The 57,671-nt window shown below is 69.1% G+C and carries 44 protein-coding genes (2 of these 44 running past the window's edge); 24 read left to right on the forward strand and 20 right to left on the reverse strand.

Annotation, left to right across the window (positions count from 1 at the left end; all coding sequences use genetic code 11):
- Nucleotides 1-1,359: the 3' portion of a hypothetical protein gene (locus D7Y04_RS35330; protein ID WP_147477265.1), read on the forward strand. It extends 114 nt beyond the left edge of the window; the window shows 1,359 of its 1,473 coding nt (coding positions 115-1,473); the start codon falls outside the window, past its left edge; the stop codon is at nucleotides 1,357-1,359.
- 15 nt (nucleotides 1,360-1,374) lie between these two features.
- Nucleotides 1,375-2,748: a metallophosphoesterase gene (locus tag D7Y04_RS35335; protein ID WP_121762176.1), complete on the forward strand. Its 1,374-nt coding sequence runs from the start codon at nucleotides 1,375-1,377 to the stop codon at nucleotides 2,746-2,748.
- Between the two features lie 9 nt (nucleotides 2,749-2,757).
- On the opposite strand, the gene D7Y04_RS35340 is transcribed toward D7Y04_RS35335, so the two are convergent.
- The gene (locus D7Y04_RS35340; protein WP_233601724.1) at nucleotides 2,758-3,957 is read right to left on the reverse strand and encodes a sugar MFS transporter; all 1,200 of its coding nucleotides are present in this window, start codon (nucleotides 3,955-3,957) and stop codon (nucleotides 2,758-2,760) included.
- 268 nt (nucleotides 3,958-4,225) lie between these two features.
- Between D7Y04_RS35340 and D7Y04_RS35345 the strand changes: the two genes are divergently transcribed.
- The 3 genes from D7Y04_RS35345 to D7Y04_RS46855 are packed head-to-tail and all read left to right on the forward strand — an operon-like array spanning nucleotide 4,226 to nucleotide 6,685.
- Nucleotides 4,226-4,591: a MerR family transcriptional regulator gene (locus tag D7Y04_RS35345; protein WP_120580798.1), complete on the forward strand. Its 366-nt coding sequence runs from the start codon at nucleotides 4,226-4,228 to the stop codon at nucleotides 4,589-4,591.
- Nucleotides 4,578-5,501, forward strand: a complete 924-nt coding sequence (locus tag D7Y04_RS35350; protein ID WP_121762178.1) for an alpha/beta fold hydrolase — start codon at nucleotides 4,578-4,580, stop codon at nucleotides 5,499-5,501. The genes D7Y04_RS35345 and D7Y04_RS35350 overlap by 14 nt, the downstream gene beginning before the upstream one ends.
- A gap of 23 nt (nucleotides 5,502-5,524) precedes the next feature.
- Nucleotides 5,525-6,685 (forward strand): SMI1/KNR4 family protein, encoded by a 1,161-nt coding sequence (locus D7Y04_RS46855; protein WP_368666430.1) that lies wholly within the window; start codon nucleotides 5,525-5,527, stop codon nucleotides 6,683-6,685.
- A 3-nt stretch (nucleotides 6,686-6,688) separates the two neighbouring features.
- On the opposite strand, the gene D7Y04_RS35365 is transcribed toward D7Y04_RS46855, so the two are convergent.
- Nucleotides 6,689-7,600: a glutaminase gene (locus tag D7Y04_RS35365; RefSeq protein ID WP_120580796.1), complete on the reverse strand. Its 912-nt coding sequence runs from the start codon at nucleotides 7,598-7,600 to the stop codon at nucleotides 6,689-6,691.
- A gap of 70 nt (nucleotides 7,601-7,670) precedes the next feature.
- On the opposite strand from D7Y04_RS35365, the gene D7Y04_RS35370 reads away from it, so the two are divergent.
- From D7Y04_RS35370 to D7Y04_RS35385, 3 genes are all read left to right on the forward strand, one after another.
- A complete protein-coding gene (locus tag D7Y04_RS35370; RefSeq protein ID WP_121762180.1) occupies nucleotides 7,671-9,065 on the forward strand; it encodes a S9 family peptidase in 1,395 nt (464 codons plus the stop codon).
- Between the two features lie 536 nt (nucleotides 9,066-9,601).
- The gene (locus D7Y04_RS35380; RefSeq protein WP_121762182.1) at nucleotides 9,602-9,970 is read left to right on the forward strand and encodes a DUSAM domain-containing protein; all 369 of its coding nucleotides are present in this window, start codon (nucleotides 9,602-9,604) and stop codon (nucleotides 9,968-9,970) included.
- 140 nt (nucleotides 9,971-10,110) lie between these two features.
- Entirely contained in the window at nucleotides 10,111-10,728 is a 618-nt protein-coding gene (locus tag D7Y04_RS35385; RefSeq protein ID WP_121762183.1) for a dihydrofolate reductase family protein, read from the forward strand.
- 4 nt (nucleotides 10,729-10,732) lie between these two features.
- On the opposite strand, the gene D7Y04_RS35390 is transcribed toward D7Y04_RS35385, so the two are convergent.
- Nucleotides 10,733-11,494: a ParA family protein gene (locus tag D7Y04_RS35390; protein WP_120597404.1), complete on the reverse strand. Its 762-nt coding sequence runs from the start codon at nucleotides 11,492-11,494 to the stop codon at nucleotides 10,733-10,735.
- 211 nt (nucleotides 11,495-11,705) lie between these two features.
- On the opposite strand from D7Y04_RS35390, the gene D7Y04_RS35395 reads away from it, so the two are divergent.
- The 4 genes from D7Y04_RS35395 to D7Y04_RS35410 all read left to right on the forward strand — a co-directional run bounded on the left by D7Y04_RS35395 (nucleotide 11,706) and on the right by D7Y04_RS35410 (nucleotide 17,668).
- Nucleotides 11,706-12,542, forward strand: a complete 837-nt coding sequence (locus tag D7Y04_RS35395) for an MBL fold metallo-hydrolase (protein WP_121762184.1) — start codon at nucleotides 11,706-11,708, stop codon at nucleotides 12,540-12,542.
- Nucleotides 12,539-14,137, forward strand: a complete 1,599-nt coding sequence (locus tag D7Y04_RS35400) for a sigma 54-interacting transcriptional regulator (protein ID WP_120597402.1) — start codon at nucleotides 12,539-12,541, stop codon at nucleotides 14,135-14,137. Before D7Y04_RS35395 ends, D7Y04_RS35400 begins: the two co-directional genes overlap by 4 nt.
- A gap of 169 nt (nucleotides 14,138-14,306) precedes the next feature.
- A complete protein-coding gene (locus tag D7Y04_RS35405; RefSeq protein ID WP_120597401.1) occupies nucleotides 14,307-15,728 on the forward strand; it encodes a sugar porter family MFS transporter in 1,422 nt (473 codons plus the stop codon).
- Between the two features lie 131 nt (nucleotides 15,729-15,859).
- On the forward strand, nucleotides 15,860-17,668 hold the full coding sequence (locus D7Y04_RS35410; RefSeq protein WP_121762185.1) for a DUF4215 domain-containing protein: 1,809 nt from the start codon (nucleotides 15,860-15,862) through the stop codon (nucleotides 17,666-17,668).
- Between the two features lie 57 nt (nucleotides 17,669-17,725).
- Here D7Y04_RS35410 and D7Y04_RS35415 read toward each other — a convergent pair whose 3' ends face one another.
- The 4 genes from D7Y04_RS35415 to D7Y04_RS35430 form a co-directional block, all read right to left on the reverse strand.
- Nucleotides 17,726-18,706 carry a hypothetical protein gene (locus D7Y04_RS35415; protein ID WP_233601725.1) on the reverse strand — a complete coding sequence of 327 codons (981 nt, stop codon included), beginning with the start codon at nucleotides 18,704-18,706 and terminating at the stop codon, nucleotides 17,726-17,728.
- Between the two features lie 32 nt (nucleotides 18,707-18,738).
- Nucleotides 18,739-21,087: a serine/threonine-protein kinase gene (locus tag D7Y04_RS35420; RefSeq protein ID WP_121762213.1), complete on the reverse strand. Its 2,349-nt coding sequence runs from the start codon at nucleotides 21,085-21,087 to the stop codon at nucleotides 18,739-18,741.
- A gap of 17 nt (nucleotides 21,088-21,104) precedes the next feature.
- Nucleotides 21,105-22,778 carry an adenylate/guanylate cyclase domain-containing protein gene (locus D7Y04_RS35425; RefSeq protein ID WP_121762186.1) on the reverse strand — a complete coding sequence of 558 codons (1,674 nt, stop codon included), beginning with the start codon at nucleotides 22,776-22,778 and terminating at the stop codon, nucleotides 21,105-21,107.
- A gap of 127 nt (nucleotides 22,779-22,905) precedes the next feature.
- Nucleotides 22,906-23,841, reverse strand: coding sequence for a hypothetical protein (locus D7Y04_RS35430; RefSeq protein WP_121762187.1), 936 nt, complete (start codon nucleotides 23,839-23,841; stop codon nucleotides 22,906-22,908).
- 70 nt (nucleotides 23,842-23,911) lie between these two features.
- Here D7Y04_RS35430 and truD point away from each other — a divergent pair, with 70 nt between their 5' ends.
- From truD to D7Y04_RS35465, 7 genes are all read left to right on the forward strand, one after another.
- Entirely contained in the window at nucleotides 23,912-25,570 is a 1,659-nt protein-coding gene (truD, locus tag D7Y04_RS35435) for a tRNA pseudouridine(13) synthase TruD (RefSeq protein ID WP_120600180.1), read from the forward strand.
- A gap of 90 nt (nucleotides 25,571-25,660) precedes the next feature.
- Complete coding sequence (locus D7Y04_RS35440; RefSeq protein ID WP_370457290.1) at nucleotides 25,661-26,239, forward strand: RNA polymerase sigma factor; 579 nt, start codon at nucleotides 25,661-25,663, stop codon at nucleotides 26,237-26,239.
- Nucleotides 26,236-26,742: a hypothetical protein gene (locus tag D7Y04_RS35445; protein WP_120581561.1), complete on the forward strand. Its 507-nt coding sequence runs from the start codon at nucleotides 26,236-26,238 to the stop codon at nucleotides 26,740-26,742. Before D7Y04_RS35440 ends, D7Y04_RS35445 begins: the two co-directional genes overlap by 4 nt.
- A gap of 8 nt (nucleotides 26,743-26,750) precedes the next feature.
- Nucleotides 26,751-28,283, forward strand: a complete 1,533-nt coding sequence (locus D7Y04_RS35450) for a polymer-forming cytoskeletal protein (RefSeq protein ID WP_121762214.1) — start codon at nucleotides 26,751-26,753, stop codon at nucleotides 28,281-28,283.
- A 209-nt stretch (nucleotides 28,284-28,492) separates the two neighbouring features.
- The gene (locus tag D7Y04_RS35455) at nucleotides 28,493-29,839 is read left to right on the forward strand and encodes a 2Fe-2S iron-sulfur cluster-binding protein (RefSeq protein WP_120598989.1); all 1,347 of its coding nucleotides are present in this window, start codon (nucleotides 28,493-28,495) and stop codon (nucleotides 29,837-29,839) included.
- The gene (locus D7Y04_RS35460; RefSeq protein WP_121762188.1) at nucleotides 29,836-31,326 is read left to right on the forward strand and encodes an FAD-dependent oxidoreductase; all 1,491 of its coding nucleotides are present in this window, start codon (nucleotides 29,836-29,838) and stop codon (nucleotides 31,324-31,326) included. Before D7Y04_RS35455 ends, D7Y04_RS35460 begins: the two co-directional genes overlap by 4 nt.
- Before the next feature lie 277 nt (nucleotides 31,327-31,603).
- Nucleotides 31,604-32,389 (forward strand): serine protease, encoded by a 786-nt coding sequence (locus tag D7Y04_RS35465; RefSeq protein WP_120598987.1) that lies wholly within the window; start codon nucleotides 31,604-31,606, stop codon nucleotides 32,387-32,389.
- Between the two features lie 23 nt (nucleotides 32,390-32,412).
- Here D7Y04_RS35465 and D7Y04_RS35470 read toward each other — a convergent pair whose 3' ends face one another.
- Nucleotides 32,413-33,288 (reverse strand): SDR family oxidoreductase, encoded by an 876-nt coding sequence (locus D7Y04_RS35470; protein ID WP_121762189.1) that lies wholly within the window; start codon nucleotides 33,286-33,288, stop codon nucleotides 32,413-32,415.
- Nucleotides 33,289-33,434: 146 nt separating this feature from the next.
- Between D7Y04_RS35470 and D7Y04_RS35475 the strand changes: the two genes are divergently transcribed.
- On the forward strand, nucleotides 33,435-33,896 hold the full coding sequence (locus tag D7Y04_RS35475; protein WP_120598985.1) for a universal stress protein: 462 nt from the start codon (nucleotides 33,435-33,437) through the stop codon (nucleotides 33,894-33,896).
- Between the two features lie 3 nt (nucleotides 33,897-33,899).
- On the opposite strand, the gene D7Y04_RS35480 is transcribed toward D7Y04_RS35475, so the two are convergent.
- The 4 genes from D7Y04_RS35480 to D7Y04_RS46640 form a co-directional block, all read right to left on the reverse strand.
- Nucleotides 33,900-34,580: a Fe2+-dependent dioxygenase gene (locus D7Y04_RS35480; protein ID WP_120598984.1), complete on the reverse strand. Its 681-nt coding sequence runs from the start codon at nucleotides 34,578-34,580 to the stop codon at nucleotides 33,900-33,902.
- A gap of 39 nt (nucleotides 34,581-34,619) precedes the next feature.
- A complete protein-coding gene (locus D7Y04_RS35485) occupies nucleotides 34,620-36,899 on the reverse strand; it encodes a TonB-dependent siderophore receptor (RefSeq protein ID WP_233601726.1) in 2,280 nt (759 codons plus the stop codon).
- Between the two features lie 301 nt (nucleotides 36,900-37,200).
- A complete protein-coding gene (locus D7Y04_RS35490) occupies nucleotides 37,201-38,679 on the reverse strand; it encodes a PepSY domain-containing protein (protein ID WP_121762190.1) in 1,479 nt (492 codons plus the stop codon).
- A 27-nt stretch (nucleotides 38,680-38,706) separates the two neighbouring features.
- On the reverse strand, nucleotides 38,707-39,573 hold the full coding sequence (locus D7Y04_RS46640; protein ID WP_302052878.1) for a TonB family protein: 867 nt from the start codon (nucleotides 39,571-39,573) through the stop codon (nucleotides 38,707-38,709).
- 220 nt (nucleotides 39,574-39,793) lie between these two features.
- Between D7Y04_RS46640 and D7Y04_RS35500 the strand changes: the two genes are divergently transcribed.
- From D7Y04_RS35500 to D7Y04_RS35510, 3 genes are all read left to right on the forward strand, one after another.
- The gene (locus tag D7Y04_RS35500; protein ID WP_147477266.1) at nucleotides 39,794-40,270 is read left to right on the forward strand and encodes a hypothetical protein; all 477 of its coding nucleotides are present in this window, start codon (nucleotides 39,794-39,796) and stop codon (nucleotides 40,268-40,270) included.
- Between the two features lie 401 nt (nucleotides 40,271-40,671).
- On the forward strand, nucleotides 40,672-42,729 hold the full coding sequence (locus tag D7Y04_RS35505; protein WP_120596137.1) for a cation:proton antiporter: 2,058 nt from the start codon (nucleotides 40,672-40,674) through the stop codon (nucleotides 42,727-42,729).
- 84 nt (nucleotides 42,730-42,813) lie between these two features.
- The gene (locus tag D7Y04_RS35510; RefSeq protein ID WP_120596139.1) at nucleotides 42,814-43,359 is read left to right on the forward strand and encodes a hypothetical protein; all 546 of its coding nucleotides are present in this window, start codon (nucleotides 42,814-42,816) and stop codon (nucleotides 43,357-43,359) included.
- Nucleotides 43,360-43,389: 30 nt separating this feature from the next.
- Here the strand turns inward: D7Y04_RS35510 and D7Y04_RS35515 are convergent, their stop codons facing one another.
- From D7Y04_RS35515 to D7Y04_RS46645, 6 genes are all read right to left on the reverse strand, one after another.
- A complete protein-coding gene (locus D7Y04_RS35515; protein ID WP_169825802.1) occupies nucleotides 43,390-44,037 on the reverse strand; it encodes a cysteine hydrolase family protein in 648 nt (215 codons plus the stop codon).
- A gap of 67 nt (nucleotides 44,038-44,104) precedes the next feature.
- Nucleotides 44,105-46,078 (reverse strand): sorbosone dehydrogenase family protein, encoded by a 1,974-nt coding sequence (locus D7Y04_RS35520; RefSeq protein WP_158627643.1) that lies wholly within the window; start codon nucleotides 46,076-46,078, stop codon nucleotides 44,105-44,107.
- Nucleotides 46,079-46,121: 43 nt separating this feature from the next.
- A complete protein-coding gene (locus D7Y04_RS35525) occupies nucleotides 46,122-48,647 on the reverse strand; it encodes a sorbosone dehydrogenase family protein (RefSeq protein ID WP_121762193.1) in 2,526 nt (841 codons plus the stop codon).
- A 24-nt stretch (nucleotides 48,648-48,671) separates the two neighbouring features.
- Complete coding sequence (locus tag D7Y04_RS35530) at nucleotides 48,672-49,628, reverse strand: WD40 repeat domain-containing protein (protein ID WP_120596133.1); 957 nt, start codon at nucleotides 49,626-49,628, stop codon at nucleotides 48,672-48,674.
- Nucleotides 49,628-50,323, reverse strand: coding sequence for an immunity 52 family protein (locus D7Y04_RS35535; RefSeq protein WP_121762194.1), 696 nt, complete (start codon nucleotides 50,321-50,323; stop codon nucleotides 49,628-49,630). The genes D7Y04_RS35530 and D7Y04_RS35535 overlap by 1 nt, the downstream gene beginning before the upstream one ends.
- 15 nt (nucleotides 50,324-50,338) lie before the next feature.
- A complete protein-coding gene (locus D7Y04_RS46645; RefSeq protein WP_121762195.1) occupies nucleotides 50,339-51,730 on the reverse strand; it encodes a Tox-REase-5 domain-containing protein in 1,392 nt (463 codons plus the stop codon).
- A gap of 156 nt (nucleotides 51,731-51,886) precedes the next feature.
- Here D7Y04_RS46645 and D7Y04_RS35545 point away from each other — a divergent pair, with 156 nt between their 5' ends.
- Complete coding sequence (locus D7Y04_RS35545) at nucleotides 51,887-52,564, forward strand: SRPBCC family protein (protein ID WP_121762196.1); 678 nt, start codon at nucleotides 51,887-51,889, stop codon at nucleotides 52,562-52,564.
- A 78-nt stretch (nucleotides 52,565-52,642) separates the two neighbouring features.
- On the opposite strand, the gene D7Y04_RS35550 is transcribed toward D7Y04_RS35545, so the two are convergent.
- Together D7Y04_RS35550 and D7Y04_RS35555 are read right to left on the reverse strand one after the other, a co-directional pair.
- A complete protein-coding gene (locus D7Y04_RS35550) occupies nucleotides 52,643-54,313 on the reverse strand; it encodes a M1 family aminopeptidase (RefSeq protein WP_121762197.1) in 1,671 nt (556 codons plus the stop codon).
- Nucleotides 54,314-54,412: 99 nt separating this feature from the next.
- Nucleotides 54,413-57,671, reverse strand: partial view of a discoidin domain-containing protein gene (locus D7Y04_RS35555; protein ID WP_233601727.1) — the 3' portion only. It continues 1,142 nt past the right edge of the window; 3,259 of the gene's 4,401 nt are visible here — the last part of the coding sequence; its start codon lies beyond the right edge, outside the window; it ends in the stop codon at nucleotides 54,413-54,415.

Genomic DNA, 57,671 nt, shown 5'->3' on the forward strand with positions numbered 1-57,671 from the left:
GAGCCTCGGGGCGAGGCCGCGTACTTCGAGGCGTGGAGGAAGTGGCTTGAGTTCCTCCCCATGCGTCTCAGCTTCGGCCTGCCACCCGACGCGCCTCCGGAGGACTACACGAAGGCCGGCTGGGGCGTGGTGTTCCCGGCGTCCGCCTCCGAGGAGCTTCGCAAGAGCCTGGAGCCGCTCATCGCCCATCGGCGCGAGCGCATGGAAGAAGCGGACCGGTGCCACGTCCTCACCTACCAGCCCGGTGAGACGGCGCATCAGTTCCTGGAGCGGCACGGAGCGCCCATCGGCGACGTGGAGCCGAGCATCGTTCCCTATTACCTCCTGCTCGTAGGCGGGCCTGACGTCATCCCGTTCGACGTGCAGCACTCGCTCTCCTTGTCGTACGCCGTGGGCCGGCTCTCCTTCGACACGCCAGCGGAGTACGGGCGCTATGCGGACAGCGTGGTGGCGTATGAGACGGGCGCTTCCGTGCCCAATCACCGGCAGGTGAACTGGTGGGGACCCAAGCACCCTGGGGACCGCTCGACGGAACTCAGCGCGGACAACCTCGTCGCTCCGCTCGCCCGTGGTGCGCCGTTGGATCAGCCTCCCCAGCTGTCGAAGACGGTCGCCGCGAAGGCCCGCTTCGCCAGCCGTGAGGCTATCGAGGATGACGCAACCCGTGAATGGTTGCTGGCCGCGCTCCATGGCCGCGACGTGCGCCCGGCGGTGCTCTTCACCGCGTCCCATGGCGTGGGCTTCAAGGCGAACGATCCGCTCCAGCTCACGAAACAGGGCGCCCTGCTGAGCCAGGATTGGGCCGGATTTGGCGCGATGGCCCCCGCGCACTACGTGGCGGCGTCGGACATCCAGGACGACGCGCGGCTCCATGGCCTGGTGGCGTTCTTCTTCGCCTGCTTCGGCATGGGCACGCCCGCGAACGACGAGTTCCCGCTCCATGCCTCGCGCAGTGGTGACGCGCTCGCGAGTGCTCCCTTCGTCGCGGCCCTGCCACGGCGGCTCCTGGCCCATCCCAACGGCGGCGCGCTGGCGGTGATCGGCCACGTGGAGCGGGCGTGGGGCTTCTCCATCAAGCCGCTGCAGATGACCCAGACGACCATCCACCCGTTCCGCAACACGCTCTGGAAGATCATGGCGGGCATGCCGGTGGGCCACGCGCTGCGCGACTTCCGCGACCGGTTCTCCGCCGCCAACAACATCCTGCTGACGCACCTGGATGCCAACACGTCCAACGGCAAGCTCCAGCCTCGCGAGCTGCTGCACCGGTGGATCGAACGCAACGACGCTCGCAACTACGTGGTGCTCGGCGATCCCGCCGTGAGCATCCGGCACAACGACCTGCAGGCGCTTCCCTGAAAGGAGCATCGACTCATGCGAACGCTCATTCTCAGCGACCTCCACCTCGGCAACGGTGGCCCCTACGACATCTTCGCGGGCGCAGCCGAGCTGCCCGCCCTCTTCGACTCATTCACTCGCGAGCCCACCCACGTCGTCCTCAACGGGGACAGCTTCGACTTCCTGCTCAACGATGATCCGTTGGCGGTGGACCCGAAACGGACGCTGGAGCAGGCCCGCGCGCTGGTGACATCCGCGGCGACCGCGCCCGCGTTGAAGGCGCTCGGGAGGGTGCTGGCCGCGGGGGGCCGGGCGACGATGGTGGTGGGCAACCACGACCTGGAGCTGGCGCTGCCGGACGTCCAGGAGGTGATCCGCTCCGCGCTGGGCCAGCCCAAGGACATCGCTTCGCGGCTGGAGTTCCGGGACGGCACCGCGCCCCTTCAGCTGGAGGTCGGCGGCTCGCGCGTGCTGGTGACGCACGGCGAGCACACCGACGTGGCGAACCGCATCGACTACGACGCGCTCCTATCGTCAGAGCGGGCGAACCGCTTCCGCTATCCGCCGGGTTCCGTGCTGGTGAAGACGCTGCTCAACCCGCTCAAGCACCAGCACCGCATGCGGTACATGGACCTGCTCAAGCCGGACTTCGAGGGCGCGGTGATGGTGGCGCTCGGCGTGAAGCCCGACGCGCTCCGGGTCCTGTTCAACGCGGGGACGCTCACGCTCATCCGGCGCCTGCTGGACAACCGGGGGCTCGCGCCGGCCTTCGCGCTCGAACCGATGGACGCGGTGGGCGGGTCGGACGCGGACGTGCACCTGGCGCGCAGCCTGGCGCGAGTGGACCTGAAGGACGACGAGGTGGACGCCCTGCTGTCGGTGCTCGACCCGGAGAAGCTCAACGCCTTCGACAACCCGGAGGCCCTGGGCCGCGCCCGGCTGAAGCTGGCCAAGGCGGGGTTCGCGTTCTACGCACGCCTGCACCGCGCGGTCGCTGGCAGGACCGGCACGGACTACTTCGCTCTGGAGCCCGGCAAGGACGAGCTCGCGGAGACCGCGCGGCTGGGCAAGAAGTACAACCCGCAGGCGGTGGTGATGGGCCACACGCACGCGGCCCGCTGGCACGAGGGCAACGGCCCCCTCTACGCCAACACCGGCACGTGGATCTCCCTCCTGCGGCTCCCCGCCCCGGAGGCATCCGACGAGGAATGGGGCGAATACCTCGCGGAGCTCCAGGTCAATCCGTCGTTGGACCCGGCGAAGCAGAAGCACGCGAAGCTGGAGCAGCGCTTCACCTTCGTGGAGGTGGAGCCGCACGCCTCGACGCGAGGAGCGACGCTGCGCCTGTCGCAGTGGACGGATCAGGGCCCGAAGACACTGCGCAGCGCGGAGCTTCCGGCCGGGAGCTGAGGTCCGCGCTCAGCGGGAGAGTTGGGGGCGGTCCGCCACGGCTGACAGCACGCCGTGCAGCAGGGCCAGCACCACGGCCACCCCGAACATGTACGGAGCGATGACCTGAAGGCCCCATCGCTCCGCCAGGACACCCGCGAGGCTGGGAATCGCCGCCACGCCCGCCGTCGCCGCGCTGACCTGGAAGCCCACCGCGTGCGCGGAGACATCCAGGCCCACGCGGCGCGGCGTCACCGACATCAGGGCCGGGAAGATGGGCGCCAGCGCCAAACCCAGCAACGCGAGCCCCAATGCGGGCGGCACGGCGGGAATCGCGAACAGGGCCGCGCCCACCACCGCCAGCACTGTGCTCGCGCGCAGCATCCGCACCGGGCCCATGTGTTCGACGACGAAGCCTGAAAGCACGCGTCCCACCAGCAGGCAGCCCCAGTAGATGCTCACGCAGGTGCCCGCCGCGGCGGTGTGCAGGCCCCGGCCTTCGGTGAGCACGGTGAAGCTCCACTGGCCCGCCGTCACCTCCACGCCCGTGTAGAAGAAGAACGTGAAGATCTGCAGCCACACGCGGGGCCGGCGCACGGCCTCCATGGCGGACGCGGTGGGCACCTCCACGCGAGGCTCCTCGCCGGGCGCCGCCACCTGTGCGTCCCACAACCGGCGCATCAACAGGAACGTCAGCGCCAGCGTCCCCAGCACCACGGCGAGGACCGCATAGCCGGTCCTCCAACCCGCCCCCCGAGCGAGCAGCGCGGTCATCAACACCGGCCCGACCGCGGCCCCCACGCTGTAGGCCGCGTGCAGCCAGCTCATGTGCTTGGGACCGAAGTTCTGGGCCGCGTAGTTGTTGAGCGCGGAGTCGATGGCGCCCGAACCGAAGCCGATGAAGCAGGCGGCGGCCAGGAACAGCACGAACAGGGGCACGGTCGCGTAGCCCGTGAGCCCCAACGCCACCGAGCCGGTGCTCAGCGCCAGCAGCAGCCCCAGGTTCATCGCGCGCATCAGCCGGCCCGCGAGCAACCCGGAGATGAAGTACGCGACCGCGGCCGTCCCCAGGATGGCGCCCATCGTCGCCTGCGACAGGCCGAACGTGCTTCGCAGTGACGGCCACGCAACCCCCAGCACCGCGTCCGGCAACCCCAGACTGACGAAGGCCAGGTAGGCAAGCGTGAGAAGCGCGGGACGCGGACGGGGCACAGGCGAAGACGGGCTCACGCGGCGCACCGTAGATCGCGGTCGGACATCCCGTGGGGACATCACGGTCACATTCCCCCGCCGGGGTCTTGACCTTGACACCAGTGTCAGGCCCGAAGCTCTCGGCCATGGAGTCTTCAGGAATGAGAAGGAAAGAACCCGACCAGGTCTGCCCGCCGGGAGCGGACCGCGGAAACCTGTCCGACAGTAGGACAGGTTTTGAGCCGGCTCGGCCGGGAGGGGCCCCATGGATGTTGGGGGTCCTGGCATCCGGATTCAGGAGCGCAGGATGAACATCGGAGAACTCGCCCGGCGCACGGGCAGCAGTGCGCGGTCCATCCGCCACTACGACAAGGCGGGGCTCGTCGCTTCCCACCGCCGCGACAACGGCTACCGCGACTTCGACGAGGTCGCCGTCCCCCAGGTCATGCAGGTGGCGAGGATGATCCGCCTGGGCTTCTCCCTGGAGGAGATCGCCACCTTTCCGCCGTGCATGCTCCGGCAGGTCACGGACGCCATCTGCCCGGACGCGCTCGCCGCCCACCGGGAGCGGCTGGCGGAGGTGGAGCGGCAGCTCTTCGACCTCGCCCGCCTGCGCGAGCGGCTCATGGCCCTGCTTCCCCCCAACGAAGGAGTCCCCCATGAACCGTCGTGACGTGATGAAGACAGCCCTCGTGGGCACGGGGCTGTTGCCAGGCCTCGGGCTCGCGGCCATGCCCGCGAAGGCGCCACGCAGGCCCCGGACGTTCCTCCTGGTCCACGGCGCATGGCACAACGCCCTGCACTGGACGCGTGTCGCGGAGGCGCTCACCTCGAAGGGGCATCAGGTCGTGGCCATCGACCTGCCCGGCCACGGCCTCAACGCGCGCTTCCCCACGTCCTACCTCACGGGCGACGCGGCGCGCTTCAAGGAGGAGCGCTCGCCCCTGGCCGACGTCACGTTGGACGACTGCGCGGACGCGGTGGTCGCCGCGCTGGAGAAGCTCCAGGGCGGACCCAAGCCCGTGCTCGTGGGGCACAGCGCGGGTGGCACCGTCATCACGCGCGCGGCGGAGAAGGCCCCGCACCTCATTGGCCGGCTGGTGTACCTGAGCGCCTACGTCCCGCTGCGCCTCCAGAGCGCCAGCGGCTACGGCGCCCTGCCCGAGGCCCACACACCCTACAGCGCGTCACTCTTCATCGGCGACGCCGCGAAGTTGGGCGCGGTGCGGATCAATCCGCGCGGTGATGCGGCGTACCGGGAAGCCCTGCGCGCGGGCTTCTACCATGACGTGGACGAAGCAGCCTTCCTGCCCTTCGCGCTCACACTCACGCCCGACATCCCGGTGTCCCTGTGGATTGGCAAGGTCGGCGCAACCAAGGAGCGCTGGGGCCGCATCCCACGCAGCTATCTGCGCTGCGCCCAGGACCGCGCCCTGGCCCCCGCGCTCCAGGACCTGATGATCCGCGAGGCAGACGCCTTCACACCCGGCAACGCCTTCACCGTGGACACGCTGGACACGTCACACTCCCCCTTCGCGTCCCAGCCCCAGAAGCTGGCCACGCTGATGGACGGACTGCGCTGAAGCCGCGGCCTCGGAGGGCAGGCGTGTCGGTGCCGACCGATACCGTGCTCAGCATGACAAACACGATCAATGCCTCACGGCGCCGCGTTGCTGCGCTGCTGACTGGAGCGCTGTCCTTGTCCGCATGCACTGAAGGCGCCATGGGTTCGGCGGGTGGTGTGCGCAGATGGGTGGGGCCGCAGGTCATGGTCCCAGGCGGCGGGCAGTTCAGGACGAACATCTTCTACGGCCCGTGGCAGTGCAGTCCGCAGCTCATGAACTACTGCCGCGACAAATGCACCGGGGAGGGATTTGCGCTCCAAGGCTGCGTCTGGATCGCGGACGTGAAGATGGACTTCGACGGCAACATGTTCAGAGCGGGGAGCCGGTTCGGTATCGCCAACTGTTGCTGTAACTACCCAGCACTGAGCGTCAGCCAGAACGCGACAGCACGGGGACGGTGGGAGTCCATCCGAGATGGATTCCGCGATCGATGGGCGGAGAAGTTCGGCCAGTGGCCGACTGACGCCAGTGGGAACAACTACCCGGCCCACCACATCCGCGACCTCAAGCACGGTGGCAACCCGACGGACTGGGACAACATCATCCCCTATCCAGCCGACCTCCATTCCGGCCTGAATCAGGTCTACAACCAGTGCTACGCAGGCCCCCCCCCTGGACGAGCGTCGGGGTCAGCCATCCCTACGGAGAGTAGGCACATGCCAGCGATGACCGAACTCCTCGACGCCGTGGCAGCCCGGCACTTTCCACACCCGCCCGCGACGGCGGCGGCAGTCGATGCGTTCGAACATCGAATGGGCTGGCGCCTGGATCCAGACCTGCGCGCTTTCTACACGCGCTTCGATGGAGCCAGGCTGTTCCGCGTCTCCAACGCGCCCTACTCCATTCTGCCGCTCGCGGAGTTGCAGCGCGCACGGGTCGTCATGTCCCAAGCCGATACGGACGCGGCGGGTCCCTCGGACTGGTATGCGGTGTGCCAACTCCAGGACAGCAACTTTGCACTCCTGGACGTGGGGCAACAGACACATGGGCGCTATCCGCTCCGCGACGGATATCGCGAGGGATTCCCGGACCCCTACTACTGCCCAGTCATCGCCCACTCGTTCGCGGAGTTCCTGGCGGGTGCCCTGACGTCCGGTGGGCGGTCATATTGGCTGAAGGCCCTCGAAGAACAGGACCCGTAGTCTTTAGAAGATGGACAGGCCGGTCAGCGTCGTGAACCGGTCCAGCGCCTCCACGCCCGCCACTGAGTTGCCCCGTGCATCCAACCCGGGGCTCCACACGCACAGGCCACAGCGGTTCGGGATGACGGCGATGATGCCCCCGCCCACGCCGCTCTTGCCCGGCAGCCCCACGCGGTACGCGAATTCCCCCGCCGCGTCGTACGTGCCGCAGGTGAGCATCACCGCGTTGACCTGCTTGGCCTGGCTCCGCGTGAGGAGCCTCGACCCGTCCGCGCGCTGCCCATGGCGGGCGAGGAAACCACAGGCCCGGGCCAGGTCCGCGCAGCTCATCGCCAGCGAGCACTGCCAGAAGTAGTGCTCCAGCACCTCCGGGACGGCGCTCTCCATGTTGCCGTAGCTCGCCATGAAGTGGGCCAGCGCTCGGTTGCGGTGGCCGTGATCCGCCTCCGACGCCGCGATGATCGGATCGAAGTCCACGGACGGGTTGCCACTCTCCGCGCGGAGAAAGTCCCGCAGCGTGCCGCGCGCATCCCCGGTCAGCCGCTGCAACCGGTCCGTGATGACCAACGCCCCCGCGTTGATGAACGGGTTGCGCGGGATGCCCTGCTCGTACTCCAGCTGCACCAGCGAGTTGAACGGATTGCCCGACGGCTCCTTGCCCACGCGCTTCCACAGCGCGTCCCCGTCCCGCGACAGCGCGAGCGCCAGCGTGAACACCTTGGAGATGCTCTGGATGGAGAACGGCTCGCGCCAATCCCCCACGCCGTACACGTCCCCCTCCACCGTCGCGAGCGCCATGCCGAAGCGGCCCGGGTCCACCGCCGCCAACGCCGGGATGTACGTCGCCACGCGGCCCTGACCCACCACCGGCCGCACCGCGTCCCAGACCTCCGACAACACCGCCTGGTAGTCCATGTGCCGCCATCCTCGTCCGGAAAGGACGGGGACGCTTTCAGAATTTCCGCGCCGCGGTGTCTGCTGGGACATGCGCTTCCTCCCGACCACGCTCCTGGCCCTCTCCCTCCTGGGCACCCTCCCCACCGCGTGCTGCAGCAACCCCAGCCCGTCCACCAACGCCTGCCAGATCCCCGAAGAAACGCCGACGGATCCGGGCACGGTCCAGGTGACGCAGCTTGGCGCCGGGGAGCTCAACGCCGCGGGTCAGACGTGGCCCTACCAGTTGCTCAAGCTGGAAGTGCCCGGCCGCGCCGCCACCTATGCGCAGTGGTTTCCGCCCCGGAAGCCGGGCGTGTCCCCTACGGTGGTGCTCACCAAGCCCTACGACGGCATCGCCTGGACCGGTGAGGCCGTGGACGCGAAGTGGGCCGCGCGCGGCGCCGGCATCCACCCGGACGACAGCGAGCCGCACTACGGACCGGGCTCGTCCCCCATCGCGTTCACGCCCACCACGCCGGAGCTCATCGCGGGCGAGGCCTTCATCCACCTGTTCCATGACTTCGGCGTGCTCGCCGTCTTCGGCCGCTTCTACGCGGGCGGAGACCTGCAGAACGACCGCGACGACATGAACGCGGGCATGCGCTTCCTGGCCCAGGCCCCCAACGTGGACACCCGCCGCATCGGCATCTTCGGCGGCTCCTGGGGCGGCTACGAGGCGCTCTACGCCGCGGCGGACGCCCCCTCCACCGTGGTGCCCGCCGTGGGCGTCGCCCTGTCCCCGCTGTCCGACTTCGCCGCGGAGGTGGACTACGTGAGTCGATGGGTGCCGGCGCGCGTGAGCGACCCGGCCATGCGCTCGCGCTACCAGCAGTTCTTCGAGCCCTACTTCCGCCGCATCTACGCCACCACCGGAGGCGACCCCGTCACCCCCGGCACCGACTACACGCGCTGGACCGCCGCCCACCTGGCCAGCACCGTCCAGACGCCGTTCCTCATCCTCCATGACGATTGGGACACGCTCATCCCCGTGGAGCACACGCGTGCGCTCGTCGCCCAGGCCCCGCAGCGCTTCACGCCCATGTACCTCCAGAACCTCCCGGCCGTGGACTGGAACACCCTGCCGCCGGACCACGGCCCGCTGCTCACCGCGCACGGCGGCGTCGTCATCACGCTGAGCCTGGGGCACCTCTTCGTGATGCTGGGCGCGGCGGAGCAACCCCTCTACGTCCCCCACGCACAGGGCACCGTGCGCACGTGGCTGCAGGGCGTGCGCGCCGCCCAGGAGCAGGGCCGCGACGTGAGCGACGTGGTGCCCCGCCTGCTGGAGCTCACCGATCCGCGCGTGCTGATGTTCGAGCCCTGGCTGGGAACGCTCCAGCCGGGCGCCGCCTTCATCGCCCAGGAGATCAACGCGGTCTGGGGCACGACCTTCACCGACGCCAACGTGCGCTCGGCGCTGGCCCCGGGCCTGCCCGCGCCCTGAGCCAGTACAGGCCCGTCTCCCTGGGCAATGGAAAACGTCGGCGTCTCGATTCAAGCGCACCCATTTGGCGCGAAGTCGGCTCAAGTAAAGATTAGCATGCAATACATGCTAAATCGGAACACTCGATTCATGGGGACGCTCGTGGCGGCCCTCGCGTTCTTGGGTGTGGGCTGTGGTGGCGGCGCCCATGCGCGGGTAAGCGCCCCCCAGCCCAGCGCCACCGCGGTGTATTTGGCCCAGGCGCAGTGCGGTCCCCAGGACTCCACCGTCAGCTGCTGCGTGAAGACTCACCCAGGCAATCCTGCTCGCTGTGGGGCCACGGAGTTGGAGGCCGAGGACATCCTCCTGTTCACCCGCGCCGCCGAGGAGCTCTCTCGAGACCTTCCGGAGTGGAAACGCGCCTGCTTGGAGACCTACGTGCAATGCCAGGAGGACCACTGGTCAGGCTCCTGCTACGACTGCTTCCGGTACTGCGAGGGACAACAGGGCGACTGGCCCCGGGACAGGTGCCGGAAGAGGAAGGGTGGTCACTGAGCATGACCGAGGACATCGACTGGGACCCGGTGCGGGAACTGGCCTCGCGCGTGGAGGCGGGAGAAGCGCTGGTGCTCACTCCCCAGGTTCGCGACCTGCTGCTGCGCACGGCTCAGCAGGTGGCCATCCCCGAGTCCGACGCTCAGGCAGCCATCCAGGACGTGGCCACCGCGACCGCGCTGCTGCGCGAGGCGCGCGGGCGAATTCGCGAGGGCTCCATCAGGCTGAACATCACCGAGATGAAGGCGCGAGACCTCGTGCGAGCGGGTGACAAGGCCGGAGCACGACAGCTGCTGGGGGAACTCCTCGCTGTGGAGTCAGTGCCGCTCTACCGCGAGCAGATAGAACTGGCCTTGGAGGATCTGGACTGAGAAGCGCTCACGCGCCCTGAGCCAGCGCATGCCTGCCCCACCGGTGACACCCGCCCGAACAGGCATGTCGATCCGCACGGGGCCCATTCGTCGCCAATTTGGACGGGCAATGGGACTGCCCGGAAGGGACGGACGCGACGATGGAACTGACGGTGACGGAGTTCGTGACGCTGGACGGAGTGGTGCAGGCCCCAGGAGGTCCGGAGGAGGACACGAGCGGCGGCTTCACCCACGGCGGCTGGGTGCAACCCCATTTCAGCGAGGAGATGGGCGCGCACATCGTCGACATCTTCTCCCGCGCGGACGCGTTCCTGCTCGGGCGAGGGACGTACGAAATCTTCGCCGGCTACTGGCCGCGCGTGACGACGCCGGACGACCCCATCGCCCGGCCGCTCAACACGCTGCCCAAGTACGTGGCGTCCACCACCCTGCGCCGCGTGGAGTGGGCGAACTCAAAGCTGCTGGAGGGAGACACGGTGGAGGCGGTGCGCCGCCTCAAGGCCTCGCCCGGCCGCGAGCTCCAGGTGCATGGCAGTGGCGGCCTGCTGCAGACCCTTCTGGCGCATGACCTGGTGGACGTGCTGCATCTGCACGTCATGCCCGTGACAATTGGCAGCGGCCGGCGCCTCTTCGGAGCGGGAACGCAGCCTCGCATGCTGCAACTGGCCGCTTCGCGAATCACGCCCAACGGAGTGGCGCTGCTCACCTACCGGCGCGCCGGCCCCCTGCGGACGGGCACCGTCGGACAACTGGATTGATGCGTCAGCGCAGCCCCGCGAGCTTCGCCAGCTCGCGGGCCATGGCGCGCAGCTCCTCCGCGCCCGCCGCGTTCGGGCTCACGTCGAACACGACCTCGTAGCCCAGGCCCGCCTGGTTGATGGACTCCGAGCGCGGGATGCGTGCCTTCAGCACCGGCACCGTCACGTCCTTCAGCGCCTCCTCCATCGCCTCGTTGGTCGCGGGCGTGCGCCGATCCCACAGATTCACCGCGGCCACCAGCTGGCCGCCCTGCTCGCGCACGTCGCGCCACGCGGTCTCAATCTCGCCCAGGCCCTGCAGCGCGAACGCGCCCGTGGGCACCGGCGCCACCACCACGTCCGCGAAGCACAGCACCGCTTCCGTGAACGCGCCGATGCTCGGCGGCGTGTCCACGATGATGACGTCCGGCGTCCACGACAGCGTCTTCAGCGCGCGCGGAATCGCCTGGAGCCGGTGACCCCAGCCGAACAACTCGCGCTCCAGCGCCGCCATGCGCGGTGCCCCCGGCGCGATGAACAACCCCTGCCGCTTCGGCGACGCCACCACGATCTCGTCCAACTTGTGCTTCGGCCGAGGCCCGAACGCATCCGCCACGCACGGGCCTTCACGCGTCTCCAGGCCCAGCACCAGCGACGCATGCGCCTGCGGATCCAGGTCCAACAGCAGCACCCGGCGCCCCGCGTCCGCCAGCGCCGCCGCCACGTGCGAACACAAGGTCGTCTTCCCGACGCCACCCTTGATGGTGCAGAACGCAATCGTTGGCATGGCCCCGGATGTACCAGGAATCCCCCACGGCGCGGGGCCGCTCCGGATTGGACCGCCCGCCCCATCCGGAGCGCTCCAGAATGGAGCAGCCCGCCCTGCCCCACCCCCGTGACTCCAATGATTCCAGCCCCTTGGCGCTGGCACCGGACGTGCTTTGTCCCCTCCACGTCAGGGCGCCCCCAGCGGGTGTCGGAGCATCAGGAGAGTCACCATGGAAATCCGCTTCTTTGGCGTTCGGGGCAGCATCGCGGTGTCGGGCTCGCGCATCGGTGGCAACACCGCGTGCGTGGAGGTGACGAGCCAGGGCGAGCGGCTGATCCTCGACGCGGGCACGGGCATCCGGACGCTGGGCGAAGTCATGATGCGAGAGGGCGCTCCGCAGAAGGCGACGATGTTCTTCTCGCACCTGCACTGGGATCACGTGCAGGGCTTCCCCTTCTTCACGCCCGCGTACCTGCCCACCACGTCGCTGACGATGTACGGCCCCGGCGCGAATGGCGCGCAGGCGCTGGAGTCCACGCTGTCGCAGCAGATGCGCCCGCCGCAGTTCCCGGTGCCGCTGTCCACCATGCGCTCGAAGATGACCTTCGGCGCCGCGATGCACGGCCGCACCGTGGAGGTGGGCCCCTTCAAGGTGACGCCCATCGACGTGCCCCACCCGGACGGCTGCATGGCGTACCGGGTCGAGGCGGACGGCCACTCCTTCGTGTACGCCACGGACGTGGAGCTGCCGGAGCGCCTCACTGCGGACGTGGCCCGGCACTTCGAGAGCGCGGACGCGCTGTGCCTGGACGCGCAGTACACGCCCGACGAGTACGAGGGCAAGAAGGGCATGTCCAAGAAGGGCTGGGGCCACTCGACGATGATGGACGCAGCCAAGGTGGCCAAGGACCTGCACGCCGGGCGCCTCTTCCTCTTCCACCACGACCCGTCCCACGCGGACGAGCTCTTGGAGGACATGGCGCAGGAGGCGCGCGGCCTGTTCCCCTTCACCGAGCCTGCGCGTGAGGGCCAGCGCATGCTCCTGGGCCGCGCGGCGGGCGCATGAGCGCCGCGAGCCCGGAGCCGTGCGATAGACTGTCTCCAGCGCCCTTCTCTCTTCCGCCGCTGCCCGCCGCCATGCCCTCGTCCCCGCCGGATGTGTCCCAGGTCCTGCTCCCCCTTGGCGGCCTCGTCGGGCGCGAGGTGGACCTGGACGCCTTCCTCCAGACGCTCGTGGACCGCATCGCCATCACGCTCCAGGCGGACCGGGGCACGCTGTGGCTGTTGGACCCCGTGCGCCGAGAGCTGTTCAGCCGCGCGGCGCACCTGCCGGAGGTCGCGCAGATCCGCGTGAAGCTGGGCCAGGGCGTGGCGGGCTACGTGGCGGAGGCCGGCGAGCCCGTGCACGTGCCGGATCCTCGCGGCGAGCGCCGCTTCTTCGCGGACATCGACCGGATGACGGGCTACCGCACCATCAGCCTGGCCGCGGTGCCGCTGCGCGACGCGGCGGGCGCCGTGTACGGCGTGCTCCAGGTGCTCAACCGCCTGGGCGGTGGCCCCTTCACGGAGGACGACACCCGGAAGCTCACCGACATCGCGGCGCAGGTGAGCACCGCCCTCCAGAGCACCAGCCTCTACCAGGAGCTCCAGCGCGCGAAGGATCAGCCGCAGGCCCCGGTGGGCTACTTCTTCAACCGCATCATCGGAGAAGCCCCGCCGCTCAAGGCCCTCTACCGCCTGGTGCAGAAGGCCGCGCCCACGGACGCAACGGTGCTGCTGCGCGGGGAGAGCGGTTGCGGCAAGGAACTCTTCGCGCGCGCCATCCACGTCAACGGCCCCCGGCGCGACAAGCCCTTCGTGAAGGTGGACTGCGCGGCCCTGCCCGCCGCCCTCATCGAGAACGAGCTCTTCGGCCATGAGAAGGGCGCCTTCACCGGCGCCGACCACCGCATGCCCGGCAAGTTCGAGGCGGCCGACGGCGGCACCGTCTTCATCGACGAACTGGGCGAATTACCCCAGGCCGTGCAGGGCAAGCTCCTGCGTGTGCTGCAGGACCGCGAGTTCGAACGCGTGGGCGGCACGCAGGCCGTCAAGGTGGACGTGCGCATCGTCGCGGCCACCCACCGCGACCTGCCGCGCATGGTGGCGGAGGGCCGGTTCCGCGAGGACCTCTACTACCGCATCAAGGTCGTGGAGCTGCTCCTGCCTCCGCTGCGCGAGCGCGGCGCGGAGGACATCGAGCGGCTCGCCCGTCACTTCGTCGCCACCGCCGCGAAGCGCCACCGCCTGCCCGTGCCCCGCCTCGGCGCCACCGCGCTCGCGAGGCTCAAGCGCTACCGCTGGCCCGGCAACGTGCGCGAGTTGGAGAACTGCATCGAGAGCGCCGTGGTGCTGTCCGAGGGTGAAATCCTGGAGGAGCACCTGCCCCTGCCCTCCCTGGACCGTGCGCCCTCGCCCACCGAGCCAGACGCGCCGCAAGTGCCCGCCACCACACCGGACGCACCGCTCCTCCTTCCGCTGGCGGAGGTGGAGCGCCGCCACATCCTGCGCGTGCTGGAGGCCGTGAAGGGCAACCGCACCGCGGCCGCGCGCACGCTGGAGATCGGCCGCAACACGCTCGCCCGCAAGCTCAAGGAGTACGGCCTGGCGGACGAGGGCTGAACTTCGAATCACCCTCGAAGCCCGAGCCCCGCCCCTCAGCGGGCGGCCATCGGGGCGGCAGCCCGTCCGGGAGTGCCTTTCGGCGGACACCGGGGGCACCTCTCCTCAGGGCCGTTGTGCGCACCCGCGAGGGCCGGACACGTGCCCGTCCAAGGGGAAGGAGCACGTCATGGCGGATGTCCTCGATGCCCATTCAAGCGGGCCCCCGGCGCATCGGGAGGTGCGGACCGGCAGGATCATCGGCATCTCCGTGGTGGCCGCCCTGGGCGGATTCCTCTTCGGCTTCGACACCGCCGTCATCAACGGCACGGTCGTCGCACTGAAGGCCGAGTTCGCCGCGAGCAGCCTGGGCCTGGGGCTGGCGGTGTCCTCCGCGCTCATCGGCTCGGCGGCGGGCGCCTTCGCGGCGGGGCCCTTCGCGGACCGCTACGGCCGCCGGCGCGCGATGATGCTCGCGGCGGCGCTGTTCATCATCAGCGCCATCGGTTCGGGGCTCGCGTTCTCCCTCTGGGACCTGAGCTTCTGGCGGCTGGTGGGCGGCCTGGGGGTGGGCTTCGCCAGCGTCGTGGCGCCCACGTACATCGCGGAGATCGCCCCGGCGTACCTGCGCGGCCGCCTGGCGTCCCTGCAACAGCTGGCCATCGTGTCCGGCATCTTCGTGGCCCTGCTGGGGGACTTCGCCATCGCGCTCTACGCGGGCTCCGCCTCCAACCCCACCTGGCTGGGCTTCACCGCGTGGCGGTGGATGTTCTTCAGCGGCCTGCCACCCGCGCTCTTCTACGGCATCGGCGCCATCTTCATCTCGGAGTCCCCGCGCTTCCTCGTGGCCAAGGGCCGTGAGCAGGAGGCGCTGAGCGTGCTGAGCGACATCGAGGGGGACGCCGCGCCCGCCAAGGTCGTGGAGATCCGCCGCTCGCTGCGCACGAACTACACACCGCACCTGGCGGACCTGAAGGGCGGCCGCTTCGGGTTCCTGCCCATCGTGTGGATCGGCATCGTGCTCGCGATGCTCCAGCAGTTCGTGGGCATCAACGTCATCTTCTACTACTCCAGCGTCCTCTGGCAGGCGGTGGGCTTCTCCGAGCACAACGCGCTGGCCATCACCGTCATCACCAGCGTCACCAACATCCTCACCACGCTCGTGGCCATCGCGTTCGTGGACAAGGTTGGAAGAAAGCCCCTGCTGCTCATCGGCTCCGTGGGCATGGCGCTCACGCTGGGCCTGCTGGCGTACCTCTTCGGCACCGCGCCGTTGGATGCCGCGGGCAAGCCCGTGCTGCAGGGCGCGGCAGGCACCACCGCGCTCATCGCCGCCAACCTCTACGTCGTCTTCTTCGGCTTCTCGTGGGGGCCCATCGTCTGGGTGCTGTTGGGCGAGATGTTCCCCAACCGCATCCGAGCGCTCGCGCTGTCCATCGCGGCCATGGCGCAGTGGCTGGCCAACTTCCTGGTGTCCGCCACGTTCCCGTCGCTGCAGGCCGTGGGACTCGGCTGGGCGTACGGCCTCTATGCCGCGGCCGCCGTCTTCTCGATCTTCTTCGCCGCGAAGTACATCCGCGAGACGAAGGGTCAGGAGCTGGAACAGATGTAGCCCCGCGAGACAGGGCGATACACGGGAGTCCGTACACCCGTACGGGCTTTCTTCATTTTTACGCACCGGCTGGGTGAGAAAACACCTGATCCATTTGACACCTGGGGTCACAGGCTTTCAGCATCTGCTTCATGCTGAAACATTCCCCCCCGCTCCCCCGACTTGCGAGCGTCCTGCTCGCTTCCCTCCTCCTCACACTGACAGCGTGTCCCGGCGACGAAGGCTCGGACGATGACGGCGGCACGAACATCACGGACGGTGGTCAGACCGACGCGGGTCCCGATGGCGGTGACCCCAACAAGCAGCCCGACGGTGGCTCCTATGATCCGGGCGCCCAGGTCTGTGGCGACGGCAAGGTCCAGAAGGGCGAGGCCTGTGACGATGCCAACACGGTGAGCGGCGACGGCTGCGTCTTCGATTGCAAGGAGATCGAGGTCGGCTTCGAGTGCCCCGAGTGGGGCCGGCCCTGTGTCATCGCGACGGCGTGCGGCAACGGCATCGTCGAGGAAGGCGAGGTGTGCGACGACCGCAACAAGGAGTCCAACGACGGCTGCAAGGCGGACTGCTCCGCCGTGGAGACCGGCTGGTCCTGCCCCTTCCAGGGGCAGCGCTGCCGCGCGTCCGAGTGCGGTGACAAGATCATTGCCGGCGAAGAGGAGTGCGAGGACGGCAACACCGCCAATGGCGACGGCTGCAGCAACACCTGCCGTCTGGAGCAGGGCTACAAGTGCGACACCATTGGCCAGCCGTGCGCGAAGACGACCTGCGGCGACGGCAAGAAGGAAGGCACCGAGCAGTGCGACGACGGCAACCACGACATGGGCGACGGCTGCTCGCCGCTGTGCGTGCTGGAGCCCAGCTGCAAGGGCGGCGTCTGCCAGGCGCGCTGCGGCGACGGCGTCATCCTCCCCGGTGACACCAATGAGCAGTGCGACGACGGCAACACGCGCAGCAACGACGGCTGCTCGTCCGAGTGCAAGCTGGAGGATGGCTTCGCCTGCGTCCGCGTCACCGACGAGCTGCCGAGCGTGGTGGAGATCCCGGTCGTCTACCGCGACTTCTGCGGCAAGGGCACCACCAGCACCAACTGCAAGGCCCCGGCCATCCTCCACCCGGACTTCGATGACAAGAACGGCTCGGAGAAGGGCATCGTTGGCGCGGAGTTCGTGGGCAAGCTGAACGCCAAGGGGAAGCCGACCTACGCCAAGGATGGCGTGTCCTCCGGTACCACCAGCGGCTCGACGAACTTCAACCAGTGGTACACCGACGTGAAGGACATCAACCTCACGGAGGTCAGCACGCTGAAGCTGAACCGCCTGGGCACGACCGGCGCCGCCTACCAGTTCAACAACCCGAACTTCTTCCCGCTCGACAACAGCGGCTGGGTGGGCGCGGGCCTGGAGAACCGTGGCGCCAACAACCACAACTTCAGCTTCACGAGCGAGACGCGCTACTGGTTCCAGTTCAAGGGCAACGAGCTGCTGGAGTTCAACGGTGACGACGACGTCTGGGTGTACATCGACGGCACCCTCGCCCTGGACCTGGGCGGCGTCCACGGCGCGCTCGACGGCTCCGTGAACCTGGCCAACGCCACGACCGTGTCCAAGCTGGGGCTCCAGAAGGACAAGATCTACGAGGTGGTCGTGTTCCAGGCGGAGCGCCACCAGAGCGCGTCGTCGTACAAGCTGACCCTGACCAACTTCCAGACCGAGCGCACCTCGTGCGAGTCCACGTGCGGCAACGGCAAGGTGGACAAGGGCGAGACGTGCGACAACGGCAACCTCAACGGCCCGGGCTACGGCAAGTGCAGCCTCACCTGCATCTGGAACGCCCGCTGCGGCGACGGCATCACCCAGTACAACTACGGTGAGACGTGCGACGACGGCAACACCAACGACCGCGACAACTGCCCGAACAACTGCCAGATCGATCCGGGGTAGTCGTTCCGCCGTCCCCGGCTCCGGCGCCCTTCAGCGCCGGAGCCCCCCGCCCGGGCCTCACAAGGTCCGGGCGAGCATGAACACGGCGGCCAGGGACAGCGCCCCGGCCGCCGCGAAGTGCCTCCAGGCCCGGCGGGACAACACCCCGCCGGTGCCCGTGGCGCCCTCCCCCAGCACCATCAGCGCCGGACGCCCGCCGCGCCCGCGCAGTTGATAGGTGCCGTCGCGGGACCCACGCTGAAGCTCCCCCACCACCAGGCACGCCTCTCCGGGGACGCCCACGCGCTCCCAGGTCAGCGCCTGCGCGGGCGCTCCCAGCAACTCCGCCCGGGTGAGCGCGGGCGGCGCCAGGCAGCGGCGCACCTCCACCGGCGCCAGCAGCGCGGACGGCGCGAAGCCCACTGCGGCCCGCGTGCGCTCGCCCTTCAGGATCAGCACCGGCGAGTACGCGCGCTCACGAGACAGGAGCGGCCCCTTCCGGCCGTGCGTCCCCACCGCGTGCACCGCCGCGTCGTAGAAGGCGCAGGGCACGCCGCCCGGTGACGTCAGCGTCTCCACCGAATCCAGCTGGCCCCGGTACACGCCGAAGCCCGGGGGCCGCCCCGCGCGCAGGGCCTCCACCGCCTCATCGAGTGACATGGGCGCGGCGCCGCGCAGCGCATCCGCCCGCAGGCGCACCCGGGCCCCCCGGGCGGACACCCCTGCGGCCAGCACCAGCAGCACGGCACCCAGCGCCTTCACCAGCACGTCCGGCGACACGGGCACCAGCGGCGTCCCGCGCATCCACGGGACGAAGAGCACCAGCCCCAGGGCCAGCGCCCCGAAGCCCGCGAGCATCCAGCGCGACCGCGAGCCCGTGGGCGTCCGCCCCAGGGTGAAGGTCGCCCAGAGCAGCAGGGCCAGGCCCACGCCACAGAGCGGCAGCAGGAGCACGCGCCCCAGGTCCACGGCCATGCCCACCCCCGCCCGCGTGCCGGACGGCCCCGAGACGACGGAGCCCGGCGGGAGCAAGGTGGGAACGGGCGGACGGGGCGGCAAGCCCCATCCCCTTGCCGGAAGGCCGCGGCGGACTACTCGCCGGGGACGCGGCGCACGGGGCGCTCCTGCAGCGGCCCCACGACCTTCAGGTCATCGAAGATGCACTCGAGGTTGCGGCAGCCCAGCGCCAGCTTGCCCACGCGGCCCTCGAAGCCCGGCAACACCTTGGAGGCGAAGAGCTTCTTGTTGAGGAAGGCGTCCACCCGCACGCCGCTCTTCAGCCGCTTGAGCTGGAGCTTCACCAGGAAGGGGCCCTGCTTCGGCACCGGCATCTCGTCCTGGACCAGGTTCTTGGTGTCCTCGGCGCTGTTGCCCACCACTTCATGCCCGTCTTCCGGGGAGAAGTAGCGCCACGACAGGCGCATGCCCGCGTCGGGGATGGCGAAGACGGACACCTGCACGTCGCGGATGCGGAACGCCAGCTCGCCGAAGTGCTGCCCGTCCTCCTCCACCGACCACTGCTTCCCCAGCGGGTTCACGTCCATCAGCACTTCGGCCGTGAAGTCATCGCTCGTGAAGTAGCGGTGCGCCAGATACGCGCGCGGCACCAGCTTGCCGTCCGCTTCCCGGCCGGCCTGCACGACGCGCAGCTCCCCCTGGTCCATCGTCCACGTGCCGCTATGGACGTTGATCTCCTCCTCGCCCTGCCCGAAGCCCAGCTCCAGGGTGGAGCTGGCCGAGCCGGCCTCGGGCGGCGTGAGCCTCAGGCCGGAGAACACCTCTCCTTCCGTGTTGGCCGGGAAGTGCAGCTCCGTGAGCGGGGGCGGCTTCGGGCGGCCAAGGCCGTACTCCTCGTCGCCCAGGCGCAGGCTCACCGGCCCCACGAAGGCGCGCACCGCCAGGCCCAGCACGGCCAGGCCGCCCACCACGGACAGGCCGGTGCGCACCCGGCCCCAGCCCGCGTGGATCGTGTCCAGCACGGCGGACTCGGCGGCCGTCGGAGACTTCATCGGAGGCACGTGCGAGGGCCTCGCGCGCGCCAGCGCCGACGCGGGCGCCACCACGTGCGGCGACGACGAGGCCGTCACCAGCCCTTCCAGCGCCTCGCACACCTCCGTGGCGGTGGCGTAGCGGGCCTCGCGGTCCGTCTCCAGCAGGCGCTCCACCACCGGATCCAGGCGCGGATCCAGGCCTCCCACGCGCTCGGACGGCAGCTTGAAGCGGCCCACGGGCAGCTCGCCCGTGAGCGCCTCGTACATCATCACGCCCAGGGAGAAGAGGTCCGCTCTCCCATCCACGTTCTTCGCGTCCCGGCGCTGCTCCGGGGCCATGTAGTTGAGCGTGCCCATGGCCACCGCGGTCGCGGTGAGCTGCTTCTCCGAATCCGGCTCGCGGATGCCCGCCAGGCCGAAGTCCGCCACCTTCGCGTGCAGCCGCCCATCCAGCAGGATGTTCTCCGGCTTCAGGTCGCGGTGGATGATGTTCTTCGCGTGCGCGCACTCCACGGCGCGCGCCACCTGGAGCAGCACCTTCAGCGACTGCGCGGGCGAAATCGGATCCCTGCCGCTCAGCGCGTGGCGCAGCGACTGGCCCTCCACGTACTCCATGACGAAGTAGTAGTGCTCGCCCTGCACGCCCCGGTCGATGATCTGCACGATGTTCGGGTGGCTCAGGGCCGCGAGCGCGGTCGCCTCCTTGTCGAAGCGCGACACGAACTCTTCGTCCTTCGCCAGCCGGGGCGGCAGCATCTTCACCGCCACCGTGCGGCCCAGGGACCGCTGGCGCGCGAGCCACACCTCGCCCATGCCGCCGCGCCCCAGCACCTCCAGGAGCTCCAGGCCGGGCAGCTCGGGCTTCGCGCCCGTCAGCATCGTCTCCGCGTTCTCGATGTCGCGGATGCCCGTGTTCACCGGCGCGCGCGGGGCCTTCACCCCCAGCGACTCCGGGCGCACCAGCGTGGCCCCGACCGCCTCCGCGGCCACCGGGCCCGACGCGGGCAATGCCACTCCAGACGTAGGGGCGTCGCGGCCCGCCACGGTGGCTGGAACCACCCCCGCGGAAACCTCGCCCTCGTCCGCCTTCCCCACGCCATCTGGTCGCGGGATGTTCATCTCGTTGCCCCCTGGGACGGAGCCGGCCCTGATCTCCTGTCCCACCGAGTCCTCCCGGCCCGCTCCAACACCCGGAGCGGCGGAAGGTGAAATCGATTCTGGCGGTTCATCCGCCGTGCGCGGCGTGAACGTCACCGCGTTGCCTGCTTCGTCATGGGCCTTGTCGGCCGGCCGGATGCCCGACGGCTCGGCCGGGCGGTGGATGCCGGACACGTCCGCGCGCCGCACCTCGAACCGGATGCCGCAGCGGCACGTCACCTTCTGGCCGCTCACGTACACCCGGGTGTCGTGCACCGTGCCGCAGTTGGGGCACGACTGGGTCGTCGTCATGGACGAGGAGCGCACCGTCAGCGCACCTTGCGGGAGGTGGAAGTGGTCAGCTCCGCGCCGTGGACGCGGAAGGTCTGCACGCCCTTCTCCTTGCCCTTCACCTGCTGCAGCACCGGCAGCTCCTCCACGTCGAAGCCCGGCCCGGACTTGCGCACCGTGGCCTCCGACGCCAGCACCTCGCCGCTCTTCGCGATGCCGCACAGCCGCGACGCGGTGTTCACGGTGTCGCCGATGGCGGTGAACTCGTGCCGCTCCGCGCTGCCCATGTAGCCCACGACGGCCTGGCCGGTGTTCACGCCAATGCCCACTTCGATGGGCTTCTTGCCGTCCAGCACGCGCTGCCGGTTGAGCTCCGTGACGGCGTCCTGCATCTCCAGCGCGGCGCGCAAGGCGCGGGCCGGATCATCCGGGTGCGACGACGGCGGACCCCACACCGCCATCACGCAGTCCCCGATGAACTTGTCCAGGTTGCCTTCGTAGCGGAACACCACGTCCGCCATGGCGGTGAAGAAGCTGTTGAGCATCGACACCACCTCCTGCGGCGAGTCGCTCTCCGCCAGGGTGGTGAAGCCACGGATGTCCGCGAACAGGCAGCTCACCTCCGCGAGCCGGCTCTGGCGCAGGTCCTCCGTGCCGCCGTTGATCACCGCGTCCGCCACCGCCTTGGACAGGAAGCGCGACAGCTCCGCGCGCGTCACCGCCTCGTTGCGGATCTGCTCCGCCAGGGCCGCGTTCTCCAGCGCGATACCGGCCTGCGCGGCGATGCCGGAGAGGATGGTCAGGTCCTTCTCCGAGAAGGCGTTGATCTGCTGGCGGCTGTCCAGGAACAGCACCGCCATGATGTCGCCGTTGACGAGCAGCGGCACCGCCATGGCGGACCGGATGCCCTGCGCCACGATGCTCTCCGCGGCGGAGAAGCGCTCGTCGATGATGGCGTCCGCGGTGAGCACCGCCTTGCCCGTCTCCACCACGCGCTTGAGCACGGTGTCCGACAGCATGACGTTCACCTGCTTGCCCTGCCGGTGGTGCACCGCGGCCGGGATGAACTCCCCCTGCGGGCCCACCTTCAGGATGACGCCGTGGTCGGCCGCGAGCAGCTCGAAGGCCACCTTCAGAATCTGTTCGAACAGGTCGTCCTGGGTGCCCTTGAGGCTCACCTGCCGGTGGAACTCGTGGACGATGCGCAGCTTCTCGTAGTCCCGGCGCAGCGCGGCGTTGTCCGTCACCTGGTCGGCCGGACGGAAGTTCTGCGGCACCTGGTCCATCTGCGCCAGGAAGGCCGGCATGGAGACGGCGTTGGCCACCACCGTCACGCCCGGCAGCGTGGGCGGGTTGCTTCCGCCGGGCAGGGCCTCGCCGCTGTGGAAGACGAGCCGGGAGGAGCCCAGGGCGATCTCATCCCCGTCCTTCAGGCGCATCTCCCCCGTCACCCGGCGCCCGTTGACGAAGGTGCCGTTGGACGAGTTCAGGTCGCGCAGCACGAAGTCGCGCCCCACCTTCTCGATGGTGGCGTGCTCCTTGGAGACCTCCCGGTCCACCAGCCGCAGCGTGTTGGAAGGATGGCGGCCGAGCGACGTGGTGGGGCCCAGGGGAAACTCCCCCAGCGACCCGTCCGCGAACCGCCCCGTCAGGTGCGGCCCGCGCGGGTGCGACCCGGACCTGGGCGGGAATGGGGCGGGTGCCTGGTTCACGCGCGAATCCTCACCGGCCCGGACACTACCAGAGCCTTCCGCCCCAAAGGAACGCTCGCGAAGCCCCCCCGGTTCCAGGCCACCAACGCCCTGCACGGCCGGTCAGTCCCCTCCTCCGTCGGGTGGCTCATATGGACGGCGGGGCCACCGTCCCCGGGGCGGCGGGGTTCACGGACGCGGCTGGGCGGCGCTCGGGGGCCCTGAAGCCCAGGCCCACGGACGGCAGGAAGGTCATCCCGCCCAGGTCCCGCTTCTGCCCGAAGACGTGGGGGTTGCAGAAGACGTAGCCCCCGGTGAGCTCCGCGTAGAAGTGCACGTACTTGTAGCCGACCGCGAAGCCCACCGTGGAGCCCACGAAGTGGCTGTTCACCACGGACGGCAGGCTCGCGTCGAAGCCCGTCACCGGCTTGCCCTGCTGGGAGAAGTCCACCAGTTGGGCGTCCAACCGGGTGTGGCTGAAGACGTACTTGGGGGCGCCGTAGAGCTTGAACACGTCGCCGTACTCGGCGCTCAGGTACAGCGGCACCTCCACGTCGGTCCGGCTGAAGTCCCCCAACTGGACGACCTCCAGGACGTCCATCACCGCCCCGGAGAACAGGTACTTGGACACCCCCAGCCCCAGCGCCATGTCATAGGAACGGCGCGGCCCCGGGCCGCCGTGGGCCAGGCGCACCTTGCCGTCGAAGCGCAGCGCGTTGCCGTTGTAACGCCCGCCCACGTCGAAGCCGTCCAGCAGCCCCACCCGCACCATCAGCTCCGGGTTCACCCCCGGCGGGGCCACCGCCAGGGCCAGGCCCGCCGTCAGCAGGCGCTGCTGGTCCTCCTCCGTGAGGTTGTAGGGCCGGTCCTCCTCGATGGCCCGCTTCGCCTCGAGCCCCTGGTCGATGCCCACGTCCACCACCGACGCCAGCGTCCCCACCGGGACGAACACGCCCATGCTGCCCGTCACCTGGACCTGGCCCGGAGAGAGCGTCTTGGCCGTCTGCATGGTGGACAACGGGGTCGCGCACCCGGCGGAGAGCCCAGCGAGCCCCAGCAGGAGCAGAACGGGAAGGTTTCTCATGGGGTTGCAGGTTAAGCCCATTTCCAGCGCGAACGCTTCAATCCGGGCGGTCACGTGGTAAGGGGGCATCGTGCGAATCAAGCAAAAACCCGAGGACTTCTCCGTGAAGGAGTCCTACCGCTTCGACGAAGTCGCCAGCGGAAAGCATCGCGTCTACCTGATGGACAAGCAGAAGCTGTCCACCTTTGACGCAGTCAACCGAATCCGTGACGCATTCGGGCTGAAGCCCGGCGCCATCAGCTATTGCGGCCTGAAGGACAAGCAGGGCCGCACCGAGCAGATCATCGCCGTGGACAGCGCGGACGTGGACATGCAGGAGCCCGATCTGCGCCTGAAGTTCCTGGGCCGGACGGACAAGCCGCTGTCCGCGAGGAACATCACCTCCAACCGCTTCTCCGTCACCGTGCGTGCCCTCACGCGCGACTCGCTGGCGCCGCTCAACCTGGCCGCCGCGGAGGTGAACCGGCTGGGCGTGGTGAACTACTTCGACAGCCAGCGCTTCGGCGCGCTCAAGCACGGCCAGGGCTTCATCGCCAAGGACCTCATCCGGGGCGACTTCGAGGCCGCGCTGCACAACTACTTCGCCCGCCCCTCGGACCTGGACCGCACCGAGGACGCCAAGGTGAAGGGCTTCTGGCGCGACAACTGGGGCAAGTGGGACGCGCGCGTGCCCTTCGAGGGCGCGAAGAAGTACCACCGCATCCTGCGCTCCCTGCGTGAACACCCGGGCGACTGGCTCCGTGCGTTCCTGCAGATCGACTCGGACTACCGGGCGATGATCCTCTTCGAGTACCAGAGCTTCCTCTGGAACGAAGGCGTCCGGCGCTACCTCCAGCTGATGCTGCCGCGCGAAGCCATGTTCCCCATGCGCTACCAGGCCGGCACGCTGCTGCACTTCCGGGACGCGACCCCGGACGTGCTGCACACGCTGCGTGAGATGACCTTCCCGCTCGTGGGGCCGGACTCCACCTTCGAGGATCCGAAGGTGGCGGAGGCCATGGCGTGGGTGCTGGGCAAGGAGAAGCTCAAGCTCCCCGACCTGCGCATCAAGGGCGCGGAGCGGATGCTCTACTTCAAGGGCGAGCAGCGCCCGCTGGTGATGTTCCCGCACAAGCTCGTCGTGGGCCGCACGCAGAACGACGACGTGAACCGCGGCGACATCAAGGTCAACGTGGCCTTCACGCTGCCCCCGGGCGCGTACGCCACGCTGGTGATCAAGCGCCTGTTCCACTTCGAGTACACGGAGGACTCGAAGGAGGACATCCGCACCTCGCAGCGCCCGCGTCTCGTCACCACCGAGCGCGACGAGGTCCGGGTGGAAGAGGCCCGGAGTGTCGCGCGTGCCTCGGAAGGACCTTCCCGCCACCGCACCCTGGCGGACCGGGCCGCCCCCCGCACCACGCGTCCGGCCACGTCCGAGCGTCCGGCCACGTCCGAGCGCCCCGCCCGTCCGGGCACCTCCCGTCGCGACGACCGGGCCGCACCGCCCGCGAAGGACGCCCGTCCGCCCAGCCGCATCGGCCGGCCTGCCCGCAAGCCCCGCGAGGAACTGCCGGACCTGGATGAGGTCAAGGCCGCCTCCTCGCCTGCTGCCGAGCCGGAGATTCCGTTGGGCTTCCGGGCGAAGCAGAAGCAGCGCAAGCAGGTGAAGGCCGAAAGCCGGGCGGAAAAGGCCGAAAAGCAGCGCCTGGCTGCCGCCAAGTCCGCGAAAAAACAGAAGCGGAAGTGATGATCGAGGGCGGCGCAATGGCCTTTGGCCGCGCCCGTAGTCCAGGGTGTGAACGCTCTTGCCCTCGACTCGCTCCCCATGGCCATCGGAATGCTGATGGCTGAGGACGCCGCCCCGCTCCCCTGGAAGGCGGACGTGCAGGCCGCCCGCAAGGGGGACCCGTCCGCTTTCGAAGCGCTCGTTCGCAGTGTGCAGCGCCCGGTGTACGGCCTGGCGCTGCGCCTCTTGCAGAGCGACGCGGAGGCCGCCGAGGTCGCGCAGGAGGCCCTTCTCCGCGCGTACCAGAACCTCCACCGGTACGACGACTCGCGCCCGTTCGACCTCTGGGTGCTCGCCATCACCCGCAACCTCTGCCTGGACCTGCTCCGCCGCCGCACCAAGGTGCGCACCGAGGAGCTGGAGCCCATGAAGGAGGTGCTCCCCAGCAACGACGTGTCCCAGGAGGACGGGGCCATCGCGCGTGAGGAGCGGCAGTCACTGGAGGCCGCCATGGAGACGCTCTCCGTGGACGACCGTGAAGTGCTGGCCCTCTATTACGTCCAGAAGCGCACCACGAAGGAGATCGCGCAGATCATGGGCTGCGCGCCCGGGACCATCATGGCCCGCCTGTTCCGCGCCCGTGAGAAGCTGCGCAAGAAGATGGCGCCCGCCGAGGAGGAGACGCGATGAGCCCCACCCCCTGCCCTGATCTGGAGGTCCTCTTCGCGGAGCTGGAGGCCGGCGAGGGCCCCGCCCTGGATCACGCCGCGGAGTGCGAGGCGTGCGCGGCCCTGATGGAGGATCACCGCCTGCTGGAGAACGACTTGTTCCGGCTGGCGGATCCGCTGCCGCCCCCGTCGCTGGTCGTGAACGTGATGGCCCGCGTCGCGGAGAGCCCCGTGCCCCAGCGCCGCGAGGTGTGGACGGGCCTGGCCATCCTGCTCACGTCCCTGGGCGTGGGTCTGGGCTTCCTGTTCACCAACGACAGGGCGCTCGGCCGCATGGGCACCGCGTTCGCGTCCAGCGTGCGTGACAGCCGCGCGTTCGTGGAAGGCCTGTTCAGCGGTGCGCACGCCCTGTGGAGCACCGCGGGGCTGGCGGTGGCCTGCATCGTCGCCTTCGTCGTGTTCACGTCGCTGTTCGGCCTGAAGCGCCTGGCCGGCTCCCCTCCTCCGTCCCTCTCCGAAGCCTGAGCGTGACCATGAAGATCCTCCCCCGCCTGTTGCTTCCGACCCTCCTCCTCGGCGCCCCCGTGGCGCTCGCGGAAGGCGCCCCGGCCCCCGCCGCTGCCGCCACCGCGCCGGCCCGCACCATCGACGTGAGCTTCCGCGGTTCGCTGCGGGACGCGCTCAAGACCATCGCGGAGAAGGGCGGCCTGAACCTGGTCGTCACCGGCGACCTGGACACCCCCGCCGAAGTGCGGCTGCGCGGCATCAGCGCCGAGCAGGCCCTGCGCACCGTGGCCCGCGCCTACTCGCTCCACCTGGAGCAGGACGGCTCCATCTTCACGCTGCGCCCGCTGACCGCGAAGGAGAAGGAGTCCGGCGTGAGCCCCACGGCCAACGCCCCCACTCAGCCCGTCGCTCCGCCCGTCATCGCCGCCAGCCCGCCCGCACCGCCGGCGCCTCCCGCTCCGCCCACCCTGGACGAGGACGCGACGCCGGAGGAGGCCCGCGAGGCGCGCGAGGAGGCCCGCGAAGAGGCGAGGCGCGCTCGCGATGAGGCCAAGCAGGCCGCGAAGGAAGAGGCCGAGGCCGCCAAGCAGCGCATCCGCGAGGAGATCCGCAGCTTCCGCGACAGCTTCAAGCACAAGAAGGGCAAGCGCGGCGCCCGGGACGTGGTGGCGCGCGGACAGAACCTGGAGGTGAAGGAGGGCGAGTCCGTGGAGAGCGCCGTCGTGTACGGCGGCAACCTCATCGTGAAGGGCACCGTGGAGGACGACGCGGTCGCCTTCGGCGGCAACCTGGAGATCCAGGGCCACGTGGAGGGAGACGCGCACGCCTTCGGCGGCAACGTCATCCTGGGGCCCAACGCGCAGGTGGAGGGCGACGTGTCCGCCTTCGGCGGGCAGGTGCAGAAGGCGGACGGCGCCATCGTGGAGGGCAGCCTGGAGTCCTTCGGCGGCGCGGGCCTGGGCCGCATGGTGGCCGGGGAGATCAAGCGCGGCATGCAGGACGGGCAGAACCACGACGCGTCGGTGGACCACGACGATGATGACGACCACGACGGCCGCGGCGGCGGCCTGGCGTCCTTCATCCTCCAGTTCGCGCTCCTCTTCGGCCTGGGCTTCCTGGGGCAGATGTTCTTCCCGGCGCGCATGAAGGAACTGGGCGATGAGATCCGCGCCAACCCCGCCCGCAACTTCTGGGTGGGCCTGGTCGGCGCGGCGGCCCTCATCCCGCTGACCATCGTCCTGTGCATCACGCTCATCGGCATCCCGGTGGCGTTCGCCCTCCTGGTCGCCTCCATGCTGGGCACGGCGTTGGGCTACGCGGCCATCGCCAGCGAGGTGGGCACGCGGTTGCCGGTGATGCGCGGCCGCAAGACGCAGGCGGTGGTGCTCGCCCTGGGCCTGGGCCTCATCCTGCTCATCAGCCACATCCCGGTGGTGGGCGTGCTGCTCAACCTCATCCTCAACCCGCTGGCCTTCGGCGCGGTCATCCGCACCCGGTTCGGCTACCGCGGCCGGGGCATGCCGGAGCCCATCTTCCCCCGGAGCGAGCACCCGGTTTGACGCACCCGGCCTCACGGCCCCCCGGATTGCCACACCGCATCATGAAGCCCCGCTCCCAAGCGCACCGGGAGTGGGGCTTTTCCTTCTCCAACAAGTGCCGGGCTCGCGCGCCATCACCTGCGCTGTCGTCACGGGGTGTTGACGGTGGGCGGGCGGCCGCTGACAGGCTTTGACCGGCTCCGTCGGGTGCGCCATTTTGCGCGGCACCCATGCGACGCCTCCCAGACGCAACCCCGCGCGGCAGGGCCATCACCGTGGACCTCGAGGGCGAGAGCATCCCCGCCATCGAAGGCGAGCCGGTGGCGTGCTCCCTCATCGCCGCGGGCGAGAACGTCCTCTCCCGCTCCGTGAAGTACCACCGCCCGCGCGGGCCGTACTGCTTCGCCGCGGCCTGCTCGCACTGCCTCATGCGCGTGGACGGGCTGCCCAACGTCTACACCTGCCGCACCCCCGCGAAGGAGGGCATGCGGCTGGAGCGGCAGAACGCGTACCCGTCCGCGAAGGTGGACATCTTCGAGACCATCGACTGGTTCTTCCCCAAGCGCCTGGACCATCACGAGATGTTCGCGGGCGTGCCGGTGGCGGAGGACGTGATGGCGCGCGTGGCCCGGCAGCTGGCCGGCCTGGGTCTGTTGCCCAAGCAGGCGGGACCGGAGCCCCTGCCCCCTCGCACCTTCCACACCTCCGTCGCGGTGGTGGGCGGCGGCGCGGCGGGCCTGGAGGCGGCGCGGGTGCTCGCCGGACAGGGAGTGCCCTTCCTGCTCTTCGAGCGCGACGCGAACCTGGGCGGACGTCTGGCCCACGGCGCCCCGGAGGACAACGCGCCCTTCGTGCCGGAGGCCACCGCGTTCCCGCAGGGCAGCGTGGTGCGCAACGCCACCGTCATCGGACTGTATGACGACGAGCACGGCCGCTACCTGGCGGTCGCGTCGCAAGAAGCTGCGAACCTGCGGCTGCTCAAGGTCTACGCGAAGCGCTTCCTGCTCACGGTGGGCGGTCATCCCCCCACCCTCCCCTTCGAGAACAACGACCTGCCCGGCGTCATCGCGGGCCGCGCGGCGAGCCTGCTCCTGCGCAAGCACGACGTGGCGCCCCAGGTGGCGACGCTGGTGGGCCACGGCCCGGAGCTGCACGCGCTGGCGCACCTGTTCACCCAGCGCGGCGTGGAGGTGGTGGCGGTGGTGGACCTGAAGGGCCCGCTGCCCGCGAACGCGCACCCGAAGGCCGTCGTCGGTGATGGGCTCAAGGCCCACGGCCTGCGCGGCGTGACGGCGCTGAGCTTCACGCCCCAGGGTGGCCGCAAGCAGAAGGTGTCGTGCGACGCGGTGGTGGTGTCCGTGCCGGTGACGCCGGGCTTCGAGCTGGCGCGCCAGGGCGGCGCGAAGGTGGAGTTCGACGCGGACGCGGGCCACTTCCGGGTCGATGCGGACGCGGACGGGCGCACGCAGGCGGCGGACGTGTTCGTCGCGGGCGACGTGGCGAAAGTAGGTACGGCGAAGGACGCGGCGGCCATGGGCGCACGCGCGGCGCAGGCGCTGATGGGAGGGCTGTCATGAGCAAGGCGCTCGTCTGCACCTGCGAGGACGTCACCGTCACGGACGTGGAGCACGCCATCGAGCGCGGCTACCACGACGTGGAGTCGGTGAAGCGCTACACGGGCTTCGGCACCGGCATCTGCCAGGGCAAGAGCTGCCACTCCGCGGTGGCCGCGCTGCTCAAGCAGAAGGCCCCGGCGCTCAAGTCGGAGGGCGTGGTGCCCTTCACGCCGCGCCCGCCGCTGTACCCCACGGAGCTGCGCGTGCTCGCCAGCGCTCCCGTGGACGAGTCCGTCCCGCCCGTGGGCGGCGTGCCCCAGGAGCTGGAGCACTTCCCGTCCGCGCTGCGCCCGGAAGGGCCGGTGCCGCAGAAGGCGAAGGTGGTCATCATCGGCGGCGGCATCATGGGCCTGTCGCTGGCGTACAACCTGGCCCTGCGCGGTGAGACGGACGTCGTCGTGCTGGAGCGCGGCTACCTGTGCGCGGGCGCGTCCGGCCGCAACGGCGGCGGCGTGCGCATGCAGTGGGGCACCCCGGCGCTGATTGAGCTGGCCAAGCGCTCCATCGACTTGATGAAGGGCTTCGCGCGCGACCTGGGCGTCAACGTGTGGCTGCGCCAGGGTGGCTACCTGTTCCTGGCCAAGCGCAAGGACACCGCGTACCGCCTGGATCGCAACGCCGCCCTGCACAACAAGTACGGCGTGCCCACGCGCATCATCACCGCGGACGAGGCGCGGAACATCGTCCCGGACCTCACGATGAAGGACTGCGTGACGGCGGCCTACAACCCGGAGGACGGCGTCATCTTCCCCTGGGCCTTCCTGTGGGGCTACGCGCAGGGCTGCGTGAAGCGCGGCGTGAAGGTGGAGACGTACACCAACGTCACCGGCTTCGAGACGAGCAACGGCCAGGTGCGCAAGGTGAAGACGGACCGGGGCGACATCGCCTGCGACACCGTGGTGCTCGCCTCCGGCGCGTGGAGCCCGCAGGTGGCGAAGCTAGCGGACGTGACGCTGCCCAACGAACCGCACCGCCACGAAATCCTCAGCACCGAACCGCTCAAGCCCTTCCTGTCGCCGCTGGTGTCGGTGCTCGACACGGGCCTGTACTTCAGCCAGTCCATGCGCGGTGAAATCGTGGGCGGCATGGGCGACCCGAAGGAGCCCGCCGGCCCCAACATGGGCAGCACCCTGCGCTTCGTGGCCCGCTTCGCCCAGGCCCTCACCGAGCAGCTGCCGCACGTGGGACAGGTGAAGGTGCTGCGCCAGTGGGGCGGCCTCTACGACGTCACCCCGGACAACAACCCCATCCTCGGGCGCACCCCCGGCCTGGACAACCTGCTGCAGCTGTCCGGCTTCGTGGGCCACGGCTTCATGATGGCCCCCGCCGTCGCGGAGCGGATGGCCCAGTGGATGACCTCCGGTGACTCCGACGAGCTCTTCACCCGCTTCAACCTCCGCCGCTTCGAGGAAGGCACCCTCGAGCGCGAGGACATGATCATCGGCTGAAGAATTCCGCCCTCCCCGCCCCTGTCTCCGCCTGGGACAGGGGAGCACCCGCATGTCCGCAAAAGCGGCACTCCCGGAAAATCGCGCAAGCTCCCGGGATGGCTGGGGATTCGCCGCGGATTGTGACGTTTCTTTACAAACGCAACCGGATTGCACGGAGCATCCACGCACCACTGTCACGGGTACGTGACGCCGGGCTCCCTCTGACGGGCGCACTGGCACGGAGCGTGCGTAGGCCCCCCGCGCCGCGCAATGCCGCGCGGGGGGAGATTCAGTGATGGCCGCGAAGAAGCTCGTGGGTGCGATGCTGGTGATGGGCCTGACGGCGTGTGGTTCCGTGGAGCCCATGGACGTGCCGGACGCGGAGCCGCTCGCGTCGCAGGAGTCCAACGTCATCGTGGGCTCGCTGAACTGGGTGAGCGCCACGTCCCTCACGGGCACGCAGCGCACCAGGTCCCTGGCGGTGGGCTACCTCTCCATCCCCGCGGTGGGCAGCCGCTGCACGGCGTGGCTGGTGTCCAACGACGTCATCATCACCAACAACCACTGTGTCGGCAGCAGCGCGGACGCGGTGGGCGCGCGCGTGTCGTTCAACTACGAGGACGGTGTCGCGTCCGCTTCGCGCGTCTGGTACCCGTGCGCCACGTTCATCAAGACGTGGAGCGGTGACGACATGACGGCGCTGCGCTGCTCGGCCGTCAATGGCCAGCTGCCCGGCCAGGTGTACGGCTTCCTCACCGTCGCCACCGCCAACGCGGCGACGAACGCCACCGTGTACGTCGTGAACCAGAACTGCGACTACTACACGACGTCGTCCTGCGTGCCGACGAAGAAGTCCTCGCCGGGCAAGGTGCTCAACGGCAACTACAGCACCACGGACATCTCCTACGACGCGGACACGCTGGGCGGCTCGTCCGGCTCGCCCGTCATCTCCACGTCCACCAACCAGGTGGTGGCGCTGCACCACATCGGCATCGGCGGCAACTCGCAGGGCCGCGGCACGGCCAACACCGGCGTGAAGGCCACGCGTGTGAAGGCGCGTCTGGCCGAAATCGGCCTGTAGTCGCCAAGGAAATCGCCAGACGTCTACGTCACGGACGAAGGCTCCCCTCCGGCCAGCAGCACGCGCTGGGGGGGCGCATCCGTTCCGGTGGGCCCGGTCGGCTTCAGGAGCAGGGTCCGCTTGAGGCCGCCCAGCGCCAGTCGCCCCAGGCCCCGCTTGAAGGAGCGCGGCAGGAAGCGCAGCAGCCGCATCACCCAGCGGTGTCCCAGGCCAGGGTACACCAGCGCCTCGCCCCGCTCGAAGCCCTCCAGGGCCTCGCGGGCGCACTGGCGCAGGGACAGTTCGAAGAACGGCGTCACCTCTCCATCCAGGTGCGGCCCCAGCGCCAGCGGACCGGGGGCCACGAACGTGACGGGGATGCCCGCGTCCTTCAGCTCCAGGCGCAGGGATTCACTGAAGCCGTCCAGGAAACGCTGCGTGGCGGAGAACGCCACCGCACCCGGGAGGAACAAGCGCGCCGCGCCCGAGCCCACCGTGAGGATGCCGCCCCGCCCGCGCTCCAGCATGGGGCCCAGCAGGCGGTGGGTGATCATGGCCGGGGCGAGCACATTCGCGTGCACCAGCTCCTCGATGCGCTTCCAGCGCTCCTCCGCGTACAGCCCGCTGGAGGCGTAGTCCGCGTTGTTGATGAGCACGTCCACGCGGACGTAGTGGCGCTCCAGGTGGTCGAACAGGGCGTCCACCGCGCGCGGATCATCCATCCGGCACGCGCGGATCATCACCCCCAAGGTGGGATTCCGGACGAGCAACTCCTCCCTCAGGCTCCCCAGGTCGTCCACGTCGCGCGCGACGAGCACCAGGGTTCTGACCCGTGGAGAGAGCAGCCGGGCAAGCTCGCGGCCGATGCCGCCAGCTGCGCCGATGATGAGCACGGTACCGTTGTCGATGGGAGGGCGCATAGGGGGGCAGGACCTCGGACAGGAAGGTGTCCATGCGCGGGTCACCCTGCGTGCCCGCCCCGCCGCTCGGCTTCTCCTGCACGCCCCCTTGCCCTGGCGGCGGGCGGGCATTAACCGTTCAGTGTTCCCGCTGGAGGAGGACACCCATGGCTGGCCCTTCACGCATCCTCGTACCGGTGGACCTGAAGGATGGGTCCCGTTCCGTCGTGGACTACGCGCTGCAACTCGCCCGCCCCTTCGGCGCGACGGTGGACGTCATCCATGCCTGGGAGCCGCCGCAGTACGTGGCGCCGGATCTGCTGGTGGCCTCACCCGGCTGGGACGCCAACTCGCTGGAGGCGATGGCGCGCGACACCGCGGGCAAGGAACTGGAGGCGCTGCTGCGCAAGGTGGACGGCACCGCGCCCGTCGCCCTGTCCCACCGCGTGGTGATTGGCGAGGCGGGCAACGTGGTGCTGGAGGAGGCCGAGCGCGGGAAGTACGACCTCATCGTGATGGGCACGCACCAGCGCAAGGGGCTCACCCGCATGCTGCTGGGCAGCGTGGCGCAGAAGGTGGTGGGCCGCGCCGCGTGCCCGGTGCTCACCCTGCACGTCAGCCCGGAGTAACGGCTAGGGCTCGGCCCACTGGCGCAGGAGGTTGTGGTACACGCCGGTGAGCATCACCAGCGCGGGGCTCTTGGGCACCTCGCGGGTGAGCTGCATGATGGACGTGTCCATGTCGAAGAGCAGCGAGCGCTGCCCCGCGTCGCGGATCATGCTCTGGATCCAGAAGAACGACGCCAGCCGCACGCCGCGCGTCACCGGCGTGACGTGGTGCAGGCTGGTGGACGGGTAGACGATGAGGTCCCCCGCGGGCAGCTTCGCCGCGTGGTTGCCGTAGGTGTCCTCCACCACCAGCTCACCGCCGTCGTAGCTGTCCGGGTCGCTCAAGAAGAGCGTGGCGGACACGTCCGTGCGGATGCGCTGGTTGGTGCCCAGGATGGGCCGGATGGCGTTGTCCACGTGCGAGCCGAAGTCCATCCCGTGCTCGTAGCGGTTGAACAACGGAGGGAAGACGCGCTGGGGCAGCACGGCGGAGATGAACAGCGGGCTCTTCTCCAGGCCGGCCAGCACCAGGTCCCCCAGCTCCCGGGCAGCGGGGCTGCCTTCCGGCAGCTGGAGGTTCTTCTTCACCTGCATGGACTGCTTGCCGGCGGTGGTCCGGCCATCCTCCCACGCCGCCTTGTCGAAGACGGCGCGGCAGTGGGCCACCTGCTCGGGCGTGAGGACCTGCGGGATGTGCACCATCATGATGAACGTCCTCCTACGCCCGGCAGGAATTGCGCGCGACTAGAACCGCACGTGCGCGGACAGCAGGGCGGAAACGCCGTCCGCTGGCACGGCCTGACCGCCGTAGTACGAGTCGTAGTAGAGCTTGTCGGTCAGGTTGTAGACGTTGAGCTGCAGGTCCACCTTCTTGATGCTGTACGACGCGAACGCGTCGAAGCGCCAGAAGTTGGGGACCTTGGTGAGCAGCACCGTCGCGTTGGCCGGGTTGTTCACCGGGGCCACGTCCTGGTAGGTGGCGCCGCCGCCCACGGACAGGTTGTCCAGGATGGCGTACGTGGTCCACAGCGAGAAGCTGCGCTTGGGCGTGTTCACCAGGCGCTGGCCCACCAGGAACTCATTGCTGTGCTCGCGGATGCTCGCGTCCAGGAACGTGTAGTTGGCGAACACGTTCCAGCGGCGCACCGGCGAACCCGCGATGCCGAGCGCGTAGCCCTGCACCCGCTGCTTGCCTTCCAGCACCGTGGGCGGGCCGTCCGGATCCGAGTTCGGCACGCGCGCATTCAGCTTGTTGGTGCGGAAGAGCGCGGCGTTGACGCTCAGGCGCTCCTTGATGAGGTCCGACTTGGCGCCGATCTCGAAGGTCTCGTTCTTCTCCGGATCCAGCGTGACGGTGTCGTTGGACAGCGTCGCCAGCTCCGCGCTCGGATTCTGGGACGTGCCGTACATGCCGTAGACGCTGGTGTTCTCCGCCGGGTGGAGCACCAGGCCCAGGCGCCAGTTGAACAGGCTGTTCTCCTGCTCGAAGGCGGCCACGGTGCCGTTCGCGGCGATGGTCTCGTAGTCGCTGTGCAGGTTGTCCAGGCGCAGGGTGCCCAGGACCTCCACGTACTTGCCGATCTGGATTTGATCCGACGCGTACGCGCCCAGGTTCCACTGGCGGCTGTAGTTGGTGGCGGCCGGGACGCGGGTCACCCCGGACAGGTCCGGGCTGTTGTCCGGATCGAACAGGTCCGCGGGCAGGTTGCCAGTCGCCGTGGTGAGGTTGGCGCGGCCCTGCTCACGCTGCTCGCGGGAGATGTCCAGGCCGAAGTTGGCGGTGTGCTTGAGGAAGCCCGTGTTGAACACGCCGCGCACGTCCAGCTGGTCCGCGAAGTAGATGTTGTCCGCGGTCGTCTCGAAGCGCTGGCGGCCGATGGTGGTGGGGTTCGCGGGAAGGGCCGGCGTCAGGCCACGCGGCGCGGTGGGCCGGGCGAAGCGGTTCACGCCGCCGTAGCGCAGCGTGTTCGTCAGGCGGAAGGTGTCGCCCAGGTCCGCCAGCAGGCGCGCCGAGCCGATGTGGACGTTGACGATCTCCGTGTCGCTGTCCTTCACGCCGTAGAAGTTCTCACGGGGCACGTCCAGCGTGACGCCCACGGGGTAGCCGTTGAAGTACGGCTGGCCGTAGTCCGGCACGCTGTTCTCATGCTGGTAGAAGTAGTCCACTTCCAGGGCGAGCTTGTCCGCCAGCTGGAAGCGCGCGGACGGCGCGATGCCCGCCCGGTTCTCCTTCACGATGTCACGGCCGGCGACACCCGCCAGCTGCCCCACGGCGCTCACGCGGAACTGCACGCTGTCGGAGAGCTCCTGGTTGACGTCCGCCTCGATGCGGCCGGTCGGCGCCGTGCCGCCCGACAGGCGCAGGTCCGTGAAGGAGCCCTTGCGCGCCTTCTTCGTCACCAGGTTGATGGCGCCGCCCGTGGAGCCGCGGCCGAACAGCACCGACGACGGGCCGAAGTAGACCTCCACGCCCTCCAGGTTGAACGTGTCGCGGGTGAACCAGCCCAGGTCACGCACGCCGTCGCGCAGCGTGTCCGTCTGGGCGGAGAAGCCGCGCAGCGAGAAGGAGTCACCCTGGCGGCCACCCTCGCCCGCCGTCACCGTGATGCCGGACACGTTGCGCAGGGCATCGCGCAGCGTCGTCGCCTGCTGCTCCTCCATCACGCGCTCGGGCACCACCGTGATGGTCTGCGGCGTGTCCACCAGCGGCCGCGGCAGGCGGGCCAGGCTGGGCTCGGTGACGTTGTACTTCTCCGTCTCACCTTCCACGGACACTTCCGGCAGGACGTACGCGTCGTCCTGACCGGCCTGCGCCTCGGGCGCGCCAGTGGGCGCGGACTCCGGGGTGCGCTCGGGGGACGGGGCATCGTGGCCCACGGGGGCGTTCTCCGCCGGCCGGGACTCCTGCACCGGCGCGGACGTCTCGCCCGTCACCGGCGTCTCCTGCGCCACCGCGCCACCCGCGGCCAGCGCGGAGGCGAGACCCACGGCAGCGGGGCCCCAGGGCCAGAGCGTGCCGCGCACGCCTCCAGGGTTGCCATTGGAAGAGCGGACACCAGTACGACCGGGCTTAGCTGTGGACACGAATCCCCTCGGGATGGGAAGCACTGCCTAAATGAGAATGATTCTCATATGCAGGACCCTGATTCGCGTTACAAGAAATTTCTTCCCGTCAACACTCCGAGGCGCAAAGACAGGCGAACGTTGCGGCACTGCATTGTATCAGCCAGACGAATGCCACACGCCGCCGAGTGAAAACAATGAGGCCCGGATCCACTCTCGCGGTCCGGGCCTCGGGAATGTCTGGGTTTACTGAATTGTCACATCAGGCGGCGTTTGTATTCGTTTCCGCGGGCGGTGCCACCGGGGCCGGGGGCGCCACGGCCTGCGTCTTCCGGCGCGGGACGAAGCGGCGCCAGGACAGCGCATAGCCGGTGTAGACGAGGAACACGGCGCCGAAGGACGCGAGCGCCGCGATGAGCTGGCCCATCCACCCGAGCGCCTCACCGGTGTGCAGGAAGCGCAACCACGTGCGCACCTTCCGGCCGCTGTTGAAGTCCGCGTACGTCTCCGTCTTCAGCGACTGGGCCGTGTACGGATCCAGCGACACCGTGTTGGAGGCGAAGAGCGGCCAGCGCTCCTGCTCGCGGACGGTGAAGGCGCTGGCCTGCGGGCCCTTCGGACCACCGCGACCTTCCGCACGGCCTTCGCCGCGAGGGCCACCCTCACCGCGCGCACCACCTTCGGCTCGGGGACCGCCCTCGCCCCGCGCGCCACCCTCGGCCCGGGGACCGCCCTCGCCCTGCGGAGCACCCTCGGCGCGCGCCGCACGTTCGCCGCGAGGGCCACCATCGCCGCGAGGACCACCCTCGCCGCGCTGGGCACCTTCGCCACGCTGGCCACCCTCGCCTCGCGGGGCGCCTTCGGGACGACCGCCGGGAGCGCCAGCCGGGGGAGGCGTGGCCAGGCGCAGGGTGATGGTCTCCCAGGCGTTGGACTGCTTCATCACCGCCGCGAACTGCGCATCCAGCGGCTGGGGCTGCGTCCCCGGCGCGGGCGTGGGAACGACGACGGGCGCCGCGGCCATGGGTCCCTGCGCGGCGGGCGGCTCGTTGCCGGTGAGCGTGAAGACCAGGTTCGACGCCCACTTATAGGAGATGACCGCGCCAGACGTGGTCAGCACCACCAGCACAGGCAGCGACCAGAAGCCGATGACGTTGTGCCAGTTGAAGTCGCGCGCCTTGCCCTTGAGCCCGCGGCGGAACCACAGGATGGGCCGCATGGCGCGCAGGTTCCACTTGCGCGGCCACCACAGGAACAGGCCCGTGAGGCCCAGGAACAGGAACGCCAGGTTGGCCACGCCGGTGATGGCCTTGCCCACGGCGCGGTTGTCGCCAGACGCCGCGAGCCAGCGGTGCAGATCCTCCATCGTGTTGAAGAACGACCGCCAGCCCTGCGCCCCCGGCTCGCGCACTTCACCGGTGTAGGGATTGACGTAGACTGCGGCGCCGCGGCCCAGGGCCACCGACACCACGGTGTCCGCACCCGGGTACATCGTCACGCCGGAGGGCGCCACGGCGGGCTTCGCCTCCTTCACCTTCGCGAGCAGCTCCTCCAGCGTCAGCTTGGGAGCCCCCTCCGCGGGAGGCGTCACGTGGCGGGCGTCACGGTCCGCCCAGTCGATGATCTGCGACTCGAACGCGATCGCCGCGCCCGTGAAAGACATCACCCCGACGACGAGCCCCACGATGAGGCCGCAGATCAGGTGGATCCAGAAGAGAATCGAGCGGAGCTTGGGATTCATGAAGGCTTCTACCGGACTGCGAAGGAACTACCTCAGGGCGAACTTCACCGGGATCACGACCTTCACGCGCACGGGCGCGCCGTCGTGTCCCAGGGCCGGCGAGAAGCGCCAGCCCGCCACGGAATCGAGCGCGGCCTCGTCCAGGCCCGGCACCGAGCGATGGATGCGCGGCGAGCCCGGCTCCACCGCGCCGTCCGTGCCAATGACAACCATCACCATCACCACGCCGGTGATGCCGTCCTCCCGGGCGCGGCGCGGATACTCCGGCTTGCCGGACAGCAGCACCGGCAGCTTCATCACCTCGCGCGGCGTATAGATGGGCGGCGCGGTGCCCTGCCCACCGACCTTGCCGCCCACGATTCCGCCCACCACGCCCCCGACGACGCCACCCACCGCGCCGTCCGGTACGCCCGGACCCGCGGGCGCCTGCGACGCGACCGCGGACACCTCCGTCGCGGCCGGGGTCTCCACCTGCTCCACCGGCGTCTCCTTCACCGGCTCCGGAACCTTCGCGGGCACCACCAGCTCCCGGTGCTTGGGGCGCGGCTTCGGCACCACCGACTTCACGGGCTCTGGAGTCGCCTGCTTCACCGCGCCACCGCCCAGGGGCGGAGGAGGCGGCGCGTAGGCCATCAGCACCAACTCCGGCTCCGGCTTCTTGACCTCCGCAGGCGGCTGGTTCGCCGCCATCACGCCCACCACCACCGCCAGCACGTGCGCCGCGGTCGCGGTCACCAGGGCCCCGCTCCAGCGACCCCATCCCGTCTCCGCCGGCGCGGTCGCGGACTGGAAGAGCCCCACCGGGCTCCGCATCGCATCCGCACGGGCGGTCGCAGCTTGCGGGAGCGTCGGAGAGGCACCCAATCCGTCGTCGAAGTTGAGAATGGTTCGCATTTTCGGTTGCCGAAAGGGGATACCCCCTGGCGGGTGGGAACGTCAATCTGGAGTGGTGCTGAAATCATCCCGGCGCGTCATCACGTGACTGTTTCGTCGCCAAGGGCGCGATTTTCCGAGGTGCGTGACAACCCTGCTGCGTATAAAGGCCTTCCGCTGACCATCTTTTTGTCGTCACCCAACTGTCGCATCCGGTGCGACACGCTTAACCCCCGCATCCATGACGCCGGCCCTTCCCCACACCGGGTGTGAAGCCCCTCGCGAGACCAGGTTCGCCCTGGCGGCGGTCGTGTGCGCGGCGGTGCTGGCGGGGCTTCTGGGGATGGTGGGGCTTCCGTCCGGGCCCGCCCGCGGAGCCCGCCAGGAGGCCGCGGCGTCCCGGACGCATGCGGTGCGCGCGCCGTCCACTCCGAAGCTGGGGTGGGAGGGAGCGGGGCTGCTGCATGGCTCGCACGTGGCCGCGCCGCGGGCGGGCTCGCGCGATCAGGTGGATGGCGGTGGTGCCGGCCTCCGCCCTCCAACGCCCTTCGCGCCCCGGCTGGACACGCTGCGCGCGCTCCTCGCGCGCCATGACGCTCGGATGCTGGCACTGGCCGAGGGCCTGCTTGCCCGGGCCCTGCCCTCCCGGCTCACGCCGCTGGCGGACCGTCCCCGGACGGTGAACTGCCCGGCGCAGGGCCCACCCGCCTGGGGCTGAGCGGTTCTTTTCGTCCCTCTTCTTTGTCGTTCGCAGGCCCGCGCCCGTCTCCACCCCGGTGTGACCCCTGGGGACCAGTCGGGCAGGCCCCTCCCACGACACAACCCTTTCAGCACGCGGTGCGACCTTCGCGGCCGCGCGAGACCTTCCTCCATGTCTTCATCCCCTTCCCCCGAGCCCACCTCTTCCCCGTCGCAGCAGACCCAGCAGGGCGGCTCCACCCACGATCAGTGGCAGGGCGCGCGCCTGTTGTGGAGCGGACTGCTATGCGTGCTCATCATCGCTGGGGCCATTGCCCTCGAGCGATGCAGCTGATTCCGCCCTAACTTCCTGTGAATTCGGCCCCGCGCAGCACGGGCGGGGCCGGTCATCGCGAGCCCATCACCTCCAGAGGCGCCCCCATGCACGACGCCCACGCGTTCCTCCAAGCCCTCGCCACCGTCCTTTGTGTCGCGGCGGTCACCACGGTCCTCTTCCAGCGCCTACGCCAGCCGGTGGTGCTGGGCTACATCCTCGCGGGCTTCATCATAGGGCCGCACGTCCCCATCCCCCTGGTGGCGGACCCGGGCATCGTGCAGACGCTGTCGGAGCTGGGCGTCATCCTGCTGATGTTCTCGCTGGGGCTGGAGTTCAGCCTGCGGCGGCTGTTCCAGGTGGGGCCTACCGCGGGGCTCACCGCCGTCATCCAGTGCAGCGTGATGGTGTGGCTGGGCTTCATCGTTGGCCGCGCCTTCGGCTGGACGATGCTGGAGAGCCTGTTCACTGGCTGCTGCATCGCCATCTCCAGCACCACCATCATCGCCAAGGCGTTCGACGAGCAGAACATCCGGGGCGCGCTGCGCGGCATCGTGGTGGGCATCCTCATCGTGGAGGACCTCATCGGCATCCTGCTGATGGCCATGCTCACCGCGGTGTCCACCGGCTCGGGCCTGTCCGCCTGGGACCTGGCGCTGACGGTGGGCAAGCTGGCCGCGTTCCTCGTGGGGCTGGTCGGCATTGGCCTGTTCGTCGTGCCCCGGTTGATGCGCTACATCACGAAGCTCCAGCGGCCGGAGACGACGCTCGTCAGCAGCGTGGGCATCTGCTTCGCGGGCGCGCTGCTGGCGCAGACGTTCGGCTACTCGGTGGCGCTGGGCGCGTTCCTGGCGGGCTCGCTGGTGGCGGAGTCCGGCGAGGGCAAGGAGATTGAACACCTGGTGCAGCCGGTGCGAGACCTGTTCGGCGCGGTGTTCTTCGTGTCGGTGGGCATGCTCATCGACCCGGCGCTCATCCGCGAGCACTGGGCGGCCATCGCGGTGCTCACCGGTGTGGTCGTCGTGGGGAAGATCCTCAGCGTGTCGCTGGGCGCGTTCTTCACGGGCAACGGTACGCGCACGTCCGTGCAGGCGGGCCTGAGCCTGTCCCAGATTGGCGAGTTCTCCTTCATCATCGCGGGCCTGGGCCTGTCCCTGAAGGCCACGGGCACGTTCCTCTACCCGGTGGCGGTGGCCGTGTCCGCCATCACCACGCTGACCACGCCGTGGCTCATCCGCGCGTCCGGTCCCATCGCCAACTGGGTGGACCGCAAGCTGCCGGCGCCACTGCAGACATTCGCGTCGCTGTACGGAAGCTGGGTGGAGAACCTGCGCACGTCGCCGCGCCAGAAGACGGTGGGCGCGCGCGTGCGGCGCATGGCACTGCTGATGCTGCTGGACGCGGCGTTCATCACCATCATCGTCATTGGCACGTCCGTGCTGCTGCCCCAGGTGACGGAGTTCATCGACGAGCGCATGGGCTGGGGCAAGACGATGACGCCGTGGATCGTCATCGGCCTGTCCACGGCGCTGGCCCTGCCCTTCTGCGTGGGCATCGTGCGGATGGGGCGGCGGCTGGGCGTGGTGCTGGCGGAGGGCGCGCTGCCGGCAGCGGCCAACGGCAGGGTGGACCTGGCGGCGGCGCCCCGGCGGGTGCTGGTGGTGGCGCTCCAATTGGCCAGCGTCTTCATGGTGGGCGTGCCCGTGCTGGCCATCACCCAGCCGTTCATTCCCGGCGTGCCGGGCGCGGTGGTGCTGCTGGTGTCCCTGGGCGTGATGGGCTTCGCCTTCTGGAAGAGCGCCACGAACCTGCAGGGACACATGCGCGCGGGCGCGCAGGTCATCGTGGAGGCGCTCGCGTCCCAGTCCCACGCCAAGGGCGACGAGGACGAGCCGTCACAGGACGTGCTGCACGGCGTGCGTCAGATGCTGCCCGGCATTGGCGAACCGGAGTCGGTGGCGCTTGGCGAGTCCAGCGCGGCGGTGGGCCGGACCCTGGCGGAGCTCAACCTGCGCGGCATGACGGGGGCCACGGTGCTGGCCATCCGGCGGGGCGAAGCAGGCGTACTGGTGCCCACCGCGCAGGAGGTGCTGCGCGCGGGTGACATCCTCGCGCTCGCGGGGACGCACGAGGCCATCGACGCGGCGAAGGGCGTGCTCGGCTGAGGCAGGGCACCGGATGCAATGGGGGACGCGGCCGTCCGTAGCAAGGGCATGCCGCTCCCCTTCCGCGTTCCGGAGGTCTCCGCCATGCGCCGCCCGTTCCTTCCCACCCTGTTGCTTGCCTGCTCACTGGCCGTGCCTGCCCTGGCGGCGGAACCGGCGAAGAAGCCGGCCAAGGCTCCCGCCAAGACCATCTGCGTCAACGTCAAGGACGGGAGCAAGGCGGTCCAGGGGACGAACCTGGTCATCGAGCCCGGGGAGAAGATCAAGGACGCGGTCGCCGTGGATGGCGACGTCATCGTGAAGAAGGGCGCGGTGGTGGACAACGACGTGGCCGCCATCCGGGGCCGCGTCATCCTGGAGCCCGGCGCGAAGGTGAAGGGCGACGTGGTGTCCATCGGCGGAGAGGTGCGGGTGCCCGCGGGCGCGCACGTCGACGGGAGCGCGACGGCGCTGGGCGGCAAGCTCGTCCTGGACAAGAAGGAGGACGTGGGCGGTGAGCAGAACTCCTTGTCCCTGGTCTTCAACGGCGACGACCTGGTGAAGGAGTTCATCGGCAAGGCGCTCGACGAGGATGCCGGCAAGTGCCACATCCTCGACGACGACGATGATGACGACGACAAGGACGTCTGAGCCGTCCTCCACCGTGTCAGGCAGCCCCCGTCACTTCCATTCTGGCGGGGGCTTTCGCGTGGCGCGGCGGCGCGAGCGGGGTTGCAGGTGCAATTCGTCCCCGCGGCAGACGCGCACCCGCAGGAAGCGCTGGAGCTGATCCAGGGCCAGGTCGTGGTCCTTGTCGCTCTCCGCGCAGCAGCAGTCGCTGAGCACGGTGATCTTGAACTCGTGCATGTGCGCGTCGTGGGCGCTGAAGAAGACGCACAGGTTGGTGGCGATGCCCGCGAGCAGCAGCTTCTTCGTGCCCAGGTGCTCCAGCAGGGGCACCAGCGACGTGGCGAAGAAGGCCGAGTGCTTGGGCTTGAGGATGAAGTAGTCGTCCGGCCGGGGCTTGAGCGCGCGGGCGACCCGCTGGCCCCGGCTGTCCTTCCGGGTGCAGTGTTTGTAGACGTCCGTGAAGCTGCTGCGCCACAGGTCGAAGTTGTCGTTGACGTAGATGACCGGGACGCCCGCCTTGCGCATCCTTTCGGCGAAGGGGCCCAGGCGCTCCACCATGCGCAGCGCCCAGGGCAGGACGTTCTCCCCGCCGGGGAACTCCAGGTCGTTGATGACGTCGATGATGAGCAGCGCGGTGTCATGCCGCCGCTCATGCGGCGTGCGCGTCTGCTTCCGGACCGCCTGGCGCGGCTTCGCCACGTCCACCTCCCCGTGGCGAAACGCTAATCATCCTGTCGCCGATCGCCCAGGTGCCGCGCGCGGAGGGTTACCGCCGGGCGCGGCGGGGCCTCCACACGAGCCCGGAGAGCAGCCACCAGGCCAGGACACCCGGGAGCGCGCTGGCGCCGGCACTGCACCCGCCGGATTCATCCTCCATGTGCACGGGCACCGTGCCGCCGTCCTTCGTTGAGCCCGCGTCCACGACCGCGCCGGCGTCCACCAGGGTTCCCGCATCCTCCACGGTCCCTGCGTCTTCGATAGTCCCGGCATCCTCGAGGGTTCCCGCGTCTTCGAAAGTCCCGGCATCCTCGACGGTCCCCGCGTCCACTTCCGCGCCGCCGTCGACGCCGCCGTCATTGGCAGGCTCCTCCGGCACTTCGTCCTCCTCCGTGCGGGCATGGACGGTGACCACAGGGAAGTCCTGCGTCGGCGTGAACGTGAAGGACGCGTGTTCGACGTCCGCATCCGCGTCCTGCGCCGCGCCCAGCGTCACGAATTGAGGAACGCTCCAGTTCTCGAGTGTGAAGCGAAGCGAGCCACCCTCGACCACGGACAGGTCGCCCTCCCCACCCTGCACCGCCACCTTGACCCAGACATCCACCAGGGGCGGCATCGCCAGGGACACCATGACCGTCTGGGTTTCGCCCTCCGGAATGACAAGATCCGATGGCGACACGATCAAGGCCTGACCTTCCGGCGTCGGAGTGACCCGCAAGATCACCCCATAATAGCTCAACACATACAGCGCCCCGTCAGGCCCTTTGCTCACGTCGACGAAGCCGCCGCCTCCCTCACGATTGATGATGATGTCATCCGTGGCCACGGAGCCATCCACCGCGAATCGGATCCGATGAAGCATCCCGCGGAAGTCCGTGTACAAGTAGTTGCTGGAGTAGCTCGCGGGGAAGCGTGTCCCCTCATAGAACATGCCGCCCATGGAGAAATCGCCCTCCGGCCATCGCCTGAGCCGGCCGCCGCCGCTCACAGCGTCCGGCTCCGGCTGGTCCACGGTGAACGACCGCGAGGAGGGATGCCCCGTGACATAGAAATCGCCGTTGAAGCTGGGGTCCTCGACGTCCCTGATCAGGAGCCGCGCCCCTTTGCGGTACCAAGAGGACTCCAGGTCGTCGCCCATCATCGTGAAGGTCGCGACGCCGTTCTGCCGCACCGCGCCCGTCGGGGTGAACGGATACTGATCATTGGTCCCTGGCATGTATGAATAAACCGGCGAGAGGTAGCCAGCGGGTTGGTTGTTCTCGTAGTCGGGCCAACCACCATGTTCACCCGGGCTGACGCTGAAGATCTGAACAGCACCCGGGCCCGAGGCATTGGCCCACAAGCGCCCGGTCCCCGGTTGAAAGACCAGTCCATAGAGATTGCAGAAGCCCCGCGCCCAGATGCTGTCCACGTTGGGGCCCGCCCCGTCGTAGAAGGGATTGTCGGTGGGCACGGTGCCATCCGGACGCACCCGGTGGATCTTGCCCGCCGCGTTCGTCAGAACATCTGGGTCGCGATAGCCATGGAGAGACCCCACCCCGAAGTACAGCATGCCATCCGGGCCGAAGGTCATCCCGCCGCCGTCGTAGTCGAGCACTCCCGCCTTGAGGCCGTCCACGATGACGGTGCGATTCACGCCGACGCCGCCGACGTCGGTGTATCGGAAGATCTGCAACGTGAAGCCCGGCATCGCCGCGAAGAAATAGACGTAGTGGTTGTTCGCGAAGTCCGGATCGAAGGCCATACCCAGGAGGCCTTGCTGCTCGTGCCCCTGCTCGAATGACTCGGAGATGAAGGGGGTCGGCTGCAACACCCCGTTTTCCACGACGATGACCTTTCCAGACATCGTCGTCACGAACAGGCGGCCAGAGCCGTCCGGAACCCATCCCATCCGGGTGGCGTCGTAATGTGGGAACGTCACCCAGTCCATGATTTCGAGATCAAGAGCCGTCTCGACAGGCTGGGAATAGACGGGGAAGGCAGTCAGCAATGCCAGGGCAAGCCAGGGAACAATGGATCGCATACAGCGAAAGCTAGCGTGCCTTCCCGTCTGTCCGACAGTCTTTTCAGCTCCGCCGGTCGCGGCGGGGCCTCCACACGAGTCCCGCGAGCAGCCACCAGGCCAGGACGCCCGGAAGCGCGGTGGCGCCAGCACTGCACCCACCGGAGTCATCCTCCTTGGGGCCGGTCACCGTGCCGCCATCCCGCTGGGTGCCCGCGTCCGCGACGGAGCCACCGTCCGTTCCGGTCCCCGCATCCGTATTGGCTCCGGCATCCGTCTGGGCGCCAGCATCCACGACGCTGCCCGCATCGGTGCCGGCGTCGGGGACTCCTGACGCTCGGACCTGGAGCTGGAACGTCTGGACTGCATCCGGAAGCTGTCCATTGCTGGCTCGCACGGAGACGGTCACGGTCGCTTCGGTCGCGGGCGTCCAGGACAGACGTCCGCTGACAGGGTCCAGCGTCATGCCTTGCGGCCCCTGCACCAGCGTCAGCAGCGGCTCGGGCTTCCCGAACGCCGTGACCGTGTACGCATAGGGCTTCCCCACAGTCGCCTGCGTCACGGGCGCGGAGGTGATGGTAGGCACTCCAGCCACGTCCCTGGCGATGACATTGACCACCCGCGAGGTGAGTCCCGGAGACAACACCGTCAACAAGGCCACGTCGTCCTCGCTGTCCGTGTCGCGCGCGGTCGCCACCGTGACGGTCTTCGCCGCGGTTCCGTCCTCGGGCGTGAAGGTCAGGGAGGCGCCGCCGGTGACGGTCACGTCCGCGCTCCCCGAAGTCCGGGCCACGGTGACCGTCACGGGAGACGTGGGCACGTAGGTCAGGCCGACGGTGAAGGTGCCGCCCATTCCCTCATCCAGGTCGAACGACGTGGTGGAGAGCTGGAGCGCCTGGACTTCATCCTCCTCGGTGCGCGCGTGGATCTCCACGCCGGGCACGCCCTCCGGAAAGCCCTGGTCCATGGTGACGAAGAACGTGGCGTGGTCGATTTCATAATCCGCGTCCTGGGCCGCGCTGAGGGTGACGAACTGCGGGACGCTCCAGTTGGTCGCGTCGAAGAGCATCGGCTGCCCGGCGCTCACCCGGATGTCCGAGTCCTCTTCACGCCTCACGAGGGCCACATACGTCGGGGTCGTGGGAGGCATGGCCAGGGAGACCATGAGGGTCTTCGACCCTCCTTCGGGGACGACCAGGTCTTGAGTGGAGACGATCACGCCCTGGCCCGCGGGCAGCGGCGTGATCCGGAAGATCGTGCTGTAGAAGGATGAGACATACAGCGCGCCATCCGGTCCCACCGCGACGTCGGTGAAGTTCGACTCGTGGACGTAGTTCACCACGAGCTCCACCTTTTTCACGGAGCCATCCGCTCCCAGGTCCACCCGGTGGAGGTACCCACCGAAGTCGGCGAAGAAGTAATCGCCCTGGTACTCGGAGGAAAATCGTGAGCCTGCGTAGAACACGCCACCGACCACGGCATCGCCCATCTGGTCTGTCTGCAGGCCACCGCCACCGCTCACCGCATCCGGACCGGGCTGATCCACCGTGAACGACAGGGGCGTCGGAAAGCCGGTGATGTAGCCGACTCCATTGAAGCTGGGGTCTGCCACATCCCGCAGATGGACCTTCTTGCCCTTGCGCAGAGAGGAGACCGGATAGGTGCCCTCCACGGTGAAGGTCGCGACCCCGCCCTTGCGCACGGCTCCTGTCGACGTGAAGGAGTACACGTCCCACAGCCCTGGCGTATAGGCGACGAGTGGCGACAGGAATCCCTGGGGCTGGTTGTTCTCATACTGCCACCAGCCCGCATGGTCACCCCGCCCCACGCTGAAGATCTGCTCGGCGATGTTCCCGGCAACGTTGGCCCAAAGCTTCCCGGTTCCAGGCTGGAAGCGGATCCGGAAGGGATTGCGGAAGCCTCGGGCCCAGATGAGATCGTTGTTCGGCCCCCAGTCATCGTAGAAGGGGTTGTCCGTGGGAATGCTTCCGTCCTTGTGGACGCGGAGGATCTTCGACGACATCAGGGACAGGTCATCATTGGTCCCTGCGTAGATGTCTCCATCCCCCACTCCAAAATACAGGAGCCCATCCGGACCGAAGGCCAGACCTCCGCCATTGTGGCTCTTGTTTTGCGGGATGTTGTCCACGATGACGGTCCGGTTGACACCCACACCGCCAGCCTCCGTGAACCGCAGAATCTGCGCCATGTAGCGGGTGACACCCCCTACGTCGATGTTCGGCTGACTGGCGAAGACGTAGACGTAGCGGTTGGTCGCGAAGTCCGGATCGAAGGCAAGGCTTTGCAGGCCCTGCTCTCCATCCGTTGCCACCAGCTCATCGATGAATGGCGTAGGCTGGAGCGCGCCGTTCTGGATGATCCGGACCTTCCCTCCCTTGATCACCACAAACAGGCGGTTGGAACCGTCCGGAGCCCAGACCAGTCCGGATGCATTCTCAATCTCCTGTGTCTCGATGAACTTCGCGACTTCGACGCCATAGGCGCCATTGGGGGTAGGAATATAGACCTGGGCCTGGGCGGTGAAGGCCGCAAGGCACGCAAGAAGCACCAAGGAATGGACTGAACGCATGGCAGACACGCTACCATCCCTTCCTCAGGGTCTGGGCTTCACACCCCAGATGCCCACCTTGCCGTCATCCATGCCCCAGCACACGAAGCGGCCGTCGGGGGAGAAGTTCACGTTGCTGCCCTGCATGTCATCCAGGTCCGAATAGCCGAAGACGTCCCGGCCCTCGCGGACATCGATGACCACGAACGCGCTCGTGTCCGCGCTCGCAGCCAGTAGAGAGCCATCGGAGTTGAACTCCATCTGCAGCGCACCGGAGCCTGGAGCCTCGAGGGTCCGAAGCGTTGCCAGTCCGGGGAGGCCCAGGAAGAACAACTGGCCACCGGTATTCGAGGCGACCAGCGACTCTCCAGACGGCGTGAACGCCACGTTCCAGATCCACTGGGCATCGAGCGCACGGGTCCCCACGGGCTTGCCGGTTCTCGCATCCCAGAGGCGAACGGAACCGCGCGTCGCGGCGCCCTCCTGCTCCTCGGCGGCGCCCGCGGCCGCGAACCGGCCATCCGGCGACAGCGCGCAGCCATAGAGGTAGGCAGGATCCTCCAGCCGCCACACGAGCCAGTTGCGCTCCAGGTCCCAGAGCATGACACGCCCCTGGCCGGCGGTGAGCAGCAGGCGGGTTCCGTCCGAGGACAGACACGCGCTGGAGACGGAACCACCGGTCTCCACCGAGGACAGCAGCGTGCCGTCGGTGACGGACCAGGTCCGGAGGGTGCCGCGAACCGTCACGGACAGGAGGCGCTGGGAGCCAGGGAGGAACCACGCGGCCACGCAGCGGGAAACGGAGTGCGCGAAGAGCGGAGTCGTCTCTTCCGAGTGCAGGTCCCACCAGCGCAACGGTGTCCCGCCCTGCTTCTGGACGGACAGCAGGTAACGCGACGACGCATCCCACCCCAGCCACTGCCACCGTGTGTACGGCGACAGCTCCGGCTCCCCCAGCGTCCGCAGCAGGGACAAGTGTTTCGCGGTGTCAGGGGTCAGCATCAAGACGCTCCAAGCGGTTCCAGCAACCCGACCCGTTGCAACTGGTCCCGCACCTCTTCCGCGAGCGCGACATGATCCGGCCTGGTCAGCGTGAATCGTTCCGGGGTCAGGATGACGAGGGTGCCTCGGTCCTCAACGGGTTCGACTCGCACGGGGCCAGGAAGATGCGGCACCGGACCTCGGTCCCGGGAGAAGTACGTCATCCATCCGATGAACGTGCCTGCGTCGCCTGACTCAGACACCGAGTCCCGGTGCGCGTCGGAAGTGACGATGCCCCATTCAGGCTCCCAGGCCAGCACCATCGCCTTCAGCACCAGGGACGCTCTCTGCTGGGAGAGGTGCCTTGGCGCAGAGGGGGTCCAAACGCAAAGGTCCACGGCACCCGGCACCGGAGCCCCGCAGGAGAAGTTGACGACGCTGCTGTCGTCAGCACTCCCGTTCCAGGCGGCGAAGGAGATTTCGCCTTCGCCTATCTGGTACTTCGTCTTCTTGAGCAGTTGCTGAAGCGAAAGGGCATCTGGACTGATCCGGCTGTTGAGCGCCGGCTCCCGGGAGCGGGCCTGCTCGTACCAATTCGCGAGGATCGGGTCTGTGGAAGCCAACCGCTGGAACAGGGCTTCGGCCCGCCGAGCATGGGTCTCCAGCGGCTCGGGCCTTCCGGGCCAGTACACCCCTGCGTAGTAGGTTTCAGTCATCAGCCGTGAAGACGTTCAGCGCGGAGAAGTGAAGTGGACGGGAATCCGCCCCAGACCGTTTCTCTTGAAAAGCGCTCGTACGTAGTCCGCGACCTTGCGCTCCGCGAAGTGCCATTCCAGGGGAACTCCACGGGCAACGCGCTGCTGTCGCTTCGCCTGTCGGACCATGTCCGTGAATCCCTCGAACCATCCGCCCTGCTCCACGGCCATCTCGAGGAACTTCTCATAGCCCGGGCCTTTGGCCTCCAGCAACACGCCATTGGTGAACCCGTCGAACTTGACGCTGTCGACTTCGTAGACCAGTCCCTCCGCGGCGTTGGTGATCTGGGACTGGTACTTCCGGGCCGCATCCTCCATGTGCTCGGTCGCGGGCCGCCACTTCCCCGGTCCACCGGAAGAGGAAGCCCCACCGCCTGGGGCATTCGACTTCAACAGGATGACGGCCGCCCCAGGAGCTCCACTCAAGACCGTCGTCGCGCGTCCTACTGGGACCGAGACGAGGTCCAGCATCAGCGCGCCCTCCGCGGACAGTGAGAGCATCGGCGCGGAGACCTCCGCGCCCACGGCCAGCCCCTTCAGCGAGCGCGTCGTTGCAGAGGCCGTTCCCCACAGTGCGACGACATTCGTCGTCAGCCGTGCGGTCTCGCGGATCTGCTCGCCGCGCGTCATGTGCTGGAATCGTTCCCAATAGGCGGGAGAGTTCGTGATGAGGGCCACGATCCCCGCCGGCAGGTTTCGCAGCCCAGCGATGCTGTCCGTCGGGCGCGACAACAGCTGACCCAACGCGTGGTACAGCTCCACGAAGGCGTCCTCGGCGCCATCCAGTGAGCGGCTGATGACATCCGCGTCGTCGTACACCTCGGCCAGGGGTCTCGGGTCCACGGCGCGCAGCTGCGCGTCGACATGGCGGAAGACTCCGCCACGGCCGCTGTAAAAGCGGCCCAACTCGAAGTTCCCTGCGCGGAAGGCTCCGTCCCTCCACTTCACCTCCGAAACCTTCTGTTGCGTCCTGCCATCCAGCGCCCAGGCGAGATATCCGTCCGGCCGAAGCACCGCCACCTGCTCGCGGGCGAAGCGTTCCACCCGCCGCGCCAGCTCCTCACGCGACACGTCGCCGTCCGCCAGCACCTCGCGCATCAGGAAGCCCGCGGCCATCCGCGGAGGGAAGGAGCCCAACGTCACGGGTGTCTCCGTCAGCCGTTCGAGCACTCCCACTGCGTCCTCGGGTGTAAAGGGATTGCGGCGAGTGGGCAGCTCGTCCACATCCTCCAGCCCGGCGTGAATCAGCACCTCCTCGAACGCATCCGGCCGGAGGAACTGCGTGCTTCCTCTTCCGGAGGCAGCCTCCACCCCGGCACAGCCACTGCAGAACAGAGCCACGAGTACCGCGATGACCGCCAGGCGCATGGGCCCACTCTAGACCGCCGGTACAATGGTGGGCCCCCAACGACTCGCGCCTCACGCTGCGTCAAGCCAGGCCGCGCGCTGGGGGGCTTGAGTCGGAGCGATCCGGCGGCCTAAGACGCGGCCTCCCCGTCCAGGGGACCCTTTTCAAGGAACACCATGCTCAAGAAGATTGCCATTGGCGTCGTTGCCGCGCTCGTGCTGCTCGCAGGCTTCATCGCCACCCGCCCCGATTCCTACACCGTCACGCGCACAACCACGGTGGCGGGTACGCCCGACATCGCGTTCGGTCTGGTCAATGACTTCCACCAGTGGAACCAGTGGTCCCCCTGGGACAACCTCGACCCGAGCATGAAGAAGACCTTTGGCGGCGCGGAGTCGGGCGTTGGCGCCACCTATGGGTGGGTGGGCAACAACGACGTGGGTGAGGGCCGCATGACCATCCTGGAGGCCACCGCCAACGCGGCCGTCCGCATCAAGCTGGAGTTCATCAAGCCCTTCGAAGACAGCAGCATCACCACCTTCACGTTCAAGCCCGCCGACGACGGCACCACCGTCACCTGGACCATGGCCGGCAACCACAACTTCATGAGCAAGGCGATGTGCCTCGTCATGGACATGGACCAGATGATCGGCAAGGACTTCGAGAAAGGCCTCGCCAGCATGAAGACCGCCACCCAGGCCGAGGCCACGAAGCGCGCGGAGGCCGAAGCCGCCCGCAAGGTCGCCGAGGCCAAGGCCGCCGAGGAGGCCGCTGCCGCAGCCGCAGCCGCTGCTGCTGCCGCCGCTGCCGCGCCCGCGGCAGGCACGCCCGCCGTCGCCACGCCCACTCCGTAGTCCACGGCCACCACCTCGTGGCCAACGGCCCCTCGCGCCTCCCAGGCCCGAGGGGCCTTCTTGTTCACGGCGGATCGATCACAACCGCCAGCGCTGGGGAACGGGCTCCCGAGCCAGCCCCAGGCTCCTGCGATTGACCAGGCGATTGCGCGGATCCACCGCGACCTGCTGGACCTTCCACGGCAACCCCTCCACCGTGAGTCCCGCCGTCGCGGACTCCGGCTCCAGACCGTAGGAGACCGTGACCCGCCGCCGCTCCTCCGGCGCCGAGCCCTGGAGCTCCAGCTCCACCTCGCAGGGATACACCTTCCCGGTCTCCGTCCGCTGCGTCACCGTCAACATCAACGACTCCCCCTGGAGCCACTCCACCTGGAAGTACGGCCAGTCCGGCTCCCCTTCCCCATCCACCCAGGTGTCGAAGTAGCGCCGCAGGATCCGCCCCGAAGCGCCTTCGAGCGACTGGCGCAAATCCTCGATGCTCTGGATGCCCGGCTCAGCCAGGAACGCCTGGAGCCCCGTCAGCACCTGCTCGCGACCCAGCAGGGATTCCAGTTGCACCAGGAGGATCAGCGGGCCCGTACCGTAGATGTCATTCACGAAGGAGAGGAAGGGCGGCGCGGGCGTGTCTCGTGGACGCAGATGGTAGGAGGCCGTCCGCGCCAGCCGGTCCCAGTACGCCAGCGTGACCGCGGCGTCTTCGCCTCGGTGCTCGTCCTCGAAGACATACGTGAGGTACTCCGCCACCGCTTCCTTCCACGGGTAGTCCTCCGCGCTCGCCAGCGTCGTCCGGTCACCGGCCCACTGGTGCACGATTTCATGCATCAACGTGTGCAACGTCACGTTGGCGTAGGGCCCGCCCATCCATGGCAGGTCGTCGCGCAGCACGATGTTGGCCGGGTGCTCCATGCCCAACCAGTCCGTGCGCCCGCTGGCCACGCGCAGTTCGGGGCCATAGGGCAGCGGACCGAAGCGGTCCGTCATCCACGCCAGGAACTCCGCCACCGCGCCCGCGTCAATCGCCGGCCCGAGCAGTCCCCCTGGCGGCTCATACAGCTCCACGCGCCCCACGTCCATGTCCACCAGCCGCGTGCGCTCCCACGCCGGATGCGAAGCGACCATGAAGGCGGAGTACGTGGGGGCTCGCGTCCCCAGGAGCTCGCAGCGCGTATGTGTTTCATCCCGCCGAGACAGGTTCCCCGGACACAGCACCCCGTCACCGGGCGCGTGCGTGATGTCGAAGGTGAAGTGCGCCAGCCTCCCGGGCGCCGTGTCACACGGCCCGAAGAGGTCGCAGGACTCCAACCAGCCCAGCAGATATGTGAAGGCACGGCCCTGCGCATCCATCCGCCGTGAGAACCCCACCTGCGTGTACGGCACGGTGGACTCCGGCACACGCAACCGGCTGTCGAGCCACAACGGCCCCTCCAGCGGCGCAACGCCGCAAACCTCCATCCGACCGCCCGCGAGACGGAAGCTCTCGGGAGGCGCACCGCCCCACCGCACGTCCGTCACCTCCGCGCGAGCTGGAAGGGACACGCAGCCCCGCGCGCCAGCCTCCACGTCCAACCACAGCCGGGACGACGCCTCCCCCGTGGTGAGGTCGAATGCGAAGTCGTAGCGCTCCACCGTGGACGCCAGCACCACCCCGCCCGCGTCCGGTGGCCCCAGGGGCGGATCGTCGGACTCGCAACCCGTCACGCCCAGGACGAAGCACGACAGCGTGAAGCATCGGATCCAGCTCAGGAGCACGACACGGATACGGCCCCGGGCGCCCCGTTCGGTCGTAATGAAAATGAAAGAGGGGCGGCCATCACTCCGGCCGCCCCTCCCCTATCTCAAGTCCTCACCCTACTTCGTGAAGTTGATGGGCCCCGAGGACAGCGTGGTGTTGTTCGCGCCGTCCACCGCGCGCACGCGCCACGTGTGCGAGCCCGTGGACAGACCGTTCAGCGTCGTCTGCTCCGTGCCCACGCCGTACACCTCGAACTCCCACAGCGAGTAGCCGTACGCCGTCGCGCGCTGCACGCCGCGCATGCGCACGTAGCGGCCCACGCCGGCCACCGTCCAGTCGTCGATGCCGCCGTCGCCGGTGTCCACCGTCCGCAGCGCCGTCCAGTTGGTGGATCCGTCCAGCGACGACTCCAGCACGTAGCGGCGGCCGTAGGCGGCCTCCCAGTTCAGCACGATGCGCTTGAGCGAGTAGATGGCCCCCAGGTCGACGGTGATGGACTCCGTGTCACCCGTGGTTGCCGTTCCCACGCTGGACCAGCGCGTCGCCAGGCTTCCGTCCACCGCGTCGTTCGCGCTGCCGAACTCCACGGACGTGGCGTAGGCGTTCTTCCCCCGCGCCAGGTTCGTGCCCGCCGGCACCGGCGTGCTGCGCAGGATGGAGGGGCTGCGGTCCGTGCCGTCCACGATGAGGACGTACTCCGCCACGCCCGCGCCCACGTCCGTCGTCTGCTCCCAGATGAAGCGCGTGGACGTGCCCGGCACCGACTGCCCGGCCGACGGCGACAGCGCCGCGAAGGCCGCGGGCGGCGTCGTGTCGTTCAGCGTGAAGGTGAACGTCGCGGACTGCGTGACGCCGTTCGCCCAGTTGAACGCCTTCACGAACCAGGTGTGCACCCCGTTCGCCAGCTTCAGTCCGTCCAGCGCCGCCGACGGCGTCTTGGTGATGGCCACCGGCATCGCGCCGCCGTCCAGGTACACCTCGTAACGCTGGATGCCCGTCTGCGGGTCGCTGCTGGCCGCCCAGGTGAACGCCGGACGCGTGCCGGTGATGACCAGGTTGTTTGACGGCGTCAGCAGGTTGAACGCCACCGGAGGCGTCGCGTCCGTCAGGCCGAAGCCCTGGATGCCCGCGCCGTACTGGTACAGCGGGTTGCCGTACGTGGGCGGCACCGGCTGGCCCGCCGCGATCTTCTGGCGGATGGCCGTGCGCTCCGCGTCCGTCGCGCCCAGGTCGAACGGCAGGTCCCACTTCTCCAACTGGTTGTTCTCCACGTCCGTGCCGATCTGGTTCATGCCGCGCGGCAGCTGCCAGGGCGTCTTGCCCCGAGGCAGCACGTCACCGAACAGCACGTCCGCCACCGCGTAGCCGCCCATGTCGCCGGGGCGGTACGCCAACATCAGCGCGTTGGAGAGGGGCACCACGTTCGTCAGCACGTACGGACGCGGGCTGATCAACACCACCGTCGTGGGGATGCCCCGCGACTTGAAGCTGTTGATGATGCCGTACTGGTCGCCCCACTTCGCGTCGTGGGCAGGGCCAATCGGGTCGCCCGGCAGGTACGGCTTCTCCTTGTCCCACTCCGTGCCGTGGGTGAAGTAGCTCTCGCCCACCACCACGATGGCCGCGTCCGGCGTCACGCCCGCGGGGGCGTTGTCCTTGTAGACCGTGAGCCCCGCGGCCTCCGCGCGCGCCTTCACCGCCGCGTAGATGGTCGGGTCGCCGAACTCGTTGCCGTGGAAGTCCGAACGCCAGGTCACCATGCAGGACATGTCGTCCGCGCGCGGGCCCGCGATGACCAGCTTGCCGCCCGTCGGCAGACGGATGGGCAGTGCGCCATCGTTCTTGAGCAGCGTCATGGCCTCCTGCGACGCCCGGCGCACCGCCGCCTTGCTGTCCGCGGTGTGCCACTGGGACGTGCCGGCCGGGCCCTGCTTGTACGGGTCCTCGAAGATGCCCAGGCGGAACTTCAGGTCCAGGATGCGGCGCACGGAGTCGTTGATGCGCGCGACGGGGACTTCGTTCTCGAAGTTGGCCATGGCCTGCGGCGTCGCGCCGCCCATCACGTCCGAGCCCGCCGTGGCGGAGCGCACCCACGAACCCGACGGCAGCCAGTCCGAGCAGATGACGCCGTCGTACTTCAGCTGGTTGCGCAGGTAGTTGAGGATGCCCGGGTTGTCACCCGCCCCGTAGCCCTCCGGCCCCAGCAGCCAGCTGCCCGCGTAGCCCGGCATGATGCCGCTGGTGCCCGCCTCGATGGCCGCGTGCCACGGACGCATGTGGTAGTGGATGGTGGTGCCGTCGTAGGTGATGCCCGCTTCACCACCAGCGCCCTGCCCCGGCCAGTGCTTCGTCGTCACCCAGATGGAGCTCGGATTGACTTCCGGACCGCCCTGGAGGCCCGCGATGAGCGCGCGGGTGATGCCCGCCGCCAGGTCCGCGTCCTCGCCGTTGCCTTCCTGCGTGCGCGGATACAGGACCTTGGTGTTCACCTCCGCCAGCGGCGACAGCGTGCCGCGGCTGCCAATGGCCAGCTGCTCGCGGCGCTGGATGTCACCCATCTCGTAGATGGTGTCCAGGTCGCGCGTGGCCGCCAGCGCCGGCTGCGTGGGCCAGCTCGTCTTGTAGCCGTGGATGGTGTCACCCGCGTCGATGTGCGGGATGCCCAGGCGCGTGGCCGCGGACGCCTTCTGGAACATGGGGATGTCCGTGGGCGACAGGGGCCCCATCTGGAAGCCGGCCTCCGGGTACGTCTTGGCGTCGTAGAACATCTGCAGCGCCTTCTCGCGCAGCGTCATGCGGCCCAGCAGGTCGTTCACGCGCACGGAGATGGGGTTGTGCCAGTCCTCGTACGGCTCAATCGTCCCGTTCTTGTTCAGGTCGCGAATGCCGTTGATGAGGTTGACGCCGTCCGCCTGCGTCTCCACCACCGGCAGGTACACGCTGAAGTTGCCGATGTCCGAGCGCGACGTGCTTCCACCCGACAGCGTCGCCACCACGTACCACTTGTACGTCCACCGGTCCGGAAGGTCCTCCGTGAAGGTGAAGGACGTGCCCGTCTGCGACGCCACCTGCGTGTAGCGATCCAACAGGTTGCCCGCCGCCATCCAGTCGTAGTCGTTGCGCGTGAGGTTGACGTAGACCTTGTAGTTCGTCGCACCCGTCACCGTGGCCCAGGACAGCGTGGGACGGCGGGACGCGGTGATCATCGCGTTGTTGGCCGGCGCGGACAGCCGGAACGCACCGGCGACAGGCAGCGGCGCGGGCGCCACGTACGGGTCTGGGATGATGGTGGGGTCGCGAGGATCCGTGGGGCCATTGCCCGTGGAGAAGATCTCCACGTTCCAGTCCGCGCCCTGCACCGCCAACGCCGTGACG

This window comes from Corallococcus sp. AB038B, from assembly GCF_003668955.1.
Classification (GTDB): Bacteria; Myxococcota; Myxococcia; order Myxococcales; family Myxococcaceae; genus Corallococcus; species Corallococcus exiguus.

Coding starts and splice junctions, on each gene's coding strand:
- D7Y04_RS35335 (WP_121762176.1), top strand. CDS start 1,375: ATGCGAACGCTCATTCTCAGCGACCTCCACCTCGGCAACGGTGGCCCC.
- D7Y04_RS35345 (WP_120580798.1), top strand. CDS start 4,226: ATGAACATCGGAGAACTCGCCCGGCGCACGGGCAGCAGTGCGCGGTCC.
- D7Y04_RS35350 (WP_121762178.1), top strand. CDS start 4,578: ATGAACCGTCGTGACGTGATGAAGACAGCCCTCGTGGGCACGGGGCTG.
- D7Y04_RS35365 (WP_120580796.1), bottom strand. CDS start 7,600: ATGGACTACCAGGCGGTGTTGTCGGAGGTCTGGGACGCGGTGCGGCCG.
- D7Y04_RS35370 (WP_121762180.1), top strand. CDS start 7,671: ATGCGCTTCCTCCCGACCACGCTCCTGGCCCTCTCCCTCCTGGGCACC.
- D7Y04_RS35380 (WP_121762182.1), top strand. CDS start 9,602: ATGACCGAGGACATCGACTGGGACCCGGTGCGGGAACTGGCCTCGCGC.
- D7Y04_RS35385 (WP_121762183.1), top strand. CDS start 10,111: ATGGAACTGACGGTGACGGAGTTCGTGACGCTGGACGGAGTGGTGCAG.
- D7Y04_RS35390 (WP_120597404.1), bottom strand. CDS start 11,494: ATGCCAACGATTGCGTTCTGCACCATCAAGGGTGGCGTCGGGAAGACG.
- D7Y04_RS35395 (WP_121762184.1), top strand. CDS start 11,706: ATGGAAATCCGCTTCTTTGGCGTTCGGGGCAGCATCGCGGTGTCGGGC.
- D7Y04_RS35400 (WP_120597402.1), top strand. CDS start 12,539: ATGAGCGCCGCGAGCCCGGAGCCGTGCGATAGACTGTCTCCAGCGCCC.
- D7Y04_RS35405 (WP_120597401.1), top strand. CDS start 14,307: ATGGCGGATGTCCTCGATGCCCATTCAAGCGGGCCCCCGGCGCATCGG.
- D7Y04_RS35410 (WP_121762185.1), top strand. CDS start 15,860: ATGCTGAAACATTCCCCCCCGCTCCCCCGACTTGCGAGCGTCCTGCTC.
- D7Y04_RS35420 (WP_121762213.1), bottom strand. CDS start 21,087: ATGACGACGACCCAGTCGTGCCCCAACTGCGGCACGGTGCACGACACC.
- D7Y04_RS35430 (WP_121762187.1), bottom strand. CDS start 23,841: ATGAGAAACCTTCCCGTTCTGCTCCTGCTGGGGCTCGCTGGGCTCTCC.
- D7Y04_RS35440 (WP_370457290.1), top strand. CDS start 25,661: ATGCTGATGGCTGAGGACGCCGCCCCGCTCCCCTGGAAGGCGGACGTG.
- D7Y04_RS35445 (WP_120581561.1), top strand. CDS start 26,236: ATGAGCCCCACCCCCTGCCCTGATCTGGAGGTCCTCTTCGCGGAGCTG.
- D7Y04_RS35450 (WP_121762214.1), top strand. CDS start 26,751: ATGAAGATCCTCCCCCGCCTGTTGCTTCCGACCCTCCTCCTCGGCGCC.
- D7Y04_RS35455 (WP_120598989.1), top strand. CDS start 28,493: ATGCGACGCCTCCCAGACGCAACCCCGCGCGGCAGGGCCATCACCGTG.
- D7Y04_RS35460 (WP_121762188.1), top strand. CDS start 29,836: ATGAGCAAGGCGCTCGTCTGCACCTGCGAGGACGTCACCGTCACGGAC.
- D7Y04_RS35465 (WP_120598987.1), top strand. CDS start 31,604: ATGGCCGCGAAGAAGCTCGTGGGTGCGATGCTGGTGATGGGCCTGACG.
- D7Y04_RS35470 (WP_121762189.1), bottom strand. CDS start 33,288: ATGCGCCCTCCCATCGACAACGGTACCGTGCTCATCATCGGCGCAGCT.
- D7Y04_RS35475 (WP_120598985.1), top strand. CDS start 33,435: ATGGCTGGCCCTTCACGCATCCTCGTACCGGTGGACCTGAAGGATGGG.
- D7Y04_RS35480 (WP_120598984.1), bottom strand. CDS start 34,580: ATGATGGTGCACATCCCGCAGGTCCTCACGCCCGAGCAGGTGGCCCAC.
- D7Y04_RS35490 (WP_121762190.1), bottom strand. CDS start 38,679: ATGAATCCCAAGCTCCGCTCGATTCTCTTCTGGATCCACCTGATCTGC.
- D7Y04_RS46640 (WP_302052878.1), bottom strand. CDS start 39,573: ATGCGAACCATTCTCAACTTCGACGACGGATTGGGTGCCTCTCCGACG.
- D7Y04_RS35500 (WP_147477266.1), top strand. CDS start 39,794: ATGACGCCGGCCCTTCCCCACACCGGGTGTGAAGCCCCTCGCGAGACC.
- D7Y04_RS35505 (WP_120596137.1), top strand. CDS start 40,672: ATGCACGACGCCCACGCGTTCCTCCAAGCCCTCGCCACCGTCCTTTGT.
- D7Y04_RS35510 (WP_120596139.1), top strand. CDS start 42,814: ATGCGCCGCCCGTTCCTTCCCACCCTGTTGCTTGCCTGCTCACTGGCC.
- D7Y04_RS35520 (WP_158627643.1), bottom strand. CDS start 46,078: ATGCGATCCATTGTTCCCTGGCTTGCCCTGGCATTGCTGACTGCCTTC.
- D7Y04_RS35525 (WP_121762193.1), bottom strand. CDS start 48,647: ATGCGTTCAGTCCATTCCTTGGTGCTTCTTGCGTGCCTTGCGGCCTTC.
- D7Y04_RS35530 (WP_120596133.1), bottom strand. CDS start 49,628: ATGCTGACCCCTGACACCGCGAAACACTTGTCCCTGCTGCGGACGCTG.
- D7Y04_RS35535 (WP_121762194.1), bottom strand. CDS start 50,323: ATGACTGAAACCTACTACGCAGGGGTGTACTGGCCCGGAAGGCCCGAG.
- D7Y04_RS46645 (WP_121762195.1), bottom strand. CDS start 51,730: ATGCGCCTGGCGGTCATCGCGGTACTCGTGGCTCTGTTCTGCAGTGGC.
- D7Y04_RS35545 (WP_121762196.1), top strand. CDS start 51,887: ATGCTCAAGAAGATTGCCATTGGCGTCGTTGCCGCGCTCGTGCTGCTC.